Origin of the sequence: Sinorhizobium sp. KGO-5, from assembly GCF_036245905.1 — a bacterium.
GTDB lineage: Bacteria > Pseudomonadota > Alphaproteobacteria > Rhizobiales > Rhizobiaceae > Sinorhizobium > Sinorhizobium meliloti_A.
In genome coordinates this window covers 1-56,569 of record NZ_BDIZ01000016.1, presented here as the reverse complement: position 1 = coordinate 56,569, position 56,569 = coordinate 1, and the positions used below count along the sequence as shown (strand labels likewise).

Here is a 56,569-nt window from a genome sequence, read left to right as displayed (position 1 = left end):
TTCGCTTCGGCAATCGCGGCCAGAACGGCGGGAATGACGACGGCGCCCGAATGGTCGCACCCGCCGGAATCGTCGAGTTCGAAAGCGTGGGCCGCGATCCCGTTTATGAGCGCGGCCTCACGCGCTGCCGCGCGATCGCCGGTGCCCCAGATCAGCGCGCTACCGGGCACACCGGCGGCCCTGCGGGCTATGCCGGCTTCCGCCGAGCGCGCGCCAGCCAGTGCCGCGCCGATCGTGTCCGCGATGTGGACTTTGGTCGTTTCGACGACATCTGCTGGAAGCGCTTCGAACTTAAGGGCTGCAAGAAAGGATGCCAGCCTTTCGACCGGCGCGTCGGCGGCAACGCGGGGCATGGAACTGCTCATGGTTTTCGAGAATCGGTCGGCGACGGCGCATTTTGCGGCCCGGCCTGTTCGGCGGGGCCGCAGCGCGGCGGATTACTTCACCGCTTCGCCATTGACGTAAATGCCATCGAGCAAGGTGCCCTCGAGGCCGTATTTGGCGAAAATCGCCTTGTACTCGCCTGATTCCATCAGGGCCTTCAGCGCTGCGGCATAGGCGTCGCGCAGTTCCGTGTCCTTCTTGGCGAAACCGATGCCCTGATAGACCACGGTGAAGGGCTCGCCCACGACGGCGTAGGTGTCCTTCTCGAGATCCATCAGATAGGGCAGCGTTTCGGAACCCTGGACGGCGGCGTCGAGCCGGCCTTGCTTGAGCTGGGCGCGGGCATCGGCGGAGCCTTCCGTGCCGACGACCTTAATGGCCGGCAGCCCCTTGGCTTCGCAATTGGCAGCACTCCATTTCGCCGTCTCGTCCGGGAAGGAGGTGCGACGGCTCATGCCGACGGTCTTGCCGCAGAAATCGGTGAGCGTCTTGAACTCGTCCTTGCGGGCAAAGGACGTGTAGAACTGCGCGCCGGATTTCATGTAATCGATGAAATCGAGCGTATCCCGGCGCTTCGGAAGATCGCTCATGCCGCTATGGATAAGGTCGACGCGGCCGGTCTGAAGCGACGAGATCATCTGCTCGAAGCCGATATTCGACCACTCGACCGTGGTGCCGAGCTCTTTGGCAAGCGCAACGCCGAGGTCGATGTCGACACCCTTAAGCTCGTTGGTCGCCGGGTCGACATATTCCATCGGCGGATAGTTCGGCTGGTTGGCGACGACGACCTTGCCGGCCGACTTCACCCGCTCGGGCAGGCCCGCGGCATTGGCGGAAGTTGCGGCGAAGCATGCGACCGTGAGCGCTGCGATGTGCTTGTTCATGTGGTTCCCCATCTTGTCCTGGTTCGAGCCGGCGGCTTCGTCTGCCGCCGTTTTTCTGTTTCTCAGCTGTGAACGGCTTTGATGAACTCCGCCGTTCGGGCGCTTTTCGGGGTGCTGAGAACCTCCGATGCCAAGCCTGTTTCGACCACCTTGCCGGTTTCCATGAAGGTGACGGTATTCGCCACGTTGCGGGCGAAGCCGAGCTCATGGGTGACGACGATCATCGTCATGCCGGAAGCGGCAAGGTCCCGCATCACATCGAGCACTTCCGACACAAGTTCAGGGTCGAGCGCCGATGTGGGTTCGTCGAAGAGAATGAGGTCCGGCCGCATGCCCATGGCGCGGGCGATCGCGACGCGCTGCTGCTGGCCCCCGGAAAGCTCGGAAGGGTAATGGTTCGCCTTGTCCGCCAGGCCCACCCGCTCCAGCAATGCCGAGGCCCTGTCGCGCGCTTCCTTTACCGGCTCGCCGAGCACCTGCACCGGGCCCTCGGTGATGTTTTCCAGGGCAGTCTTGTGCGGGAACAGGTTGAAGCGCTGGAAGACCATGCCGATCCGCCGCCGCTGGCGCGAAATCTCCGCATCGCTGATCTCGTGGAGATTATTGCCGTCGCGGCGGTAGCCGATCAGTTCGTCCTCGACCCAGATCGCTCCGCCGTCCATCCGCTCCAAAAGATTGATGCAGCGCAGAAGCGTGCTCTTGCCCGAGCCCGAAGGACCGATGATGCAGCTCACCTCCCCGCGGGCGACGTCCAGGCTGACCTTGTCGAGGGCGCGGAACGTGCCGTAGTTCTTGGTGACGTCGATAGCCTTGACGAGAATATCCTGGTTCATGACCGACCTCACATGGACGAGCGGATCGATTTCGAACCGCGGCCGAAATAGCGCTCGATATAGTGCTGCCCTATCGAGAGCACGGAGACGACGAGCAGGTACCAGAAGCTCGCGACCAGCAGCAGTTCGAGGACGCGGGTATTGGCGAAATAGATGATCTGCGCGTTGTGCAGGATCTCGGAATATTGGATGACGCTGGCGAGCGACGTCAGCTTCACCATGCCGATCACCTCGTTGCCGACCGGCGGCACCATGACGCGCATCGCCTGCGGCAGGACGATACGGCGCAGCATCATCATCTGCGTCATGCCGATCGTGCGCGCAGCCTCGTACTGGCCGCTATCGACGGACAGAAGCCCGCTTCGCACGACCTCCGAAGTATAGGCGCCCTGGGATATGCCGAGCCCGAGTACGGCGGCGACGAAGGGCGTCATGACGTCGACCGTCCTGAACTCGAACAGTCCCGGAATGCCGAGCGTCGGGAAGATGAGCGCCAGGTTGAACCACAGCATCAGCTGCAGCAGCGCCGGGGCGCCGCGAAAGACCCAAATATAGCCGATGGCGATCGACGACAGCACCGGATTGCCTGATATCCGCATGATGGCGATGACGACGCCGAGGACGATGCCGAGCCCCATGGCGGCAACGGTCATCAGCAGGGTGTTGTAGAGGCCGGCGAGGATTGCGGGTGCGAACAGAAAATCGCGCACATAGCTCCATTCGATCTGCCCGACGCTGAAGGCCCGCACGAGACCTGCAAACAGCAGGAGCACGATGCCCGCCGCAATCATCCGCCCGATATGGCGCTTCGGCACCAGTTTCAGGTGGGCGATCTCGTATTTGGAATCCGCAGGCGGTGTTGCGAGGCTTGCCACATTCATCGGCGTCGCGCCTCCTCTGCGCCGTTCTTCGTGCCCCCTAAGGTCCCGCCGCCGATCGCGCCGCCGGCAAAGGCGCGGCAGCCGGCAAGCGCTGTTTCGAAGCGGGCGATCTGCTCGCGAACCCGCTCCGGCGCCGTTGCACCGTAGCCGTTTCTGCTGGCAAGCGCCTTTTCGAGCGCCAGAGCCGCAAGCATCTCCGGCTGAAGCCGCGGATCGATCCCCGGCAGATCCTCGGCCGTCAGGCCGGCAAGGTCGTGGCCGCGCTCTTCGCAATAGCGTACCACTGCGCCGGTGATCTCGTGCGCTTCGGCGAAAGGCACGTTCCGGCCCACCAGCCAGTCGGCCACTTCGGTCGCGAGCGTAAAGCCCTTCGGCGCCTCCTCGCGCAGCTTCTCCACGTCGAATTCCAGCGTTCCCACCATGCCGGCAAAGGCGGGCAGCACCAGTTCGAGAACGTCGATCGTCTCGAACAGGCTGCGCTTGTCCTCGGCGAGATCACGGTTATAGGCGAGCGGCATCGCCTTCATGGTCGCGAGGAAGCCGGCGATGTTGCCGATCAGCGTGCCCGACATGCCGCGCGTCAGCTCGGCGACGTCGGGGTTCTTCTTCTGCGGCATGATCGAGGAGCCGGTGGAATAGGAATCATGCAGCCGCACCCAGCTGAACTGCTTGGAGCTCCAGAGGCAGATTTCCTCCGCAAGCCGCGAGAGATCCACCGCCACCAGCGAGCAGATGAAGAGGAATTCGGCGACGTGATCGCGCGCGGCGACGGCATCGATGGAGTTCTCGCAAGCGGCCGAATAGCCGAGATCGATGGCAGAGAGATCCGGGCGGCGCGCAATGCCGGAGCCGGCCAGCGCGGCCGCACCCAGAGGCGAGCGATCGAAGCGGCGGTCCCAATCGGCAAAACGCTGCAGGTCGCGCAGCAGCGACTGCGCATGCGCCATGAGATGGTGGCCGAGCACGACCGGCTGGGCCGGCTGAAGATGGGTAAAGCCGGGCATCACGGTCTCCGTATGCCGGGATGCCTGCTCCATCAGTGCTTCTTCGATGGCGATCACGCCCCGGGAAAGCTCCCGCGCCATGCGCCGCAGATAGAGGCGCGTATTGTTGGCCGTCTGGTCGTTGCGCGACCGCCCGGCGCGAAGCTTGCCGCCAAGCGTGCCGAGGCGCGCCATCAACAGACGTTCGAGAAAGGTATGCAGATCCTCGTCGGCCGCAATAGGTTCTTCGCGGCCGGCACCGACATCGGCTTCGATGCCTTCCAGGGCCGCGCGTATCGCGGAGAATTCACTCTCGTCCAGGACGCCGGCCCGCTTCAACTCCGAAGCATGGGCGCGCGAACCTGCAATATCTTCCCTGTACAGGCGAAAGTAAGAGCGGGGCGCGCGGGACAGATTGGCAAGCGCTTCGGACGGTCCGGACTTGAATCGTCCACCCCAAAGCTGAGTGGGCTCAGTCATCTTCGTTCCCTTTATTTGTCATTCTTTCGAAGAAGCTCCCACGGGTGGCATAGCCCGGCAAGCGAAGTTATTTCACCAAGCTATGACAAAAACGACTAGCCTTGCTCCGGGCACTTATTTAGGGTCTGCGCAAAGAACGGGGCGGAGCGGACGCGCATCGGCTGCATCTGGCGGAGGAATTTTCATGGCTTCGGGACGGCGGCGCTTGCCTTCGACGACCGCGCTTCAGGTGCTGCTTGCGGTGGCCGAAAGGGGATCGACGAGCGCCGCCGCCGAAAGCACGTCGCTGTCGCAGAGCGCCGTCAGCAAGCAATTGCTGTCGCTCGAAGAGCTGATCGGCAGCCCCGTCTTCGTCCGGACACCGCGCGGAATGATCCCGACGGAGGTCGGCACGATCTATATCGAACAGGCGCGCACCGCATTGAAGGCGATGGAGGACGCCGCCCTTCGCGTCGCCCGCCTGAAACCGGGCCCGCGCGTGCTGAGATTGCAGGTGCCGCCCATTTTCGGGGACCGGTGGCTGCTGCCGCGCTTCCTTCGTTTTACCGAGCAGCACCCGGAGATCGAGGTGCAGTTCACGACGTTCGTTTCTCCGACACAGTCCCAGACGCCCGATGCGATATTCCGCTTCCTGAGCGAACCGCTGCCGGACGAGGAAACCAGCTATCTCTTCGGGCGCGAGGTTCTTGTCGTCAGCGCCCCTTCCTACTGGGAGAAGAACGGCACTCCGGAGACGATCGAAGATCTCGCCGACGGCATCATGCTGGAGCACCCGCAGACGCCGCTGCACTGGAATTATTTCGCCAAGGGTCATGGCAAGGACGACCTCGCGGTCCGGCACACCACGCGCTTCGGCTATTATACGATGGTGATCCGGGCGGCACTTGCCGGACAGGGAATGGCTTTGATCCCGCGCGGCCTTATCCTCGATGACCTTGCGGCGGGAAAGCTCGTCAATCCGAACGGCTTCGGATATCGAAGCGACCATGGCTACTGGTTCGCAAAACCGCGGGACATCGCTCCGAGTGCTTCCATGCGGACGTTCGAGGCATGGCTGATGGCGGAAGCCGAAGGCATGGGCGACTGAGGGCGGCCGGCCCGGGCCGCGGCGCCCGCTTCAGTCCGACAGCCGCGCGAGCGCCTCTCCGTCGAGCCGGAAGAAGACCTTGTCCGGTTTGCGCGCGCCGCCCAGTTCTTCATAGAAGGAGAGGAGCCGTGTGTTTTCCGCCTCCGCGGTCCAATCGATGCGCGTGAGCCCGCGCTCCTTCGCCAGGCTGGCCAGCTTCTGCATCAAGGCTCGGCCGAGGCCGCGGCCCCGCTGCGATCCGCTGACGTAGAGTTCCTTCAGAAAAATGCCCGGCTTCAGGCCCGGCCCGGGGTAAATCGCGGAGAAGGCGGCGAAACCGAGCACCGAACCATGCTCCTCGGCGACGAGGATCTCCGCGCCCGGCGGCATGGCTTCAAGCCCCGCGATTATCTCGGCGCGCGGCGGACAGGCCACGCGGTAATGCGCCTGCATTTCCTCCATGAGGGCCGCAAGTGCAGGGAAGGCCGCGTCATTGGGTTGCAGCAGGCGGATCGGCGTCACTTCTGTTCCCTCAGCTCGAGCGCGCCGCCACCCAGTTGTGCCAGTCTTCCTCGCTGCCGTTGAAGACGTTGAGGTCGATCCGCCCGTCGACGCCGTGGGACAGGCCCGAGCCCGAATATTGCCAGAATATCCATTTGCGCCCGGGATAAACCTTGGACGGGTGCGCCGCGACCGAGCGCAGCCAGAAGGGATGATTGGGGAACGCGCCCTGCAGATTGTCGCGGTAGAAGTCCGGCGCGGTATAGATGATCGGGCGCTGGCCGTAGTGGCGCTCCAGCTTGTCCATGAAGACCTGCATCTTTTCCCGCACCCGCTCCGGCGACGGACGCCGCTTGCAGCTCGACTCGCCGTTCCACTCGACATCGATGACGGGCGGAAGCGCGCTCGGATCCCGGGGCACGTTGCGGATGAACCAGTCCGCCTGCTCGCCGGCCGTGCGGCACCAATAGAAGAAGTGATAGGCGCCGCGTTTCAGCCCGGCCTCGTCGGCTCGGCGCCAGTTCTTCTTGAACATGGGGTCGAGATGATCGCCGCCGTCGGTCGCCTTGATGTAGGCGAAGTTGGCGCCTTGCGTGCGCAGCTTCGCCCAGTTGATGTCGCCCTGCCAGCGCGAAACGTCGACGCCGTGTACGGCGAGTTTGCGCGGCGACCGGGTACCGAAATTGATCGGATGGGCATCGCGGAAGCTGTGGCTGTAGACGCGTGAGCGGCCGCGCGGCTCGCGCGCGGGATTTTCGGGAGCGAGCATCGCCATGGGTCGCTCGGCCGGAACCGGCATGCCCACCGTCCTGTCCGCCGGCATGAAGGCCTGCGGCTCGGGAACGGTTCCCGCCCAGGCGAGCGCCTCCGGCTGAGGCGCCGCTTGCGCGGCAGCGGCACTGACCTCCGCCGTAGGAACCGGACTTGCCGGACGGACGACGGAGCTCGTCGTCTCGCGCGAGGGCCTGCTCCCCCCGAAGCCGCAGCTCGTTAGAGCCAGGCAGGTTATGACGATCGCTGAGACAGCCGAAAAAGGACGCATGAGGACCCGCACGCAATACAAAAGCCGACGGCAACCGCGCCGTCAGGACCCACTGACGAGACTTGCTAACGGGAAATTACCAAGAAAGATTGAATCCAATCTTTACGCGGGCAGAGTTGGTAGCGATTTCGCCCTCAGCGAAAACTCGCAAGAAACAGCCGGTTGAGCTCTTCGACCACGAGCCTCGGCCTTTCCCTGCTCCGCAGCCCCTCGTTCAGGCGGTCCGAGCCCGCCTGCTGGAAGGTCATGTAGCCGTCGTGGCGTGGCCGCAGCCAGGCGCCTTCGAGCGTCGCCCGCGTCGCGCGGTAAAAATCATGGGTCGCCGCATTGACCGTATCGTCCTGCCAGGCCTCCCCATGGCCGGGCTGGCCGCCGGATGCCGCATAGGGGCCGCGCTGCACGCCGCCGCCCGCAACCCAATAGGCGAAATCGATCGCCTGTTCCGGCGCCTTCGAAAAGGCCGAGACCGCTATGCCCGTCCCGCCGAGCGCCGAGCCGACCGGCCCGGCGGCACCGACGGTCGGGAAATCGCCGAAGCGGACGAGCGCCGGGCGAAAGCCGGCAATGGAATAGCTGACATAGCCGTAGATAAGCGGCGCGCAGGCGGCGGGCGAGGCCTCGGCCGCCATGGCCTCGAGCACCGCGATCGGGTCCATGCCGAAGCATGCGGGGTCGATGAGTGCCGAGATTTCCTGCAGCAGCTCGACCGCCATGGCGCCGGTGTCGGCGTCGACGAGATCGCCCTTACCGGCGCTGCGGCAAGGACGGCCGAGATTGCCGCAGAGGGTGTAGAAGCTCATCAGCGAATGCGGCGGCCTCAGCGGCAGGAGAACGCCGCCGCTGCGCGCGAGCGCGAGCATATCCCGCCAGGTCCGAAGGCGATCCGTCCGGTCCGGCCGCCAGGCCTGCACCTGGGTCGCCGCGTCGATCGGAAAGGCCCATTGCCGTTCGTTCCACGCATAGCTCCGATAGGACGGGCCGACGCTTGCCGCCGAGAGCGCCTGCCGCTCCGCCTCGCGGCCCGGCACGTCCAGGGGCAGCAGGCAATTCTCGCCGGTGATCTGCCCCACATGCGGATGGTCGATGACGATCAGGTCATAGTTCCTGGCCAGGGTCTCGACCGGAAAGGTCTCGAAATCCTGCAGCGACCGCTTCTCCCACCGGATCTCGACGCCCATCTTTTCCTGCCAGGATTGCGAGCAGGCCACCATCGGATCATAGCCGCGCGGGTGATTCCAGGTCATTCCCTTGAGGACGACGCTCATAGTCCGAACTCCTCCCTGATCGAGCGGCCATGCTCACCGATCCGCGGGGCGGCGCGCTCGACGCGCGGGCGGCGGCCGTTGATCCTGAGCGGCGAGCGCGTGGTGGTGATCGATACGTCATCTTCGCGCATCACCGTCTGCAGCATGTCGAGCACCTGGAAACCGTCGCTTTCCAGAAGCTCGTTCCAGTCGAGCACGCGCGCGCACCAGATATCGGCCGGCTCCAGCACCGCCAGCCATTCGTCGACGGTGCTGAGCGCGACGCGGGCAGCAATCAGCGCCTTGATGCGGTCGCGCTCGGTAAACCACGAGGACGGGTCATCGCGATAGGGGGCGAGTTCGTCGATCTGAAGCAGGTCCGCCAGCTTCGGGATCGGCGTCATGGCGATTGCGAGATAGCCGTCGCTCGCCGCATAGACGCCATAGGGTGCGGCGAGATAAGCATGGGCGCTCCGGAATGCCGACCGCTTCGGCAGACGGCCGCCGTCATTGAGATGCGTGGTCAATACCTCGAACTGGAAATCGACAAGCGCCTCCAGGAGGCTCGTTTCGACGAGGCTTCCCTTGCCGGAAATGCCGCGCCGCACCAGCGCCGCGAGAATCCCTTGAGCGGCGGCGGCGCCGGCCAGCATGTCGCCGATGGCGAGCCCGAAGGGAACCGGCCCCTGCCCTTCGTCGCCGTTCAGCCACATGACCCCCGAGCGCGCCTGCGCCAGCAGATCCTGGCCGGGACGCTTCACCCAGGGGCCCTCCTCGCCATAACCGCTGATCGAGGCATAGACGATGCGCGGATTGATGGCCCTGATCGCCTCATAGTCCAGCCCCAGTCTTTCGATGACGCCCGGCCGGAAGTTCTGGATCACGACATCGGCCTGCGCGAGAAGCCGCTTCAGTGCGGCAAGATCGGCCTCGTTCTTGAGGTCTATCGCGAGGCTTTCCTTGGCGCGGTTGATCGCATGGAAAATGGTCGAGTCGCCGCCGATCTCGGTGTCGCTCAGATAAAGCCGGCGGGAAAGATCGCCGCCATCCGGCCGCTCGATCTTGATCACCCGCGCGCCGAGATCCATCAGCCGCAGCGAACAATAGGGGCCGGAAAGAAACTGGCTCATGTCGACGACCACCAGGCCGGAAAGCGGCAATTCGGATTCTGTTGTCATGCGTGGTTACTCTTCCCTCGTGCAGCGGCAACGCTATGCGGATGACTGTCGGACAAAAATAGTGTCTTCTTATTTGAATACTTAATTCAAATATAGGTGTCCTGACAAGCTGCAAAAGGGACGACGTCCGCTGCATGGCGCAGCTGACTGCCGGAATGAAGCAACGACAGGACTGGCGATACCTGAACGGATTGGAGACGCGCTGGCGCCATCGAGAGGCGCTCGGAATTCCGCGCATGCGCATCACGCTACAGGCCTCACCGGCTCTGCGGCATTTCCTGCAACAAGTTTCTGTCTAAGATGGCGTCTGGCCAGAACAAGCCCAATGGGACGCAGACCCGTCCAGCATCGACTGAACTGGAGAGGTTGGATGTCGCAAGACCTGGAAAGTCCCTGCCGGCTGCGGCCGCAGGATTTCGTCTTCGCGGAAAAGTCCGTCGAGCCAGACCACGCGTTGATCGCGGGTGAGTACCCAGCTGGCGGGCGTGGTACGGCGCGAGATCGGCATTCGGCTCCATCGTGGCATATGTCTCCGGCCAGGCCGGGTCGCCGGCCGCCAAATCCCCGCGAAATAGAACCAGTCACCATTGGTGAGCGAGAAGCTGAAGTTCCTGTGCCGAAACTCGGACGCGGGCACCAGGCAGCGGCGGGCGGGGAACGTCCGGGTCTTCCGATCGGACGACGTTCACGGCGCCCGCCAACGTCGCGCGGACGCAGGCCCCACGGCCGCCCCACCATCTCCACTTCGCCATCATGGCGCCTCATGATGACGCGGCGGGCGTCGGACTGGCAACCTTCGCGCGCGTCACCTACCAGAAACACGATTCCGAGACAATCGGACCTGAGACGGAGGATGCATGTGCAATGATTATCGGCTAATGACGGATGTCGCCTCCATCGTCGAGGGCTTTGCCGAGCTCAAGATCAAGATCCGTTTCGGCGAAGGCACCCCGAATCTCGAAGCCCGTGAGGACATCAAGATCACCGATGTTGGGCCGATCGTCAGGGCCATCGACGGAGTGCCGGATGAGGCCGAGCTCGTACAGCGACGCTGGAGTTGGCCGGGGCCGAACAAGCGGCCGGTGTATAACTTCCGATCAGAGGGACGGGAGTTCAACTCCCGCTGCCTAATTCTTGCCGACGGCTTTTACGAGTTCACCGATCCGAAGGATCCGAGCAAGAAGCGCAAGGACAAGTGGCTGTTCACCAAGAAGGACGAGCCGATCTTCTGCATCGCCGGCATCTGGCGCAACACGCCTGAGGTCGGGCAAGCCTTCACCATGCTGACGATGGCGCCGGGGCCCGACATCGCTCCCTACCACGATCGACAGATCGTGATCCTTGAGCGCGATGTATGGACTGACTGGCTGAACCCGAGTGTTTCTGCGAAGTCGTTGATCAAACCCCTTCCGGTGGGCACGCTATCGGTAGAGCACGTTGGCTAGAGTCTGCTCGATTCGATTCGTGATGTATTCACGGGCTCCAAATCAGCTTGAGCTTTGTCGCCTGCGCATGCGTGCCGGCATTCAGCGACCTGCGAGCATTATTCATGTGGAAGTTCGCGTAGGTCATGTTCTCAATGGTGGTGATTGCTCTGCGTGTCCAACGTTCCTGCCGTTAGTCGTTTGTGGTGAACCTCAGCCGTGGCGAGTTTCTCCCGTTCATGCACTTCATCTTGGCTCGGATGTACACGTCCGACCGCTGCAAATGGTGATTCACCGGCCGGGTACCAAGCGAATTCCTCGGGCTCCAATGCCGTCAACTTCACAATGCTGCCCTCCAATGCCGTTCGTATTCCATAGTAAGAGATGACGTCTGTCGCGACGACCCGCATCAAAATCCCTCTACCGACAGCTCTCACGACGGCCTCGCCATCGATGAACTTGAAAGTCTTTTCCATTCCGTTGTCCACGATTGAGACGCAAAATTCGGCAAACCGTTGGGAGACAGTCTCGACGAGGTTCCTTGAACCGGGGACGGAGACACAGCACTCCGAGAGGTGCTCAGACATGTTCGCTCCTTGTAAGATTCAATGTTGGCGTGGTCTTGGTGCAGCACAGGCTCTTATCTGTTCGTCAGCACGTCTTGGATCGCGGTGCCCACCGCCCGGATATCGTCTTCGGAGTGTCCGGCCGTGGGGCAAAGCCGCAACCCTGCCCTTCCCCGTGCAACGGTGGGAAAGAAGATCGCCGACGTATAGAAACCGCGGTCGAGCAAAGCTCTTGCGGCTTCGATGGCCGTCATCTCGTCGCCTATCTCGACCGTTCGTATCGGCAAGGGTGAGCCTTGCTGGTCTGTGGGAATGAGGCTGTCGAACAAGGCGATTCTGCTTCGAAGTCCCTGTTGTAGCTCCGTGAGTTCTTGCGTTAGGTGCAGTTGCTGCGACGCGCGCGCCGCGCCGATTGCCGCGACGTTCAGCGACGCCGAAAACGCATGAGCGACCGCGAATCTTCGAAACAGTTCCTCTTGCCGCGCCGTTCCAAGCATGATCAAGCCTCCTGAGGCGCCGAAGCCCTTTCCAAGCGAAGCCGCAATTATCGTCCGCTCCCCCAGGTGCCCGCTCATTTGCGATCTGGCAAAGCCTTCCCCGTGCTTGCCGAAGATCGATATCCCATGTGCGTCATCTATATAGAGGAAGAGGCCATAGCGGTCCTGCAGGCGCCTTAGGTCCTCGATGCCGGCGCTTCCGCCCATCGAATAGACGCCGTCGCAAACGAAGGCGACGGATTCGTTCGCGCGGCAGAGCATCTCGAGCGCGTCGAGATCGTTGTGAGCAATGGTCTCGACGCGAGTTTCGGCGGCAATGGTTCCCTTGTGAAAGGCAAGCGTCGCGTGGGCAAAGCGATCGAACACCATCAGCGGCTTAACGCCACCCGTGAGATGCCCGGAAGCAATCAGCGGCAACGCACTCATGTTGGCTGCGAGCACTGTGGTATAAGTAATCACCCGCGCATCGAACAACTCCGACAGCGCCGCCTCCAAGTCACCGAGAATCGAGAAATTGAGACGCGTCCTTGCGCATGACCAATGAAGTGCGCCGTAATCTTTCAGTGCGTCGACGGCACCTGCAACGACCTGCGGATGGTTGTCCAAGCCAAGATAGGAGCAACGCACGAAGTCGACGACCCGACGTCCGCGGTCATGGGTTAGTGCCACGGCACGATTCTCCAAGGGTCGCCCGTAAATCGCCATCAAGCCCCGGAAATGCGCGGCATCGAAATGGCTTTGGGCGTACTGGATTAAGCTGGCGGTGTTCCTTTGGGCACCCTTGCCAGAAATACTTCCCTGCCATGGCGCTTTTTCTTCCATCCGAAAATCTCCCGAGACTTGAGCGGCGAATGCACGGGAGATTTATTTGTTTAGGCACTAAACTCAACGAAGTATTCGCGAAATATTTTCACCCTGCATTTTGCATTCCGGGTAAAATTACGGTTGAATTTTCCTTTCGCTGCATTGTTGAAAAAAAATATGAGAAGTGTGAAACGTATCCGAGCTCAATCGGAACCATCATCAATGTCGATCGCATAGCCGGTTGCCCGTATTGTGCGAATAAGAGGATGGCCGGTCAGGCGCTCGAGCTCCCGACGCAAGCGACCGACATGCACATCCACAGTGCGCGGCTGCACGTAGCGATTTGATGGCCATGCCGCTTCGATCAGTTCCAGACGGCTTCGCACCCGGCCTGGTGCCTCAAGCAGGCATCGCAGCAGGTTGAATTCGATGGCACCGAATTGAACGTCTTCATCGCCATATCTGACGAGACGGCGCCTAGGCTCGAGTCTTAACTCGCCAAAGGTCTCAGCGACCTCTTCGCTAGCGAGATGTGTCGGCTGCTTATCATTCGCACGATTGTCCGGCAGAGAACCAAGGTAAGCAAGCAGCCTTGCCGGGGAGACCGGGCGCACGAAGTTTTCGTCAACCCCCGCTTTCAACAGTGCCAGATAGTACCGCTCATTGCCCGACGAAACGAGGGCGATAGTCGGGATACGCGAGGTTACGTCGTTAGCCTTTATGGCGGCACATGTTCTCACCGTGAGCTCTGAATCCTCTGCTGAATCCAGGATGATTGCTGTGGCCGGCCTTAGCACAGCCTGATCCACTACCTCTTCTTCGCTCACCAACATCGTCTGAAAGCCCTCCGACGCGAGGATGTGTGCAAGCAGCACGTAGAAGTTCGCATTACCAGAGCAGATCAGGACCAAGTGTTTTGTGTGCTGAGCCTTCGTGCTTTCAAGCTGTCTCATCGCCGTTCTCTTCCCGATGTTTGATGTCACAAAAATCGGAAATAGTATGGTCGCGGCTCCTGCGTAATCCCTAGAATTTTAGAGATATTGCGCGAAATAGCCATAAATATGTAAATACCACGCGCGTTTCGTCTTATTTTGTTGCAACATTTTTGTTGAATTTCGATGTGAGATGGGCACTCTGTGGATTCAGCGAACCGGGTTCGCTATTCATGCACCATGACATCAGAGAACGCGCCAGAACCGATGAAGACCAGCCTCGACCATCTTCCGCTTCGAAAACAGTCCGGAAAGGGCACAGTCTTCGCTTGTGATAGACACATTTGCCAGGGACGGCACGATGAGAACCAAATGGTTCTGTGGCTCGCGAAAGCTGAGTTCCAACGTCCGGCAACCCATTTTGATCCCCTGCGCCGGACAGCAGGAGGTTCAGCGTGTCCAAGATTTTTTGCAATCCCGCCAGCGGGGAGCAAAGCCCCCGGAAAGACGGCTTCTGGCAGAAGCATGAACAGGAGGAAGTGGTGGAGGCGGCGATCGGCCTCTATGGCAACGAAGCCGCAATTGCGGCCGCCTATTGCGCGCTCGAGGCCTGGACCGAACACCGACACGGCGATTACGGCTTCTGGTTTGAGGTATTCCTACGGCTTAGAAACCGCTTAATTTAGCAGTTCATCTATTCAGAGGGTGCGCCTTGCGGCTGTCATTGGTCGAGCAAGGCGCTACCCGCCCTAAATTGGGAAACACTCAATTTCGCTATGGCGGAGCGAGCCCGTCGAGGGCGTAGCCAATGGACCGTACGGTGCGGATAACATCAGGCCCATAGTGGTTCAGTGCGCGCCTGATGTGACCGATATGGATATCGACAGTGCGGAGCTCGACTTCGGCTTCAGGCGGCCAGCCCGCGGCGATGAGATCGTCACGACTGTGCACCACAGTTGGCATCTTCATAAGATGCAGAAGCAGTCTGAACTGTAGCGCGGAAAGGCTTACAGTGTGGCCGTTTCGCGTAACACGAACCCTGGCGACATTCATCTCGATATCCGCGTGCCGGAATATCTCCTCGCGTGAGACGCCAGGGCGGGAGTCGTCGGGCAAGTTCGTTTGAATGCCCTTGAGGAACGCGAGCAGGTGTCGCGGATCGTAGGGACTGCATATGACCACGTCGATCCCGAGACTGCTGAGACCCTTCCTCGGTGCATTCGCAAAGACGCCGACTGGCGGGCGGTCGCTGATTGCCTTTATGCGGCGGCAAAGGCCAGGCGCCTCTGGGCGCAGATCGGAACAATCGACCAGGACAGCGAGCGGCCTTTCGGTCTCGATTGTACTAATCAGTTCGCTCGCATCGGAGCAAAGCTGGACAGGAAATCCCTCGGTCTCGAGAATGTACTCGAGCAGAAGAAAGAGCTCCGCATTGCCCGTATAAATCAGCACACCCGCATGCATTCCGCACCCGGTCTCCAACTTCAAAGTGGCGCGTATTCTCCGCCATTGATGTCTATTACCGCGCCATTGATGAAGGCTGCTCCGTCGGAGGTCAGGAAACCGATGGCCGCCGCGACTTCTTCAGGCTCCCCCAGGCGGCCGGCGGGAATACGGGCAACTGCTGTGCGATTGACCTCGCCGTCACGAGGACCGGCCATCTCCGTGGCAATCCTTCCTGGCGCAACGACATTCACCGTAATTGAGTGCGCCGCGTACCGTGAGACCAGCGAGCGGGCAAAGCCCGCAAGTGCGGCTTTCGAGGCGACATAGGCGGTGCCCGCGATTTTCGGGAGCGCACGACCGGCAATGGACCCGACAAGAACGACGCGGCCAAAACCCTGCGCGCACATGCCCGGCAGAACCGCCTGGCAGCAAAGCATTGTCCCGGTCAGGTTGACGGAAAGAACCGTGTTCCATTCTTGGAGTGTGATCTCTTGGAATGGGGTCGGCCCGTTGAGCCCCTTGGGTGATATGCCGGCATTGCAAACGAGAATGTCTGCTCTGCCCCAGCAATCGTCCAATTCCCGAAAGAATGACGTTATCTGCGCCGGCTCACCGAGATCGACAGCGCGCGCGAACACCCGCTCGGAGCCGAAATCCTGACAAAGAGCTTGGGTGGCGCTTTCAACATTGACGAGCTTTTGCCCGAAGAGGGCGACCCGGCATCCACGCTCCAACAAGAGACGGGATGTTGCCAACCCGATACCGGAAGTGCCGCCGGTGACGACGGCAATTCTTGCTTTAGAATTGCGACTCATGCCGCTTCGTCCATCTTTGCGAAGAGTGAGAGGGGGGGATGCGCCGCCGGGTCGGTCATCACTTCGATCAACAGCGGCCCCTGGTCCATGCCACGCTGCAAGTGATAGGCAAGCTCACTCGGGTCTTCCACACGAACCGCTGGGCAGCCGCAGGCTTCCGCCAATTTCGCGTGATCCACCTCGGCAAAGTGGCATGCCGATGTGAAGTTGCCGAACTTCACCGTTTCCGCATCGCGCTGGAAACCGAGGATGCCGTTGTTGAGGACGACGATCGCCAAAGGAAGCCTCATCCGCATCATGGTCTCAAGCTCGGCCCAGCTGTGAGCAAAGCCGCCGTCACCGACAATCGCAATGACCGGCTTATCCGGTCGCGCAACCTTGGCCCCGATCGCGAGCGGCACCCCCCAACCGAGCCCCGCCAGCCCGCGCGGCGTGATAAAGCGCATTCCGCTCGCTCGCGCTCGGAGTTGGCCCAGGACCCACATAGACGAGTAGCTCGCGTCGGCGACGACCGTTACGTCGCCGGTTAGCAGGTCCTGGAGTTCAGCCATAATCCGTTCTGGGCGTATCGGTCGGGAACGCGATGTCACCACGTCGTGGCGATCAAGCTCGAACCGCTTCCAATTTTGATGGATACATTCCTCCAGTCGCGCGCGATCCCCATGCCGCCGCGCGAGGTCGACGCGGGTGAGCGCCGCTCTCAGGGTGGCAAGCGTTTCCCGGGCATCGCCCACCAGCCGAATGGCTTCGTAGTTGCGTCCGATCTCCACCGGATCGACGTCAATGTGCACGACCGTCGCGCTGGAGGGAATTTGCCGCCAATTGTCGGTGCCGTTCTGGTTGGTACGCGTTCCGATGAGAATGACCAAGTCCGCACTTCCGACCAAAGCGGACGAGTATCGACCGAGCGATCGCGGCCCGACCAGCGAGCCTAACACTCCGGCCGAAAGCGGATGAAATTCGTCCACCGCCCCCTTCCCCATGTTCGTGGTGAGAATCGGCAGGCACGCTTCCTGCTGGAGCGCAGCGAGTTCTGCCGCGGCGCCGCCGCAATGAACGCCTCCGCCGGCGATAATGATCGGGGCTCGCGCCGCTGCGATCAGAGACGCGACCTCTGCTAGTGCTTTATCCGACGGGCGGACGCGATCCAAGGGCCAGTGGCCTAAGTTCTTTGAACGTACTACCGCCGGAGATCTCGCCTCGGCACGCAGGAGATCGGCTGGAAGCAGCAGAGCGGCTGGGCCGGCACGGCCTGACGACGCGGCCGTAAATGCCGCGTCCACATAGTCGTCGATCCGCTCCGGAACCGTGACACGCCGCACCCATTTAGTGCAGGACTGGAAAAGAGCAATCTGATCAAGATCCTGAAAGGCATTGCGGTCCATTTGGTCTCGCTCGACATCCTGCACAAGCGCAACGATCGGCACACTAGCCTTCAACGCCTCGGCCAGCGGCGGCACAAGCAAAGTTGCCGCGGGGCCGTTTTGGGCGGCAACCACAGCTACTTTGCCGGAAAGACGGGCGTAGCCGTCCGCCATCGCACCGCCCATGTTCTCCTGCCGGTACGCGATCTGGCGAATGCCGATCGCTTCCGCAGCAAGGATGACCGCGGATGGCAGGCTTTGGCCAAATATGAATTCCACATCGTGCCGGCGAAGAATCGTCGCGATACGCTGCGCAACGGTTTCGTTTGGGTTCTGTTGCGTCATTGCGCGCACTCCTTTCCGGATTGGATTTCGGCCTGAAGAAATTCGTCAAATGCACTGAGGATAAGGTCGATGTCGCTGTCGACCATTGGCGTCGAAAGGCAGGCGGCGGCTCCATAGGGGAGAAGAATGCCCGCTTCCAGCAAGTAGCGGCTCATTCTTCGCATGAGGGAGGCCTCTTCGGCGCTCAGATAGGCATCGCGATATTCGAGCGGCGCGATGCGCTTCGGATGGATGCGGAAGAGCGAGGCGGCGCCGGTCACCGAGAAGCGCGCGTCGCGCTTGGCAATGCTTGCCCTCAAGCCCGCGCGCAACCTCTCGCCCATCGCTTCGAGGTGATCGAACGCATCGGGGGTCATCGCCTCCATCGCTGCCCGGCCAGCGGCCATTGAGACCGGATTTGCGGAAAACGTGCCACCCTGCGGCAACAACGGTTTTCCATTTTCGGTGCCGAAAACGCGCATCACTTCCTCGCGGCCGCCAATAGCACCGATCGGGAAGCCGCCTCCGATGATTTTGCCGGCCGTGGTCAGATCGGGTTTCAGACCGTAGCGTGCTGAGGCCCCGGCATAGCTCTGCCGAAGATTAAGCACCTCGTCCGCGACGATCAGGATTCCGTACTTGCGCGCCGTTTCCGACAAAGCCTCGAAGAAGGCGGGCTCCGGATGCAGCAACCCCGCCCGGCTGGGCATGGGATCGATCAGTACACAGGCAACGCGGTCGCTCGCCGCACTCAAGCGCGCTTCAAGGCCCTCGACGTCGTTGAAGCGCAAAAGATGGACTCCGTCGGCGACGCTTGAGGGAGTGCCGCGATAGGCCGGAGTTGCGACGGACATTGGCGCCCAGCCGCCTTTGCCGGGCGAAACCTCCTGCCCAGCCTCTGCCCAGTCATAGGCGCCGTGATAGGCGCCCTCGATGCGTGCGATCGCGGGCCTGCCGGTGAAAGCGCGCGCGGCCTTGATCGCGAACATGACCGCTTCCGTTCCGCTGTTGACGAAGCGGACCCGTTCCATAGCGGGAATGCGGGTCGTCAGAAGTTCCGCGAGCGCGATTTCATGCTCCGTGGGGTTGGCGAAACAGGTTCCCGAGCGCAGCAGGTCGACGACAGCCTCCGAGGCCGGAGCGAAGCCGTGCCCGTGAATGAGCGTAGTAAAATTGTTGTTCAGATCGAGGAGCCGGTTCCCGTCGACATCGACGAGATAAGCCCCCTCGCCGCGCTGGACATAGATCGGAAACGGGTTCCTCTCCACCGTGGCGCGGGTGGTTCCATCCGGGAACACGGCCTTGGCGCGGTTGAATAAATGTTTTGACCGACTACGCGCAGACGTCTGCCGCAGCCTGTTTGTTGCTTGAACGAGCATAGTTCCGGCTTCCTGAGGTGAGAAATCCACCGCTCGCTTTGCACGAGCTTCACAATTTTGTTGCAACAAAAATGCAGCCCGTCAAGTCCATACAACAAAATCTTAAGCCAAGGAGCCCGCACCCCTCTCCAGAGAGGCCCGCTTCAGCCGTCGATATCCATCACGAATATCATTTTCCATCGCCGCCCTGAGGCTTGCCGCGTCACGCTCCGCGAGAGCCTCCATCGCAATCTCGTGGTTGCGAACACCGTATTTCTCCTCGGCAAACTCTGGGTAGAGATTGTGCAAGGACGGCCCAATCCTCAGCCACAGGCTTTCGATCATCGAAACGAGCTGGGGAAGACCCGAGAGACGGTAGATCGTAAAGTGGAATTCCTTGTTGTGCCACAGCGCTTCCGCATAGCGCTTTTCGTCGAGGGCGGAATTGATAAGCTCTTGTAAGGACACTAGTTCTACCACGTCTGCCGGCGTTCCGTGCTGGGCGGCTTGTTCGGAAGCCAGCCCCTCAAGCGCCAGGCGAGTGAGCGTTATCTCGCGAAGGTCGGCCGCGTCGAGAATTGGGACGACAACCGTCTTCGGCCCGGTGTAAACAAGCGCGCCTTCGCTCGTCAGACGATTGATCGCATCGCGCGCGGGCGTTGTGCTGACATCGAGGTCTTGGGCGACTGCGCGCACCGTCAACTTGTGGCCTGGCAGATAGACGCCACGGATGATGCGCTCCTTCATTTCCCGATAGGCGGCATTCCCCAGCCGTTTCGAGGCTCTCTCAAGATCTGGCGATTCGGTTGCATTGTCCGCCATTTTGCTCTCTCGATCGGTTGACACTGTGAATTTTTGATGCAACAAAAATGAAGTGTGAAGGTTTTGCAAAGCTTTTGTCGCGCCAGCGGCTATTAGCAGCTTTCACATGCTCCGTCACGCGGGCCGGCGACAAGCGGCCCGCGGGGCACCAGAACCTCGGCAATAAGCGCATCGCCCTGACTCGTCCCGGGTCGGAGGAAGGCTTTTCATTGCGGCCGGAAACGGCCGTATCCAGGGGAAGACGCCGAAGAGCGTCCAACAGCTGAAAGGAAAGGCGGATTTGATCGGTCAATCTCTGTCCCTTGCGGGACTTCAAAAGCGATACGGCGAAGCCCTTGCGCTTCGCGAGCTGTCGCTCGACGTCGCAGCCGGGGAATTTGTCTCGCTGTTAGGGCCGTCCGGCTCCGGCAAGACAACAGCCTTGACAATGATAGCCGGCTTTGAGGCTCCGAGCGCCGGCAGGATCGCCATCGGTGGCCAGGACGTGACTTTCCTTGCGCCAAATCACCGGAACATCGGAATGGTGTTCCAGAAATACGCGCTTTTTCCGCACCTGACGATCCACCAGAACATCGCATTTCCGCTCAGGATGCGTGGGCGGATGCAGAAGACCGCGATCCTGCAGCGCGTCGAGGAGATGCTGGAACTCGTTCAGCTCTCCGGCTACGCGGAGCGCTATCCCAACCAGCTTTCCGGTGGCCAACAGCAACGGGTCGCCGTGGCGCGGGCTTTGGCCTTTGAGCCGCCCGTCCTTCTGATGGATGAACCACTTGGCGCCCTCGACAAGAAATTGCGAGAGGCGATGCAATTCGAGATCAAACGTCTGCAGGAGCGACTTGGTGCCACGGTCGTCTACGTAACCCATGATCAGGACGAAGCGCTGACGATGTCGGATCGCGTCGCCATAATGTCCGACGGTCGCTTGATGCAGATGGGTACGCCGACGGAGCTCTACCGGCAGCCGAAGACGGAGTTCGTCGCGGACTTCATCGGCCGGATGAATTTTATTGATGGCGATTGCCTCGACTGCACGGCTGAGCAAACGGTTGTTCGTTTATCGGAGAGAACGGTGCTCAACCTCCGTTCTGCGGCAAGCGAGCGCACGCGCAAATATGATGCCGGAACGGCTCTGCGTGTGGCAATCCGTCCAGAACGAATGCGTCTTGCGAAGCGCGGCGATGGTGGCGCCGACGCGCTGCCGGGCGTCATCGATGCCGCTGTGTTCATCGGTTCGACATACATCTTTCTCGTCCGCCTAGCCGATCGGCCGGAAGCAAGCCTGCAGGTACAGGTCGCTGCTGACTGCGTCATGCCATTCCAAAGAGACGACGCCGTGGACATCGTCCTTGACGGCGCAGCCGCGCACGTCTTTTCCATAGCGGAGAGGTGCGCCGCATGACGCGTTCACTTGCATCACTCTCATCCTCATTGACATTCCGCCGGTCGAGCTCCGCGCGCTTTTATTCGCCCACCGCCTCCATGGCATTGGTCACGCCCCTCCTCGCGGTCCTGCTGACCGGGTTCCTGTATCCGGTCGCGCGGCTGATCGCGCTGAGCTTTTCCGGGGGAACACTCAGCCACTATCGGCGTATTTTTACCGAGTCGCTTCATCTCGACGTTCTCTTCAGCACGATCGAGGTCGCCCTTGTCGTGACGCTTGCGAGCCTGCTGTTGGGTTTTCCCGTCGCCTACATGATGGCGCGGCTGAGCAGGGGCTTGGCAATGGCGATCGCCGCCTGCGTCTTCATCCCCTTGTGGACTTCCGTACTCATCCGCTCCTATGCGTGGGTCGTCCTTCTCCAACGCAACGGCATCATCAACAAGCTGCTCGTCGATACGGGGGTTACGGAAGGGCCGTTAAAGCTGATCTATACCCAGGGCGCGGTCATCCTCGCGATGACGCATGTGCTGATGCCCTTCATGATCCTGCCGATTTATTCGGCACTGCGCGCATTGCCCCCAGACTACGTGCGTGCCGCCCGCAATCTCGGCGCCGGGCCCATCCGTACCTTCGTCGCCGTAACGCTTCCGCTCAGTCTGCCGGGTGTTTTTGCCGGCAGCGTCATGTGTTTCGTACTGGCGCTCGGCTTCTACATCACCCCGGCGCTGGTTGGTGGGCCCGGCTCGATGCTGATGGCGACGCTCATCGGCCAGCAGACAACAGTCCTGCTCGATTGGCCGTTCGCGGCAGCACTTTCGACCGTACTCCTCGCCGTTACGCTCCTTTTTGTTCTCCTGTTCCGCAGGACGCTATCGCTCAGCAAGGGATTGAACAGTGTCTATTGATCACGCACAGATGCCGGGCCGGATTCCTACGGTCATGGATATCTTCGCTTCTCCGACGATCCGCGGCTATTCGAGGGCGGCGGGGATCATTGCCATCGGTGCGGGGATCGGATGTATTCTCTTCTTCCTGCTGTTGCCGACGCTGATCGTGCTACCGATGTCGCTGAGCGAAACTGACCATATCGAGTTCCCGCCCCAGGGGCTGACACTCAAATGGTACAGCGCCTATTTCAATGATCCGGACTGGATGGCAGCGACGTGGTTCAGTCTTAAGATCGCCCTGGCGACAACCGCGACAGCGACTGTCGTGGGAATCATGGCGGCGCTCGCGATTGTGCGAGGATGCCTTCCGTTCAGATCCACATTGCAGGCGCTTGCGCTCGGGCCGATGATTGTTCCCCACATCATCCTGGGCGTGGCGCTCTACCTCGCCTTCTCGCCCCTGCAGCTCACCGGCAGCTTTTTCGGATTCCTCATCGCGCACACCGTGTTGGCAATCCCCTATGTGATCATTACCGTCACGGCGTCGCTGCAGCGCGTCGATCCGACGCTCGAGCTGGCGGCGTTGAACTGCGGGGCCAACAGGCTGCAGGCATTCTTCCTGGTCGTTCTGCCGAACATCGTCCCAGGTGTCTCAGCGGCGGCCGTGTTCGCCTTTCTCGCCTCATTCGATGAAGCGACCGTCGCGTTCTTCATATCCGACATCGGTGGTAAATCGATCGGGCGCAAGATGTTCGAGGATATCGATTTCAACCTGACGCCGGTCATTGCCGCGGTCTCGACCGTGCTCGTCGCCACTTCCCTCCTGCTCATGGGCACGGTTCACCTGCTGAACGCCCGTAAGCCTCGCTCGTGAAACCGAGGACTCCCACTTCTCAGCATCTGGATTAACAAAGGATTCTTTCATGACGTCTCTCCTCTCACGTTCCACAGCAGTGATGAAGCCGACTGTCGCTGGATTTCTATCCTTGATAGCCTTGTCGCTTCCGACATTTGCCGGCGAGCAAGTCATCATCGCGTCGACCGGCGGCGCTTATGACAAGGCTCTAAGGGAGGCCTGGTTCGATCCATTCACGAAGGCTACTGGCATCGAGGTGGTCACCGTCGCGGCGACGAACGCCGAAATGCGCGCCAAGGCTGCGGCCATGGTGAAAACGGGAAACGTCAACTGGGACCTCTATCTCGACGGCGAGATCCAGGCCGCCTCAAAGGCGCATCGCGAAGTGACAGAGGATCTGACGGAGTTCTGCCGCCAATTTGCCGATCGCGAGGACCTCAGCGCTAATGCATGCTCCGCTGGCGGGGCCCTGCTGCAATCCACGGCTACGCTGTTGGCTTACAGAACCGGAAAACCCGGAGAACCAGTTCCCGCAACATGGGCCGATATGTGGGACACAGGGAAATTTCCGGGCGAACGCGCATTTCCGAACTTCGATGATCCCTGGCGCGTCATGGCGGCCGCACTGCTCGCCGATGGTGTTAAGCGCGACGAATTATTTCCGCTCGACATCGATCGCGCGTTGGCTAAGCTCGACAAGATCAGGCCTTCCGTCACGCTGTGGTGGAAGACGGGCGATCAGAGCGTGCAAGGGTTTCGCAATGGCGAGTACTCGCTCGGGCAGATCTGGTTGACGCGCGCAAAGGCGATGCAGAATGAGGGGCTGCCGATCGACTGGTCCTACAAGGCCGCCTTCCTCGTCGGCGACCGGATAGCGCTGCTGAAGGGCGCGCCGCATCGTGACAACGCGCTGAAGCTAATGGCCTTCTGGCTGGACTCTCCCGCGGCGCAGGCCAAAGCGTGCGAAGCTCTCTCCTGCACGCCCCCGAGCAGCGATGCGATCTCGATGATGTCGGATGAGGCGCGCAAGACGATGCCGCAAGGTGACGACGTTCGGGATCACGTCATCCTTCCCGACGCGGAGTGGATCAACGCCAATGCTGCGATGATGTTGCAGCGCTGGAACGAGTGGATTCGCTGACTGCGCCAGCGCCCCGCGTGCATGGAGGCGAGGCTCACCCGTCTCGGAGCGCCTCCGCCTTGGGAATCGTCTGAAGGTGAAGCGATGCTCACCCCGAGCCAAGCGTCCTCTTTGGGGGGAGCCGAGGTTCACGCAAGCACCGTGTACGTCCTCGTTTGTCCAGAAGCAGTCGCACGACAGTTTCTGATCAGCGACCGGGAGCGACCCGTTGCAGCATCCGAATTTGCTCGCGCTACGGCGCAAATCGGCCCGAAGCCGACATCTATGGAACTGTGGACAGGATGGTATCGTTCTTTCAACCAACTGCCGATTGGGGGGACGATGTTCGAAAATTTTCAGTTAGAAATGATCAGAGTACCAGAGACGACTCTAAGGGTGCGTCACGGGGGCTCCGGTCCACCGCTTCTTCTTCTGCATGGGCATCCCCGGACGCACACGACTTGGTATAAAGTTGCGCCAGCACTCGCTAGGCAGTTCACAGTTGTGTGCCCGGATCTAAGAGGGTTTGGTAAGTCCGGTAAACCTTCGGACCCGCACGACTACGAGGCCTCGTCTAAACGCGCGAAGGCACGCGATTGCGTCGCTCTCATGGAACATCTGGGGTTCGATGAGTTCTTCTTAGCGGGCCATGACCGAGGCAGCTACACCGCATTTCGTACAGCGATGGATCATCCGGCGAGGGTGAAAAAGTTGGCCATACTGGACGGGGTCCCCATTTTGGAGGCCTTGGAGCGATGCGATGCCCGTTTTGCCTCCCATTGGTGGCACTGGTTCTTTTTTGCTCAGCGGGACAAACCTGAACAGGCTATACTTGCCAATCCGTCTGAATGGTACGGCGGCGCAGAGGCTTCGATGGGGAGCGAGAATTTCGTTGATTTCTTTTCTGCGATTCAGGACGCTGCGACAGTGAGGGGTATGCTCGGCGACTACAGAGCAGGCATCCACGTTGATCATCTTCATGATCGTGATGACCGAAATGCTGGTAGAAAGCTAATTTGCCCCCTGCATGTAATCTGGTCTGCTAAAGACGATCTCGAGGACCTCTACGGCGACGTCTTGGCTGTATGGCAGCCATGGGCGGAATTGGCGGTTACCGGAGCCGGGATCGACTGTGGCCACCACATGGCGGAAGAGGCACCGGTTGAACTGACACGTGAACTCGTGCGTTTTTTCTCAGGATAGAATGCCAAGATGACCGATTCTGGCGCAACTTGCTCGTTCAAATGAGCAAGGCAAAAGGCCGCGTTCCCCATCACGGCCCTTAGCATTTGGTCGCCGAATGGCGGAAAGTCTGGGCAACCACCTCATTCGCCCCCATCTCGTTTGACGATATGAGCAGTCGTATACTTGCTGATGACCAGATTGGGGGCGATCCAGCGATAGCTCCGGCCTTCCAGGAATGATAGGAGCGAAGATCGTCGGCGACGATGCGGGTGGTCGCTCAGTATCCGGTTGGCCGCCGATCAAGATGAAGCGCGGTTGTTCCACCTGCCATGCTCGATCAAATTTCAATAGGGTGGTTCGCCGCGCGCGCGATCGACGATGCGCTGCTGACGCTCCGATATGATTTGCTGGCTCGCCTGCATGCGGACGGTCTCCTGCATGATCTTCAGCCTGTCCTGCATTGCCTCGAAGGCACGGCGGTGCGGCGGCGGCACGCGATTGATGGCGTCCGTCTCGCCGCGCAGGATGGCGTTGCGGCCAAAGCGTTCATCGAGCGCCCGGCTGACCGCGGCGAACTCTCGGGCGACGGCTGGAGCAAGCGCGCCGGCGGCCACGTCGAGCTTGCCGTCCTTCTTCTTCATCTCCGCTGCCAACCGCCGCAGCGCGTCTTCGGCTGCCTGTGACAATCCTGGAATGGCGACCGCCATGCGGCGTCGTTCTTCCGTGATGGCCTGGCGCTCCGAGTCGATGGCACTGACGTGAGCCGCGCCGAGCGAGCGCAAAAAGACGGACGCCTCGGATACGGCCCGCAAAGCCTCTTTGCGTTCCCGGCCGGATGCGAGCATGCGGTCGATCAGGCGTTCCGAACCGCGCAGCGCACCATAGGCGGCTGGGTCGTTAGCCACGGCCGCGACGATCCGCTCAGCCGCAAAACCCTTGACGATCAGCGCCTCTATTCTGTCGACGGCGCGGGCCGGATCGCGCCAGATGCGCTTGGCGATCTCGGCGAGCGCAGCGCGATTGTGACGATAGTGCGGCGCGGAAAGCGCGCGTGGGCCCGCCTCCTCGTCCACCGGCGTCCTGAATTCCGTCACGGCGGCGAGCATCGGCAGCACGGCTTTATCCTCCTTCCCGAACTCGACACTTGCACCGGCAATGATCTTCGAACGGTCCTTCCTCTCGGCAAGATGCTGTTCTTCAGCGAAGCGACGGACAACCTCAAAGAGCCGCGTCAGCTTCCCCCGCCGTTCATCGGTGAGATCGTCCGGCATGCGTTCGGCGATGTTGCGTTCGACAATCGCGTCGGCCTTCGGCGTGAAGGCGCTCCAGCCGAAGCGGGCGGTCAGCGCGTCGCTCACTGCCTTCACCTCCTGCACGAGCGAGCGATCCTCGGCGGCGAAGGCAAAGGCGCTCTTCCAGGCGTCGTAACCCCCTTGCTTGCGCACCGCCTCGATTTCGGCGAGGCGCGCCGTGGCCTGCTTCGACAGCGCCGGGACCGCCAGGGACATATGGGCGCGCCGCGTCTGCTCGCGCTCACGGAACCGTGCGGCATTCCTGCGGAACTCGGTCGCATGGGCGCGGGCCAAGGGCAGCAATTCGTGGAGGGACACCATGGCGACGCCGCGCTCGTCGCGAGCCGCCCGGCCGTCAACCATGTGGTCCGACCCGCGAAGTCGGCCAAGCCGGTCCGGTGCTTTGCCGAGATCGTCGGCAAGCTTGCGGGGTTCGATGGCGGCGTCCGACGCCAGTGCATTAAGCGTCGATAGCGCGCCATCAGGGTCGCGATAGATTTTCGCCAGCACCGGGCGCAGGATGGCCTCGCGCTCCTTCCAGCGTTCGGAGGAGGGCTGAGCAAGTCGTGCGTCCTCCTCGACACTGCGGAAGAATTTCGTGGTGGGCGGGATCAGATATTTCCCAACCAACGGGATTGGGGCCGAGAGAGATTCCGTCCGTTCCTCGCTGTAGGAAACGCGCCGTTGGCGCTCGATCGCAAATCCGAGCGCAACGCTCGCCCTCTCCCAGAGCTTGGCCACCTGCGCCCTCTTTTCGATAAGCCACGCCAGCCGCCGCGAAACGCCCTCCTCTATTTCCGCCGCGACCTCGGCGACCGTGTCGATGCCGCGCCGCCGCGCGAAGTCTTTTGCATGCGGCCAGTACCCGGCCTCGCTCTCGAAATCGAGCGTCGTCGTCTTGGCGCCGGATCGTCCGAGACGCTCGACAAGCTCACTGAACAGCTCCGGCCGGCGGCTCTCGCGCTCGATCCGCTCCCGGCGGGCGTCTGCGGTTTCGATCTGCCTGACGGTCCAGACATTGCGATCGACTTCCCGTTCCTCGAAACGCTTTTGGCCCGTCTCCTTATCGACGACGGGCACCCTGACCTTGACCTTGTCGACGCCGTCCTTTCGCAGCGTCACCGTATCGCCTTCAGCGACGCCCGCCGCCTCGAGCGCCTTCGGCAGGCTGACGCCCCAGAGCCGATGGACGGTTCCGTCGTCCGTCCGGATGTCGGCATAGGGACTTTCGTCCGCATCCTCGTCTGTGGGTCGCAACTTCGCCATCCCTTCTTCGACCAGTTCGCCGGTGACGCCGGCGGCATGATCGACGCGCGGCTTACGACTCCATTCCGGCCTCGCCTCGAAGTCCTCTGTCGCCGCATAGAGATCGGCGCGGTCGCGATGTCTGGTCATCGCCACATAGGTCAGATGCTGGTCCATCATGCCGGTGGCGAGCACAAAGGTTCGGTCGACGGTGGCGCCCTGCGATTTATGAATGGTCGTGGCATATCCATGATCGACGTTGCGATAGCTGTCCTTGCTGATGACAATGTCACGGCCATTGTCGAGTCGGACCGACAGCAACGCATCGCCGCGTCTGTCGCCGGTGGAAACGACCGTGCCGAGCATGCCGTTCTTGACGTATTGCGGACCAAGACGCCGCGCGCGTGGCTCCACGAAACGGGCGTTCTCGAGGAAGATGATGCGGTCGCCGGCGGCAAATTCGCGCAAGCCTCGCGCCGTCTGGACCGCGCGCGCCCCTGTCAGCGCGCCCTTCTCCACCATCACGCTCCGCAGGGCCTCGTTCAGCTTCCGGACGTCGTCGTTGGTGTGGGCGAGTACCAGAAGCTCGTCGCCGCGAAGCCGAACTTCATTTCCGCCGGAGACAGAGTTCTCGAGCGCCTGTTCGCGCGCATCGGCCCAGTCGGCAACGATGCGGTCGACGATTTCGTCACGCGTTTCCGCCGCGACAATACGGCCATGCCGCGCATAGGTATCGAGGCCCTCTTCGATCTTACCGCGGGCGAACAGTCGAGAGGCATCGCGCGCCCACGCATCGCGCTGCCGCCGCACGCCGGCCAGTTCGGCAAAGCCGACGCGCTCTGAAATCGCCCGGAACGCGGCACCCGCCTGGATCGGCTGCAGCTGCATGGCGTCGCCGACCAGCACCGCTTTCGCGCCGGAGTCTTCCACCGCTTTCAGGACGCGCGCCATCTGCTGCGACGACACCATGCCGGCCTCGTCGATGACCAGCACGTCATCACGCTGGAGCAGATCGCGCCCGCTCGCCCAGGCCAGTTCCCAGGATGCCAGCGTGCGCGACCTGATGCCGGAACTGTCCTCAATCCCTTCGGCCGCCTTGCCGGCCAGCGCCGCACCGAAGACCCGCCGGTTCCCGCTCTCCCAGGCGTGGCGTGCGGCGGCAAGCAGCGTCGACTTGCCGGCGCCGGCGAGCCCAACGACGGCGGCGATCGCATTGTCGCCGGTGACGTGGCGAACGGCATCGACCTGTTCCGCATCGAGCTTGAAAGGCTTTTCGGTATCAGCCGTTTCGATGCTTCGGACGGCTGCGGCGACCTGCGCGTTGGAGACGGCGAAGCCCCTGCGCTTTGACAACACTCGGGCGGACTCTGCCATGGCATATTCGAGACGCAGGATCTCCCGTGTCGTGAACACCGCCGGCTCCGACGCCTTGCCGGTTTCAGCGTCAAGCTGCTGCGGACTCAGCATGACCAACTCGTCCGACGCCATCAGCCGGGCCCGGATATTGGTGAAGTCGACGGGATCGTCGACATAGCGGTGCAGCGCCTTGGCAATATCCTTCTCGTCGAAGGTGGAGCGTTCGTTGCCAAGCTGCTTTAACAGAAGCGCCGGCTCGATCAGCAACCGGTCGGCCATCTCTTGCCGGCGGGCGAGATCGGCCGGCGCAAAATACATCGCGACGCCCTTGCGGGCGAGCGCCGCCTTTTCCGGTCCGAGATGCTTTTGCGCAATCCCATCGAGACCCTGCTCGGCATAAGAGCGACCGTCGAGGCGGATCTCGTGGCCGGCAAGCACCAGATGCCGATTGGCGGTCTCCGCCCAGGCGATCTTCCAGGCCTTCATCGTTTCCTTGTCGCCGGCCCAGAGCTTGTAGACGATCTTGCCGTTCGGCCGCTCCGGCGTGGCGACGCGCAGCGGCTCGCCGTCTTCGCCAAGCACCGGCACCTTCTTCGGCCCGAACCCTTCTTCGGTCAGGGGACGCAGCGGGGTCATAAGATGGATGTGGGGATTGCCGTCCTTTTCATGATAAACCCAATCAGCCACCATTCCCTTCGACGTCAGATTGTCGCGGACAAATTCACGGACAAGTGAGATGTTCTCCGCCCGCGTCAGCTCCTCCGGCAGGGCGATAATCAGCTCACGCGCAAGCTGGGCGTCGACCCTCGTCTCGAAGGCATCCACCACATTCCAGAGCGCCTCAATTGCCTTGCCGACCGATTGCCCTTTGATCGCAGTCTTCAGCCAGGTCGGGATATCGTCCGGCAACGCCAGTTCCTCATGCACCAGTTCCCGCGATTCGCCGCGATAGCTAAAGGACGTCCCAGCCTGCTCGTCCATCATCCGGGTGCGATGGCGATAGGCGGCGGCCGAGACGATGCTGCGTCCCGCTCCCCTGCCGATCACCTGCGCTCTGACGAACATGATCGCCACGGCTGTCTCCGATCGTCCAAGCACGTCGCGCCAGCGACGTATATTGCGCCCTCAAACCGATCGGCCCGCCAGGGCCGATGCCGCCTTCTCGGTTGCAGGCTAGCCTATTTAACTATCGTGTTCTAGATAGTATAATCCGCCCCTTGAGATTGTTCGAACCCGGAAAGGACATCGGAATGGCCGCAAAATCATCGATCGCTGACATCGACGCCCAGATCGAGAAGCTACGCGAGCGCAGACGCGTGATGATCGCAAAGTCCTCCGAACGCTTTGCGCGCGCGGCAACGAAATCGGGGCTGGCGGAAATGGAGATCGCTGACGAGGAGGTCGATCGGATTTTCGGAGAGATCGCCGCGCGATTTCGAAAGGAGGAAAAGAGGGGCACTGCCGGCGTATCTACTTCGCCGCGTAGACCAGCAGCTGGCGGGACTGGAACGTCGGCGGAGGTTTCTCATGACAGCTGATCGCAAACGCGAGGCGCGCGAGAAGTTTTTACTCGGCGGCATCGTCGTCAGGGCGGGTCTTACGAAGGCCGACCGGGCGTTTCTGCTCGGCGGTCTACTCGAACTGGCGAGGCTTGATCCAAGCTCATCGGAGCATCGGCGGTTGCGCGATATCGGCGAGGAAGCGTTCAAGGCACCGGCGCTTGACGGTGATTCGACACGCATCCCGGAGGCGACCGAATGACCGTGCGAGCAAAACCGCATCCGAGCCTGTTGCTCGTCCTGGTGCCTATCGCAGTAACGGCTGTCGCCGTCTATGTGGTCGGCTGGCGCTGGCCAACACTCGCCGGCGGCCTATCCGGGAAAGCGGAATATTGGTTCCTACGCGCTTCTCCTGTGCCGGCGCTTCTGTTCGGACCACTGGCAGGACTGTTGAGCGTCTGGGCGCTGCCATTGCACCGGCGAAGGCCGGTCGCGATGGCGAGCCTGGTCTGCTTTCTGGCGGTCGCCGGTTTTTACGCGCTGCGGGAGTTCGGCCGGCTCGCCCCGTCCGTGGAGAGCAGAGTGGTGACATGGGACCGTGCCCTTTCCTATCTCGATATGGTCGCCGTTTTCAGTGCAGTCGCTGGTTTCGTGGCGGCGGCGGTGGCCGCGCGCATTTCCACCGTCGTGCCCGAGCCGGTGAAGCGCGCCAAGCGCGGCACGTTCGGCGACGCGGACTGGCTGCCAATGTCGGCCGCCGGAAAGTTGTTTTCGCCGGAGGGCGAGATCGTTGTCGGTGAGCGCTACCGCGTCGACAAGGATATCGTTCATGGACTGCCCTTCGATCCAAATGATCGCAGTACTTGGGGACAGGGGGGCAAAGCCCCTTTGCTCACTTACAAGCAGGACTTCGACTCCACCCATATGCTCTTCTTCGCCGGGTCAGGTGGCTACAAAACGACGAGCAACGTTGTTCCGACGGCGCTGCGCTATACCGGACCACTGATCTGCCTCGACCCTTCGACCGAGGTCGCGCCGATGGTAGTCGAGCACCGAAGCCGCGTCCTTGGGCGCGAGGTGATGGTGCTCGATCCAACGAACCCGATTATGGGATTTAATGTGCTCGACGGGATCGAGGCGTCGAAGAGACAAGAAGAGGATATTGTCGGCCTTGCGCATATGCTGCTGTCGGAAAGCGCTCGCTTCGAAAGCTCGAGCGGCGCCTACTTCCAGAACCAGGCACACAATCTACTGACAGGCTTGCTTGCCCACGTCATGCTCTCGCCGGACTTTGAGGGGCGGCGCAACTTACGCAGTCTCCGGCAAATCGTCTCGGAACCTGAGCCCTCGGTGCTCGCCATGCTGCGCGACGTTCAGGAGCACTCGCACTCTGCCTTCATCCGCGAAACGCTCGGTGTCTTCACCAACATGACCGAGCAGACGTTCAGCGGCGTCTATTCGACCGCCTCGAAAGACACGCAGTGGCTGTCGCTCGACAGTTACGCCGCGCTCGTCTGCGGCAGCGCCTTCAAGTCGAGCGACATCGTTACAGCCAAGAAGGACGTGTTTCTGAATATCCCGGCAACGATCCTGCGCTCCTATCCAGGAATCGGCCGCGTCATCATCGGCTCGCTGATCAATGCCATGGTCCAGGCCGATGGTGCCTTCCAGCGCCGGGCACTCTTCATGCTCGATGAGGTCGATCTCCTCGGCTACATGCGCGTCCTTGAGGAGGCACGCGACCGCGGCCGCAAGTACGGCATCAGCATTATGCTGATGTACCAATCCCTCGGGCAGTTGGAGCGGCATTTCGGGAGGGATGGCGCAACGTCATGGATTGATGGCTGCGCCTTGGCCTCCTATGCCGCGATCAAGGCGTTCGACACGGCGCGCAATGTCTCGGCGCAATGCGGTGAGATGACGGTGGAGGTGAAGGGAAGCTCCCGCAATATTGGCTGGGATACGAAGAACGGCGCCTCGCGCAAATCAGAGAGCGTCAATTACCAGCGGCGACCGCTGATCATGCCGCACGAAATCACCCACTCGATGCGAAAGGACGAACAGATCATCATCGTCCAGGGGCACAGCCCGATCCGCTGCGGGCGCGCGATCTACTTCCGGCGGAAGGACATGAAGGAGGCGGCGAAGGCAAACCGCTTCGTCAAGCCGATCCCGTGATGGGCCGCCAACATGACGCGGGGAAAAAATCTCGCTCGGTGCGGCAATACAGGGCGAACGGGTCCTCCGCGCCTGGCGGCGTGATCCAGTCTAGAAGGAGTGTATGGCCGAAGGAGTGAGCCCGAGGACCGTTAGACCAAACGGCCAAAAGGGCATGCCGTTGGCCGCGTCGGGATGGGCGTGGACGACAATCGACATCGGCACACGACGATCGCCGTAAGCATCATGAAACCTGTGCCGGGGGGAACATGCAAAGGGTATAGAAGGCGAAATACCACGCGCTGTAGACCGCCGCCCTGAGGACGCCGAAGACAATCGCGTACGGAGGGCTGACGATGAATCGAAGTGCGCGAAAAGCTCCGCTTCGGCTCGTCGCGCCGGTTTCGAGTTGAGCGTTTTGAGGCTCTGTCGACATGACGGGCTCCTCGGTATTCGCTAGCCCAGATCGAAGCAACAAAATGGTCATACTGTTCGCACACCCAAGGGCAAGCGAGGAAATCCTCTTGCGACAATGCGGCCGATCCGGGTCGCAACATCGAGCGAGAGGCGGGCGTGACCGCAGGCGGAGACCGCTTGCGGGACCGGTGAGCGAAGCGAACAGCAACCCGTCGGCCGCCGGCTGGCTCGCCCGAACAACGATCTCCAGTCTCGACGATCGACCACGAAAATGAATCGGTGTGGGCCGATCGATTCCTAAGTGTCGTTGGACTCAAAAGCCGGAACGGGCGTTTCTTCCGTCATGCTCACGCAGCCCTATCAGCTCTACATCGAACGCACGGATGCGACGAAAACCGTGGCGCGCTTCTACGCGCTCCCAATCGAACCGACGCTGTTCGGCACGCTTGCCTGACACGGCGTTGGGGCGCATCGGGCCATGGTGCATCACGTCGACAAGGAAGAGGATGCTGTGCACATGATCCTCGATCTGCTGCGGACCAGACAGGCGCGCCGCTAAAGACCGAAAACACGCGTTCGACGTGAACACATCGCCTGGGGTTTCCCGCAGCGAGCGCGCCCTGATCCTCGCCGGTGCTCATTGGTACGAAGCGGAGCTTCGGCCGACGCGTCGGCCGTTTCGCGTGTCGGCCCAGGCGGGAAGGCAAACGCCGCCCTCAGAAGGGCGGCGCGGCGTCGAAGGTGCCCTCCTGTTCGGCGGTCGCTGCCGCCAGTTCGGCCTGAGCCAATTCCAGCTCGGCTTCGATCTGGCGGCGCTCGGCGGCGTCCGCGTTCCTGAGCTCGGCGCGCAGTTCTTCAACCTGAATTTCTGTTGCAATCGTCATCGTCGTCTTCTCCTTGGATAATGTGAAGATGACGCCACGGGGTCGAGAGGATCGGGCCGGGTCAAGGATCGCGTCAGCGACCGCCGGAGGCGGCGAGCGGAGGAACCGATTTTCTGACGGTGCCCTTAAGGGCACCGTCAGAAAATTGGAGGGGCCGCGAAGGCCTTGAGGCGGCGCGAGCCCTCATGGCAGACTTGGCTATTTGATCAGACAAGCTTTCGCTCGTGTGGCAGGGGAGAGGAGCAAAAGCGGGTTCGATGCCCGTTTTTGTTCCCGGTGCTGCGTTTAACGATCAAACCGAGTAACGGCGAAGTCGGCCCCGATTTCTCGGGGCCGCTCGCTTGGCTCGTCAGTCCGGATTGTTCCAGAGGATCACCTTCTTGCTCGGATCGCCGCCGGGTGCCTGTGCGAGGTTGCCGAAGATCACGCCGATCTCGGGAGCCTCCAGCTTCACTGAGAGGTATTCCTCGCCGGTCTGGCGGGCGACGCGGTTCCAGCCCGCGCCGATTTCGAAGCCGGTCTTGCGGTTGATGACGCGGTAATCGGGGGCTTCTTCGCTCGACTTGCTTGCGTTCGGGACGATGGCGATCGGGGCGTTGACACGGATGGTGGCGAAGACGCCTTCGAGGATGCCATCGGTCTTCTGCGTCAGGGTTGCGATCGTGGTGGCCATGATTCTGTCTCCTTCAGTTGCTCGGGACCATTCCCGATGGCGCACGAAGAGACGGCCGACCTGCTGCGGTCAGCTCGGTCGAAAATTTTGCCAAATTCTATTTTCCGCCAGGAGAAAGAACCGAAATCGAATTTTGCAAAAATTTCGGGCGAGTCTTACCCCTTTAGGGGTTGGCCGCAAAAGCAGGCGGTCGTCTATACGAGCGACACAAAACGGGAATGGTTCGGGGCAACTGAAGGACGCGACAAACCATTATGGCTGTCCGGTCCACGCCGCGGGAGATCGGCCACGCATCCCTTGATACGTTGGTCCGCGTGCCGGTCAACGCCATGCCCTCGCCCTCTCTCAGCTACAGCAGGCGGGTGAGCACGTGGCTAACGATATCACGCCTTATGTTGATCCGAGAGGTAGACGCGGCGAATGTATTCGCCGCCTGCAGCCGGCGCGGCAACACCTGATGAAGCCGTTCGCGTGAGCGATAGGTGATCTTCCCCCACTCCCCCCGGGCGCCCGGCTATCTGCGCTGTTGGTGTTCTCCAGGCACATCGCGGCACGCGTCCCATCCGAGAGATCGGAGCCGGCTTAGTAGCGGAACCAGGCCCGGCGGTGATCACGAGACAACAGGATCCCAGCAAGTCGCGAACGGAATGCCGTAGGGTGCGACATTCTGATCCTGGGAAACGAAATGCGCTCCCTCCGCCAAGGCCTGCCCCCGACGATGCGGTTCGTGTCGGTCAAGGCCGTCAATGAGCAAGCCGCCGCCGTGTTGGTCAGCGTCCGGGAGCGTTTGATCCGCAACCGCACCCAACTCGCCAGTGCAATCCGCGGTTACACCGCTGAATTCGGCATTTCCGTCGTCAAGGAACTGGCGCACATTCCCCTGCTGCTTGAACGGATACAGTCCGATGAGACCGTGCCTGAGCTGACGCGGGAAGTGTTCGCGAGCCAGGTGGCGGATTACGCCCAGATGGAAGAAAAGATTGGAGACGTGGATGCCAGGCTCATGGCATGGCAGCGAGCCGACGAACACAGCAAACGTCTCAATACTATTCCCGGCATCGGCCCGATCGGCGCGGCGCTCCTGATCATGGAGACACCGGCGCCAGAGCTATTCCGATCCGGGCCCCAATTCGCGGCGTGGATTGGGTTGACGCCAAAGGATCACTCGACCGGCGGCAAGCTGCGGCTCGTATGCATCACGCGGGCAGGCGATGAGGCATTGGGAGCGGTGCTGGTGACCGGGCAACGGCTGTTATTCAACATGCTCGGCGACACGGCAAGGCCTCTCCATGGCTGGCCGGACTGCTCAAGCGCAAGCCGCCGAAACTGGCAGCCGTCGCACTCGCCAACAAGATGGCTAGAAGATCATGGTGTCCGGGGAGAGATACAGGGCAAAATATGCGTCAGCCTGATGGTTGCGGGGGCCGCCCACATAAGGGATAGTCGATCACCTGACCTCCTTCGCGCCGGTGTGACGTGCGACGAGACATGATCGCGGCCACCCGCCAGCCGAGATAGCTGTTCAATGAAGCGCTCCTCAGTCGTTGCCATCGAATGGTGTTCGTGCGCGATGACCCGTTCTCCGTTTTGTCGCTCGGCCGTCAGTCGGAAATCGAGGCTTGCGACGCCGGACCAAATAATTTGTCAGGCTCGAAAGTAGATTTCTGTCGCACGAAACCGACCATCCATTCGCTTGCATTGAACGATGACGTCGATCGAATCCGTCAACAATTGATCAATGTCTTCCCGATCCAAATTGCGGCCCCCTTCGGACTCCTTCACAAGCAGCGTCAGCTGTCGGAAAGCGAGCTTGGCGGAGTCGGCATGCACGGTGGTGATCGATCCGGGGTGGCCGGAGTTGACGTTGCGGACGTAGTAGAAGGCCGTGCCATCGCGCAGCTCCTGCAGCAGTATGCGGTCCGGCCGCATCCGGAGGCATGATTCCAGCAGTTCTTTAGGGCCGGCGACTGAAAGTCCCTGGGCGCCTTTCGAATAGAACAGACGCACGTGGTTCGGCTGTGGAATAGACAGTTCGGGAGTGTCCTCGATCGAAATGATCCGCTCGTGCTCGGGAATGTGTTTGATCAGCGCTTTCGAAAGCGTTGTCTTGGCCGATCCGGTTGCGCCTGAGATAACGATGTTCTTCCGTGAAATGACGGCTTCCCGCAGAAAATCCTTGAAGCGACCGGCACGGTACAGCGCCGCCAAATCCTGGTCCTGTGTCAAGGCGCCGTCGTTGACCGCACGCGTCTCGGAGAAGAACTCTCTTTCTTCCAGATCATCGAGCGTGAATGTGACCGAGGACGGCTTACGGATAGTGATGCTGACCGTATTCCTGATGGTAGCCGGTGGAATGACTATCTGGATCCGTTCGTCCCCCGGCAGCGTTGCCGACAGGATCGGCCGGGTTTCATCAATGAATTGATGGGAGAAACTGGCCACGGCCCGGGCAAGGCGCATCAGCTTCTCGAAGGAAAGCTCCGGCAGATCATAGGTCCGCCAACCACCAGCGCCTTCCGTCAACACCTCCCCGGGCCGGTTTACGATCACTTCGTAGAGCGTGCTGTTACCGAGGAACGGCGCGAGCGGAGAGAGCAGCTCACGAACGACCGTTGCGTCGGCGCCTTCGGTCATCGCCTTTGCTCTACTTCGTCACGAGCGTTGACTGCGACCTGAAGTCCAGCACCGCCCGGCCGAGGACCTTGTTTTTCGGCTCCGTCACCCGTAATCCGTAGACACCGGAAAAGTCGAGATCGCGCGCCACGAAGATCGAGACGAGCTCACCCTGATGTTTGTTGAGCGTCGGCGGAATGTTGATCGATTGCTCGACAGCGATCGCCGCCGCCTGCTGGCCTGCGCTTGTCGTGTTCTGCGTGTCGACGTCGCTTTCCTGCAGGCGGCTGCTGGCATAACTCGTGGCGTCGCCAAAGATGGAAAGGAGAAGCGCACCTCCGAACCGCTCCCACCAGTGGGTGTCCACATAGCCGTCGACGCCGGCCCGGCCGAGCGCATCCGTCGCCGGTGAGGCCAGTGTGACGATGACGCCGTTCGGGGTCTTCGCCCGGTTCCAGAGCACGAAGAGGCGCTTCTTTCCGCGCTGAAGACCGCCGCGATACTCGCCGAGAACTTGAGTGCCTTTCTCCATCAGCACGACGCGGCCGTTATCCGAGAGGACATCACGGTTGATCACGCAGCTTGTAAAGCCGGGCTGATCGGATGCCATGGCAGTTTCCAGGACGCAGGGTATCGAGGTCCCCATCGCGACGATGAAGTTACGATTGCCGAGTGTGCCGGCGCGCGAGCCCTCAAGCTTGGTCGGTCGTAGCAAACCGTTGAATCGCTGTTCATCGGCATTGGCTGTATTCTGGCCCATCATGTTTCCATCGAGCGGCAGGAAATTGCTGTCCGCCGAAATGGCAGGATCCGCGGTATCGTGGCGCGATGCCTCGGCTTTCTGTCCGCCGCTATAGGCCATCACAGGCGCCCGCCGCGCCGAATCGAGTAGCGGATCTTCCTCCTTCCCCTCCTCGGTCATGACGGGGATCGGTAGCTTCACCTCTGGTACTGGCTGTACCGGTTCCACTTTCTCCTTGGCCGGTTCGAAGTTCGTCGTCTGTCGGATGACCACCCGCTCCGGCTGGACGCTTTCTCGCTGGGTACTTTCGCCGCTCATCGACCACAGGGCGAAGGCGACAAAGGCAACAACGGCCAGTGCCACCGCGCCGCGCTTCAGGACGGGATTATTGTCAATCTGTATGCCGGGAACCGTTTCGGCCCGCTCGCCCGGTATCCGGCTTTCGTCTTGCTGAACCATGACATTCCCTACTGTGCCGTCACTTCGGTTTTCAAGACGCGCTCGACAGAGGGCGAGGTCGTGTTGGTATCCGGATTGATGCCGACGCGGTCAAAGGCCTCGTTGAAGATGCAAAGGACGTCCCCACCGCTGCGCAGGATGAACTTGCGGCTGATCGCGTGGACGAGGACAAGGTTGCCGTCGACGGACTTGGGAACCAGGCTCTCGCTGCCATCGGAGTTCTCGGTATAGATGGCGGGCATTTCCTGATTGCCAACGAAAGCAAAGGTCGTGACCTTACCATTGTCGTAGACCGATTGCGGTTCCAGTGCTTGCGCGCCTTGCGCCGAATAACGCCAGTTCCGCCGGCCATAGGTCTCATGAGTAGCCAGCACATGGTCGGCCACCTCCGCCTGCGCGGAGATCGCTCGCGCCGCCGCGGCTTGGCGCCGCCGTTCGGCTTCGTCGGCGGGATAGCGATACTTGACGTAGAAGAAGGTGTTCCGGCCTACCTCGACCGATCCATCTCGCACCGTCAACTCCATTTGGTAGCTTCGGGTCGATCCGTCGCGCCGGGTGGTTACGACGGAAATATTGGTGAGCGGCTGATTTTCCCGCGGTTTGAGAAACAGGATGTTGCCCGCCGGCGCGACCTCCCAGGCCACACTATTGCCGAGCGCCACGTGCGCGATCTCTTCGTCGGGAGCGAATTCCACCTGCACCGAGGAGCGCAGCGAGCCGATGATGCGGGTGATGTTGTAGGGCTGGTAGTCCACAAAGCGCACACGGCTGTCCTGCGAGGCGCCGCGCGGAATTTCGAGGGCAAGCGCCGTGGAGGCGGGGGCCGTAAGGACGAGGATTGTGATGAGAATAGTCCGCATCAGTTGATGGCCTCCGGATCGGCCCGGTATTCGCTGACCGCGAAGCCGAGCGGGTTCACCAGCCGATCCGAAGACGACATCGGCGTGTTTGCATAGGAGAAGGTGAGCGTCGCGACCCAGTGGGTTGTCCGAACCTCCTCGCCCCCGGTGATCATGCGCATATAACGGACGGACACGACATTCGGATTGATCAGCGAGATCGAGGCGATGCTGACGCGCGCGGTGGCGCCGCGCCCATAGATGTTTTGCGGTGACTCCGGATTGCTGCCGCGATAGATGGCGGAAAACCGAGCCTGCTCCGGCTGTGTCGACAGCAAAGCGACCGTGCGGAAGTTCTCCTCCGCCTCGCTCCAGACATAGCCTTCCCGCGCACGCACGTATTTCGCGGCGAAGTATTTGGTCACGGCTTCATCGTAAGTGCCGGCGGTCGACGTCAGCGCGGAGACCACATCGACAATGCCCGTTGAATTGTCGACCCGCACGACAAACGGTTCGACCGTTTTCAGCGGCGAGAGACCGGCGACGGCGAAGATGGATGCGCCGGCAAGAACGCCTGCAACGGTGGCGATCGACCAGGCAACGCGGGCCGAGCGTTCGACATGGATCATCCGGTCCTGATCGAAGCGCCGCGCTTTTTCGAAGTATGTCTTGAGTTCGTCGCTCGAAACCATCGCGCTACCCCTGGCAAGGACGATAGGATGCGCCGACGCCGAGATGGGCGAAGGCCGGAGGCCCCTTACTTGCCTCGACATAGGAAGCCAGGCGCGGCGAGGTTGCCGGACGCACGTCGGAATGCTTCTGTTTGAGGTCGCTATTGTCCTCCCACTGCCACATCGAGCGATTGAGGGGGCGGCGCAAATAGCCATCGCATTTCGAGTGCGGATAGGCCATCGATGCGCAGCCGCTTAAGACGACCGCCATGCAAAGCAGCGGAAGTGTTTTGATCATTCCTGCAAATCCTTTTTCTTGTTCCTGCGAAAAGCGTCACGATCCGGAGCCTTTCGAGGTGAAGGTTCGACCGACGGCGCGGACACCACGTCCGGCCGCACGGACAGTATGGGACGTCGCCCAAGCGAGCGTGCTTTCGTGGGCGTCGCGTGCCGCACCGTAGCCGTAGGTCAACGATGCCCCGCCGGCAGCAAGCGCCGAAGCGATGTTGGGAAGCTGGTAGAAGACGTAGAGGGCGGCGAGGCAGATGGCGCAAAGCGCGATCGGCCGCATCAACACATCGCTATAGGCATCGATCGCTGAAAAGGTCGTGTCGACCGAGGTGATCAGCAGCGAGCCGACTGAGACGACGAGGACCTGCAGGATCACGAAGTTTGCAAGCTGCCCGATCCAGGCCTCGGTAAAGCGTCGCGTCGACTGGAACATGGCGAGTGCCACGAAGATCGGTCCGATCGCCAGGACGATGGCAAGCGCAAGCCTGGCATAGAGCGAGACGACGTAGCCTACAGCGGCGACAATGAAGCTTGCGCCGATCACGAGCATGCCGCTGGTGCCGCTGACGATGTCGATAGGCCAGGAGGCGCGCGTCCAGATCTCTTTGGCGCACTGTTGTCCCTTGTCGAGCAACCCGTCAAAGGTCGAAGCACTCGGCTCCGTCCCGGTATTCAGCGCCTGGGAGATTTCGCGCGGAAGGACGTCAAAGAAGATGTTGGTGACGTAGGTCTGGTATTCGCTGGCGTTCTTCACCAGCATGACGATGATGGCGAGCTTGATTGCGCGGAAAGCGAAATCGAGGACCGGCTCCTGGACGGATCCGCGCAGCACGAGATAGCCATAGAGGACCACGTAAAGAGTGACCGCCGTCGTCAGGGGGCCAGTGACCCACTCGGCAATGTTCGACGTGCCCGAGAGAATGAAGTTCCCGAGCGGTGCCTTGAACTGCCCGTCGACAAAGGCGAAGACTTGATACACGGTTTTACCTCCGAGCGCACCTTACATTCGTTCAAGGCGCGCCCTGAAATCTGCGGCCGCAGCGTTTTGGCAATTCGGAGTGTTGCCCGACTCACCCAGATTGCGGCGGCATTTGCCGATCAGGTCGGCGAGCAGCGCTTTGTCGGCAATCAGTTCATCGACGGTGTAGACGCGCTCGGCTTCCTTCGAGCAAGCGACCAGAACGAGGAGAAAGACAGAAAGAAAGTGCTGCCTCATTGCAGTGCGGCTCCCATGGCGTCCATGCGCTGGCGCCAGTCCTCGGCCTTGCGCTGTTCATCGACCTGCGCCTGCGCCTGCTGCACCATGCGCAAGCCTTCCATCCGCAACACATCGGTCTGAAGAAACGCCTGCTCGGCCTGCAAGCGAGCCTGCAGGTCAGCGATATCCTTGGCGTCACTTGCGGTCGATATTTTCTCGCGCAACTCATCGATACCATTGATGCGCTTGGTCGCCGCGTCGTAGATCTGCTGCCCGAGGCTCATCTGCCCGGCATTCTTGTTCTGGATGCGCGAAAGCTCCTGCGCGTAGAAGTCGTCGGCGTTAGCCCGATAAGTCGTATTGCGCTCGAAGAATTTTGAGGCCGAGTCACCGAATACGCCCGTACTGTTGCCCTTGAACAGGCCCTCGATGGTGCTGAAGTCCGCCGGCAGCGCTTTGCGAATGGCCGGATCGTTCAAGACGCTGGCAACATCTGCCATGCCGGTTAGCTTGTTGAGCGAACCGTAGAGCTGCTGTGCCTGCTCGATCTGCTGATTTAGCGCATCGAGTTGCGACTTGAGCTCAGCGATCGTCTCGATGTGCTTGGCGACCGCCGTCTGGTCGATCACCGGAATCCCCTGCCCTGCAGCACCGCTGGCGGAAAGGACGACTGCAGAGGCAATCACCGCACCGTTAAGTCGAAAGGGAGCCATCAGCTCGCACTCCTTCTCTGCTGGAAAACCGGAACCCAATCCTTGGCATTGTTGCCGACCTCCGCACGGATCGCATCGGCAAGTTCGACATTGGCAGTTCGCCCGGAAAGGATAGCGAGTTCGTCGTCGAAGCCCTTGAGGTCTAGCTCGGCGACGACGCTGTTGTGGCCCTGCTTCAGGACGAGGCGTCGGCTCTCGATGGAAAGCTCGCGCGCGACCAGCTCGAACTCGCGCTCCGTCAGCTTGAACCCATCGACATAGTCGGCATGATTGCCGCGGGAGTTCGGCAGGAAGATCTGGGTCGGGCATTGCTCGATGATGGTGTGAGCAATCGGTGAAACGATCGCATCCCGTGGACTCTGAGTGGCAAAAAGCATGAGTCCGTTCTGCTTGCGGATCGTTTTCAGCTTGTTCTGAGCAAGGTCCCGGAAGCCTTCGTCCTGGAGCGCCTTCCAGAATTCATCGATAACGATGATGATCCTGCGGCCGTCGATCAGTTGCTCGACCCGATGGAAGAGGTAGCCCATCAGCGGGGTCCGGATTTCCTCGTTGTCGAGAAAGTCGGTCATGTCGTAGCCGACGAACTTGCCGCCGATGCCGAATTCGCCGAGACCGATATCCTCGATCGCGTTGTCGAACACCCAGCCGAGCGGCCCTCCCCTCTCCCACCGCCGCAGCCTAGCGGCGGTCCCTTCCGGATCGGTGTTGTTGAGGAAGGTCCTGAGCGCGCCAATCGTCCGCCGCTCGACCGGCATGTCGGCGAGCCCGTCGATGGCGGACGCAATGTCGCGGAGTTCAGTCACGGTCAGTTCCCGCGTTGCCGAACCGACAAGCTTGCCGACCCAGCGCGTCAGGAACACCTTGTTCTCTGGCGTCAGTTCGAGTGCCTTCAGAGGGGCGCAGCCGGTCGGGATGCCATTCTTGAGGGGCAAATAGGTGCCGCCGGCGGCGCGCACGTAGAGATCTCCTCCCCTGTCTTTGTCGAAGAACACCACATGCGGATCATGCTTCTCGAGTTGCGATAGCATGAAGTTGAGGAGCACGGTCTTGCCGGCGCCGGATGGTCCGCAGACGAGGGTGTTGCCGAGATCGCCGTAATGGAAATTGAAGTAGTACGGTGACCCGGACGCCGTCTTGAGCAGGGCGACAGCAGGCCCCCACTCGTTGCCGTCCTTCTGGCCGAGCGGGTAGGAGTGGAAGGGCGACAGAGCGGCGAAGTTCCGCGACGTGATCGCGCCGGACCGGGCCCGATAGCGGAAATTCCCCGGTAGTTGCGCCCACCAGGCCGCCTCGAGACCAAGGTCCTCGCGCGCGACGACCGCGCCGCCGCTCGTCATGCTGGCACGCGCCTTAGCGAGATTATCGGTTAGTTCCTTCACCGAGGGAGCAAAGACGGAAAGCGTCAGGTGGTGCTCGCCGAACACGAACCGGTTGGACTCCAGATCGTCCATCGCCCCATCGAGCTCCTCTATCTGCGAAGCCGCCTTGTCGCCGCTACTGACCATCTGGTTCTGCTTGCGGCCCATGATCACGCGGGCGTCCGGCTTCGAGACGAAGGAGAAGGATTGCGCGAGTATGAGTTCGAACGGGCTGGAAAGCACGCTATCGAGCATGCCCGTCCTGGTGCGGGCCGGATATTCCTTGAAACTCAGCATGCCGGCATAGCGGCTTTCAGCCTCATGCCGGATTTCGATCGTTTCGCGGCCGACAATCACACGATCCGAGTAGATCGCCGACGCAATGCGCCCCTCTGTCAGCGGGATCGGCTCGCGCCGGCCGCCGACGAGTTGATGAAGCACTTCGCTCGGCTCCGAAAACAGCAGGCCATCGCGCTCGTAGACGGAGAGCATCCGGGGTTCGAAGCGCTTCAACGCGGCGGTGGCATCGACGACCTTGTCGCGCAGCTGCTTGAGAGCGTCTTCGTCCAGCTCGACACCCGCGCAACGGGCCCGACGCAGGCGCGCCAAGAGCTTCGTCGCCTTGTCGGCGGGATCGCGAGCCGGAGACCAGAGGATGGTCAGATATAGGTCGTTGCGGAACAGATCCTCGCGCACCATGCGCGCGCGATATTTGTCGTTGAGCGCGGCCGAAAAAGCAGTCGTGAACGTTCCCTCGGGATAGTCGCTGTCCCGGCGCCGAATGAGATGGGTCCACAACGCAAGCCGCTCGTCGGCGATGTTCCGGTAGAGCGTGTTGAGGTCGCGATGAAGCGCGTTCAAATCGAGAACGTCCGCCGTCTCGAACGAGACGCCTTCGAGCGCGATCATGACCATCAGCGTCCGGGAATCGAGTGCGATCGTCGACCCGTCAACATGGCGGACATAGGGGATAAAGGTCTCAGGAGCGAGTTCGCGAGTCCTGAGCGTTGCATTGCTAGGCAAATCCGAGGTCCCTTTCGTCGTATTTGCGGGCGAGCTTCAGCGGGCTAAGCGTCGCGCCGGCCCAATAGGCGCTGTTGCGGGACCGGCCGCGTGTCTCCACCCAGGCCAATAAGATGCGAAACATGTTGTGGTCGTGTTTGACGAGTGCGCGGAACACCAGGTGGAAGACGACGCCGACAGCCAAGTAGGCGATCGAGCCGGCGACGATGTAAAGAACAGTCGTCAGCATGATGTTCATGCCCATGGCTTCCATCGTCACGCCGGCAATCATCGCCGGCCGGGTGCAGGCAATGAACAGCGTGTCCTCCTCGAGCGTCGGGTACGGGGTCGCCATGGCTTCAGCTTCCTACGATGGTGTTCACGAGTTCCGTAGCGCCGAAGATCCCGCCGATGCCAATGATCCAGAACCCTGCCCGTCTCAAATCCATGTAGCCGAACATCCAGGCAATGCAGATCACGATCACCGCGATCGCAGCCAGCAGCTTGGCAATGTTGCCAGTCAGCATGTCGACGATGTTCTGGAGTACGGTCTCGATGCCGGCGGCTTGCGCGAAGGCCGGTTCAACCAGGGTGGCCACTGTGGCTACGGCCATCAGGGTCGAGGCGGCGATGGGGCGGATACGGGCACTGAGGGTCATTCACTCTGCTCCATTTGACTGTTCTGAAACACAAGGACGGAAGACCTCCGTCGAGAACTGAAAACATCCCAGGACGGCGCTGACGCCGTCTCATCGACGGGCCGGTCGTCGTCCGCCTCCGCGACCGCCACATCGCCGGCGCTAGCTTCGGTGACCTCCCTCCGCTGTCCGTCATCTCCGATCACGAGAGTCGCAACCGTTTTGCCGAGCCGCTTCACTTCTTCGCGGACCTGCTCGTCGTACTGGACCATGGCGCCAACGGACGGATCGTCTCGGCCGTAGTAGGATTGCAGCATCACCTGTTCGGCCTGGTACGGATCCGCGCCGGCCTTCACTGCGAGCCGGTAATATCCGTCGAGCAGCGTCGCGGTGGCCTGAAGGTTGAGGCACGGGTCGGAGGCGTCGGAGATCGAGAGCTTCAGCTTCTCAAGTTCCTCCCTGCCGATGCCGCCGAGACCGAGATGAATGTGCTGACGCTCGGCCGCCAGCGACGTGGCGATGTTGATCGCTTCCGTCTTGTTCATTGGCCGCTGCGAGAGCGGGGCGCCGCTTTCGATCCGGATGGCGAATAGCTCGAAGCGGCTTTCAAGGCTGACGACACCGGCAAGTGTCTCGGCCGCAATTACAGGCGCGCAAGTTTGCGCCAGATCGAGGAACTCAACAGGCATGGCTCAGTACCACACCCTTTGTTTGCCGACGCCGTTGATGGTCAGGTCGATATAATGAGGCTGCGGGCGGACGTGCGGCCGCGTCGTCACATAGCGTCGGCACTCGGTGGGGCCCTCCCTCCGCCGCCACGTTGCCGACGTGATCCGATCATTATTGGAATAGCATTCATCAGTTGGGACAGTCTGTGGCCTGTTCGAGACGCAGCTCGCCTCGAGCCCGCCATCACCATACCGCGTCGTCAGGCGGTAGCCATCGTTGCAGTAATACGGCTCGTATCTGGGGCGCGAGACCTGGAACCCAACGCCGCTGCAGGTCGGAAAGGAGTGTCCCTTTGCAAGCTCGTGCCAGAGCTTCTCGATCGGAGGCCGGCACTCTGCATACTGCGTCGGTCCGCCGGGATTGGAAAGGCACAGGATAACCTGGCATCCCCACTCATCCGCTCGCGCTTTACCGTCGAAAACAAGATAGAATGAGGCTAAGCTGGCTGCAGCAATGACTGCCTGCATGAGAGACTTGTCCATGACCACTACCCTTCACCGACGCAAGCATGTGCGGAACCTAGCAGGCTCTGCGGCTTCCCGACTCGTTTTACAATCATATATCTGATAGTATAAAAGATGGCAAGAGCACTCAACGCACATTGGCAGAGTCAGTTATTTGCGGCCTACGCCCTGCAAGAAGTCCTCGACAAACCGATCGACGGGGAAACGCCCCAATCGCGCCTGAAGCAGCTTGGAATGATGACGGTCCTCTACATGATGCACCAGAGCCACGAAAAGCTAACCCTTTCAAATATCGTCCAAATCACCGGGTTGACGCGCAATGCCGTGGCGGAATCGATTGATCCACTCGTTGAGCGCGGCATACTTACAGAGACGATCGTGAAGAACTCAATGGGGCGCGGAACTGCGAGGCAGTTCGAGTTCTGTCCCGAGGTATTTGAGAGACTGAAGCTGGGTATCGATCAGAGAAAGCCGCAGACGTAATGGCTATTATCTGACACTAACATGCATGTACAGTGAGCCTTTCAGATGTGGAGCACAGCCGGGCAAAGTGGGACTGCCGTGCCGATAGGCTGAGCTCCTCGTCCTGATTTGCTGGGCGTCCTCCGCCGACTTTCGACCTTCCGACCAGCGCACGCAAGATTTTGACTGTCGCGAAACAACCCCTCACGGACGCTTTCGCCGTGGGGATGGTTTGGCTGGTGCTGATCGCAACCTTTGCCGCCTATTCGGTCTATTATACGAGCCTGCGCCTCTTCCCGGTGGCGCAGGTCAGCGCTGCGATCTACCTTAGTCCGCCTGTCACCACGTTGTGAGCTTGGGCGCTGTTTTCCTAGCCGTTAACTGCGGCTATGTTCATAGGGCTGGCGGTGACTCTGGTGGGCGTCTGGACGACTTCGCGCGGCTGAGAGCGCTGGACTTCACCGGGGCAGGGCCGGGCAGTAATGGCTTGAAGCGGGTCGCCGCAGCTTTGAACCGACTTCGCCATAAGGACATTTATTTACCTTCGTGCCAGCGACGATTTAGGTCACGACATCTCGCCCAGGCGAAGCGGACTATTGCTGGATCAATGGCGACCGCCCGACCCAAACAGCGACGCAACAGCGCGCATTTCTGCGTTGAACCGCTTGGCGAACCAGCCGAGGTTTTCGAAAACACCGTCGAGTGGACGATGGGGATGTCGTGCTCGATAGTCCGACAATTTCGCGTGGCTCGCGCGGCGAAAAGATTTGAAACTCCCTCAGGGCCACCTGCTGTGCGCTCACCGGATTAACCCTTCCCGACGCTGCCTGGCGCGCCGCCTGGATTGGGCGTCGCGTCGCGCATTTCGCAGTTCCTCCAGCGTTGGCATCCACCAGCCCCGGTCGAGTTCGTCTTCTGCCGGCGGCGTTCGTGCCGGCCAGGTTGTTACCAATTCCTCAAGCATTCCCGGTCGCCATGACGCCCAGACATATTCCCTTCCCTCGTTCATGGGAAAATAGAACGCGCTCATCGTTGCCGGGTCCACCAGTTCGCCATCCGTACCAATGAAGAAGACAACCCCGACATGCGTGCCGATCGCACGCGTGAGCGGAGGGCGATCGTCGGCGGGAACCGGATATCGCTTGCAGCGGCGTTCTCTCGTCCTTGCCTTCAGCGCCTCGTCTTCCTCGGTTCCCCTTATTGCCTCACGCCGCGCCTTTCTCGCCTCCGGTTCACTGCGCTCAGCGGCCGCCTCGATGGCTGGCCACCGACGGCGGAGCTCGTCGAACGAGCGGTAAGGCACGGTCCAGATCCGGCGATCGGCGTCCCAGCGTGCATACGGGATTTCCCGGATTTCGCTGACGACGGTGCGTGAATAGGGTGTACGGATTTCGAACGACGCAGGTGTTGCCTTGAGATAGCGGCTCTCGATCGGATCGAATGCGAAGGCGTCACTGCCCTTCTCGTCGGCAAACGCGTCGGCCTCCGCTTCCCTTTCGGCCAGCCAGCGGCTAATACGTTTTTGAGCGGTGCGGCCGGGTACGAACCAGGCATTCAGACGGTCGCTCCAGCGAGCGCGGGGGAACGCTTGCCGAAACCGGGCCACTATCACCCTGTCGTGCGGCAACTCGGTCGTTGCGCCAACACGTTGCGCGGCGGGAGCGTTTTTATTCGACTCGTCCATGGTTCAGAACGCGGGAAGGCCACCTCCCGTTCGCTTCACCCCCTTCCAGCGTCCTGCGCCCGTGGAGAAAGCGGTGGCTTGGCCTACGACCTCTTCTCCTTCGTTGATCCACCGGAAGCGAAGCCGACATCTCCTACCGGCTCGTGGCTGCTTAGCAGCTCGAGACCCGGATCGCGCCGGCATCCCCGAGACTGCGTTGAACGGCGGCAATCTGACTGGGCGAAATATCCGCCGAAACCTCGATCTCGCCTTCGAGCGGTGCATCGCTACGAGCGCCCTGTTCATGAGAAACGTCGCCACCCGAAGGCTCGGAGCCGGCCGTGTTGCGGTCGGTCGCCGACTGAATGAAAATGTCGGGCCTCGATATGCCGTGCTGTTGAACCAAGTGTTCGACGGCGAGATCGGCTGCTTCTCGAGTCTTGAATGTGGCTCGTATCGTAGTGCTGCTGTCGTCGGCCATGTGAATGTCTCCTGATCGTTGACCTGCACAGGACGAGAACGCCTCTGCCGTCAGGTGGTTTCGCTAGCGTGTCATTTCGCTTCGCGTGCTTGCCGAGGCTGGGTTCGTGAAGATGCCTTGTACGCAGGTGTGTCAGACAATGAGTCCCGGTCAAAGGGGTAATGCGCGACCAAAAGGTGCCTCGTTAAAATCGTTGTCTAATCGGAGATTGACCTGGGACACGACATAGGCGGGTCTATCCAGACGGCATCATGGCAGCAAAGGCAGCGCCCGATTGCGGACCGGCGCTGCTGCACTGAGTCGTCCGGGCGAGCTAGCCCGGATAGACTAAGCGTCAACCCCTCCCAACTCACGTAAAATCGGCGTGCTGGAATTTGAGGGGGATCATTATGCCGAAGAGAACTCTGTGCGCCTTAACGGCGCTGGCCTACTTGTCATGCTTCGTCACCTATTCAGGAGAACGTTCGATCAAGATCGCTGGTCACAAGTTCCGGACCGCGGAGGACTGCATGAGGAAAGCACCGGTAGGCCGCTTCGACCGCAAGTGCGATATTCCGCTCCTCGGCTGGCGTGGCGCCGAGGACATGTGGTGGTTTCCGAATGTTGTCCAGGGCGCCGGCATCTAGTTAGACAGCGCTCCCTTGAACGCTAAGTGCTTCGAGTACGGCGAGACGGAGTGGGCCCGTCGGCGAGCCCGGTTGCGCTAATGTCTTGCCGAGGTAGGCCATCGCCTTTTCTCGGTGCGGCCCAGATTTCTCGGATCGCCTCGAGCGCATTCTGCCGCGTCACTTTGGGCGTTTTCATGCGGTATGCGACCTCATGCGCCTGTTCTGAGACGAGCTCGCGTCACGGCCTTTCTCCTTCGGATTATCTGCCATGCGTTGCTCCATGTCTTTTTCATGGAGGATAGCGGCCGTTCAGATGTCGGCAAGGGGGGAACTTCGCTCCTGATGGCGTGTTGACCGGCCGAGGAGACGACAGAATCGGCGAAAAGAAGAATGAAATGCACTCACTCAATCTCGCTGGCATTCTAATTCTTCTCGCTGTCATTGCACTATTCGGCCTTGCATGGATCGCACTTTGAGACGCGGCGCCCCCTCGAAAGCGCCAGGCGACCTAGTTTTCTTTGGAACCATTCACTACGCTCGCGATCGGAGGGCACCGCTAACTAAGGGGGCTGCTGATGGAAGATCAGCGTGACGTTCTCCAGAACTTTTCAGGCAGCGCCCTTTCTCACTTCAGGGTGCTGCCGCTCTTTCTTCCACTTACAGTACCTTGAGTTTTCGGGACCAATCTGAACACGGCGAGATAATCGCCCTGGGCAATGATTTGAGCGCCAATTCCGCCGCGACCTGTCTATCCTGTCTACCGCATGTACAGGATCGACATTTTGGCAACGCCCCAAGACCCTCCCGGGGCGCTGCCGTCCGTATCCCCATTTTTTTGGAAAAGATCGAAACCGCGTTTGCCGCTTGGGGGTTAATCTGCGGCCGTCGCCGCCTCGACCCCTATCGCCGTCCCGTTGAAGTGCGCGACTCCAGCAACTCGCGGGGGAATTGCCGGGCCCTTCGTGGCTTCGCGATATCGACGTCGAGATGCTGCAATCTCCGGCGATCACGCCATTCCTTACCCAGACGCTCCACGCCATCCAACTCGAACTGCGGCCGGCCTGCGACCGCGATCGGCGAAGGCGCGGAAAATCTCGGCCGCCCTGCTGGCGCGATATCATTTCGAGCCGCTGAAGCAAGTTGGCACCTCATGCCAACCGGATCGGGAAAAGTCGTTTGAGCAGCAGTTTGGTGTAGGGCGATGGCGCGAAAATCTTGATGCCCAGACTAGGTGACATAGCTCGAGGGGCCGATCCGGATGAGTGACCAGGGCACGAACCCTTGCTACGAAACCGGACCGTATCTCCACTGCTGCGAGCACCCCGGGCTGCACCAGATGGAGCAGCTTCGACTTGGCGCGGCACTGAACTGGAATTGACACGTGCACGCAAGCATCGTGACGTAGCCATCACCGCTTTGAGTTGTTCAGGGGAAACTTCTAGTGTTGGGTGGCTATTGACTCAAGCTCATGGCGTTTTAATTCCTCGATTGCTTCGAGTGCTTCTTCGGCTGACCAGCCTGCAGACACCGCCGCCTCCAGCAACTTGGCCTCCGCCTCCTGCTCGAGTTTCATGTACAAAGGCTCTAATGCCTCCTGGACCGTAAGAATGTGCTCATCCGGAGCTACGACATGGACAAATGAAGTTGAGGGCGACATGGCACAAACCTTCCTCCTTCCCACGGACGTGTTCCGACAAAACTCCAAACGTTGGCGTCTGTTCCACCGGATACAATCTTTTACGGTTAGATGAACTCGCATCGGTCGATTGGCGCCACTTGGCTCTTCTACTTATCGCGCATTCCACGTTTGCGGCCGATCCGATCACCGGACGCGCGACCGTGAGGGACGGTGACACGATCGAGATCCAAGGCGAGCGAATCCGCATGCACGGTGTCGATGCGCCGGAGAGCTGGCAGAAATGCGAAAATGCCGACGGCAGCAGCTATCGGTGCGGAAGAGAGGCGGCCCAAGAACTCGCTCGGTTTATTGCCGAGTCCCGCCCTACCCGCTGCGAGTTCGTTGAGCGCGATCAATATAAGCGGTTCGTGGGAGTCTGCTTCCGCGCCGATGGCCGAGACGTCAATCGCTGGCTGGTTGAGAGCGGCAATGCTGTGGATTGGACGCGGTATAGCAATGGCGCCTACGCCAATGCTCAAGAGCGCGCAAGGTCTCACAGGGCCGGAATCTGGCGCGGCAATTTCGAGCTGCCTTGCAATGCTCGCCCCGCGCGTGCAAAGCGCGGGGCATCCTGCTAACGCGGGGTTTTCATGCCGACAGACGAAGCTGCCAACGACATGCGGTCGATCGACCGAGAAATCGGAGCGAGGCTCCGATCCACGCGCCAAGTGTTAGGCATAAGTCAGCAAATCTTGGCGAAAAACGTGGGGTTAGTTTCCAACAAATCCAGAAATTCGAAAAGGGGATAAACCGCCTGTGGTGGGCATGCTCGTAAAGATCTGCCAATCGCTAGAGGTAAGCCCCATGGAGATCCTCGGCACCTACTTCCAGCACGAGCGGCCGAGTGGCCGCCGCATGGACTGGCTCCAAGAAAAATTGCTTACGGCCGAGCGAAAGCTCTCTGGGGTAAGACGCGCTTTAAGAGACGAATAATGCGATAATGCCGCTCACCCGTAAATGGCCCATGAGACATATGAAGCGGCTTGCGCTCTCTATTCTTTCGCTCTTTGCAGTCTCTGCACAGGCTGATCCACTCCGTACAAAACGTAAATGCTCTCGAGATTGAAACGCAGATGGCACAGGTTGAGGATGTTGTCCGCCGACGGCGGCGACGGCGAGCGCGCACAGCTGTCGAGGCTCGTCATGTCGAAAACTTGTCCCTCGGATGTTGACCTTCACAATCTGCATTTCCGGCTTACCATCCTCTTGGCCGGCATAGAGCTGCATGCGGGCGCGCGGTGCGAACGCGCGCGCACTAAAAGGTAGCCTCGGAAGTCCGCCGCGTGCTCCGACCGGTGCAGTCTCGGAAATCATGGGGTTTCCTCGAAGCTGCGAGACGAAATTGTGAACGTTCTCAAACGCCCCACGAACAACGGACCATAGTCCGATACCCAAGCATTCAGTGCTGCTGTAGCTTCTGCGTTCCGCGTTCTGGTTCACGTAATGATTGTGGAGTTTCGCCGTGATTAAGATCTTCGTTTTGGCGATGACGCTGGTAATGGTTGGCTTCTGGGGTTCTGTCGGCGTTCTGATCTATCGGCTGCTTACGTGATTTCGAAGTGGAACGCTTAAAATGTGCAGGCTACCCTTACGGGGTGGCGGAATCTTCATCCGTCACCTATAGTTTCCTTGCGGCAATGGAGGTTGCCCAAGGAGGATCATATGAGCGACACCGCTTTTGGGTTTCTGCTGGCGGCTGAACTGTCGGCCTTGCTGTGGGCCGCACTGCTCATGGGGGCCTTCTCGGTTTTCTGACGATCCTTTCAGTTTCACCACTCCTCAATGACTTTTGCGCCCGCCGAGGCCGCAAATACCTCCTCGGCCGTCTCCTGCTCCGAGCGCTTCCCTATTTCTCGATTGCGGCTTCGACGCCAGGCATAGCATCGGATACCACATCCCGAGGAATGATCTCCGGACCGGGTGATAATGTCCGCGCGGCTAAGGGTTATGACCGGTCCTGAATCCCAGTCGAGCTCCGCCAGAGCAGCGCGAAACTCCTCCAGCGGTTTATCAGGCTTCTTCACTCGATGGCTCCACCTGCCACCGTTCCGGGAGGCGTTCGTCGGCGGCGGTCATGTGCTGGTCACCGAACAACGCGAGTTGCGCATCAACTTTACCTACTCATGCTTGTCCCCTCTTCGTGATGCGCTGGCCTGCTAATGCTCTGGATTGATGGTGTTGACAGTATTTCCCGGCCGCCTGGGCTGCACAGAACAGGAACGGGCTGCCGTCGTTGATGGGCCACATGCACTCGCCGGGTCTCAAGTCTACGAGGCGTTTGGCATGTGGCAGTCGCTCTAGGTCGTACTTGTGGGGAGGGATGATTACGGAATTGGGCCTGTGCTCGCGCATTGCAGTCTTGTCCTTCCGCGGAGCTCTCTTGCTCTCGGGCGGTCGGCATTGCGAGCTCGCGGCTCAACGGGAACAACGCGCAAATTCGAAATGCGATCCCAACCATGCTGTGACGGCTGTGGCCGGAGCGCTTGGCGATCTGCGCGACGGAGACATCATCCTCCAAAGCCTGCGGGAACTTCGACGTCGACGGCGCGCATTGCGTCGCCACGATTGGTTCGAGTTCAACGCCAAGTTCAGTTGCAATGTCTTTCTGCCATTGGACTTGAGAGCCATCGCCTTGTGACGAACGGTGCCCGGCCCCGCGGTGGATTATGCACTGGCAACCCCGGGCGCGGTACTCGAGCCGATATTTATCCCATCCTCGAGCGATCCTCGCGGAGGCGTGCCGGCAGAACCTTGAAAGCCGTCACGAGGCGAAGCCCTTGACGTGCTATCCTGGTTGCGCCATGGCTACCGGCGCGATCGCATGCGTAGCCGGCGGAGAGCTCACGCTCGCCGCCCCCGATTTCCGCTATAGGGGGGCCCGTCCATGACAATGAGCGCGAGTTTACCTCCCTGCGATAGCCGGCGATCCCCGCGACGTCTACGCTCTGTAGTGGCCTTACCATGAGCTGCGACGCAGCAGCCGGGCCTACGTCGAATTCCGCCTGACTGATAACCGCAACGGCCGGCGATAAGAACAAGCGTCGACAATGCATTTTTTTGACCTCGTCTGATTATTTCGGATTGGCCATGGTTCTATGAAGGCTCCATCAAGGCAGGCACGTTCCCGCCACATCGCTGTGTTAAAGTCACCACGTCCGATGGGAGGCGATAGTGGACGATCGCGAGATAGAACGGTGAGCAAAGATCCTCTGGACCCAAGAGAACCCCAGTCGACCATGGCTTGCGGTCGCACAGCGGTTGCAAATGGGTGAAGACCTCTCAACAGGAGCAACAGAAGAGGATCGGGAGCGCTATTGGCAACGAGTGCACGCCGGCGATTGGTCTTCACGCCACCTTAAGTGACAGGTGCCGCAAGCATGGGCGATGTGCGCATTGGCGATCTGAGGCGGCCGGTTGGCGGCATAGGCAGATTGGCGAATGCCGTCCGCATCTGTGCCATAGCGATGAAAGCTGCATTGCATAGACTTCCGCATCGGCGTCCGATCGGGATGGAGTTGGCGATGCGGTAGGCCATCATACGCTCTCCCCACTGCGCGGAACCTTACCGAATGCGGTTGGTTCAGACCGGGTCACGAAAGGAATCCGACGTTGAGTGATCCCAAGACGGCAAACTCACCCAACAGCAGACGCCATCCCGGCGGAAGGCAGTGCCACCGGAGATGGATTTCGAACCCGTTCCGTTGCCAGATCAAACCGCCGAACCCAGCACCAAAGACGCCGATGCTCCTCCGGTGCGAAGCGGCCAGTCCAAAATGCGGGAGTAGCCGACGGAAAATGCCGGCAAGGACATCCCCGGCGCATCACACCGGCCGGGTCCAGCCGAAAGTTTGAGGCTGCGGCCATCGCCAGTTTCCCTCTCTCACCCGCGGATGGGAGTTCCGTGAGAACGGCTATCGTCCAGAGGTGCCACTGCGTCAATTCTCGTCGCGAGTTGGTCTCCAGGCGGCATCTAGGTCCAGGAGAACGAAAACTTAGCCGTTAAATCGAGGAGACCTGCTTAATCCGCCCCTCTGCCTTGATCTTTCCATTATTAGCTTTCGTTAATGTTCTCTGCTGACCGGATCGCAGGGGAGCGACCAATGGAAGACATTTTTCAGCCAGTTCTCGTCAAAAACATTCGCCATTCGGATCTGGAGAGGCTTTGCAAGTCCGTGAAGACGTATGCGGGGTGCTACGTTCTAAAGGACCCAAGCGGCGAGGCAAAAGCAGCTGGCCTCGATGCTTACTGCTGGTTCCCGTCACGCGACGACAGCATCCTATTCCAACTCCAATGGGCAGCGCCTGACGGCGACTAAGCGGCAATCCGTCCCTGGATGATGAAATCATGACGAAGCGGAACATCAACAACCGGCGCACCAGGTGAAGGCTCTCCGCTACGATCCGTGCCTTCTGATCGTTGGCCCATAACGGTTTCCACGACTAGACTCGACAACTTCGCATTGCCCAACAAGTCCTTAGCCATCCGCCTTGCCAAAACTCCAGCTCCTGGGTCTAGGCGGCGCATACGGCCAATTGCGTTGGGCGCTCGCTTGTTCACACCGTGGGTTGGATCGTACCATCAGGTCTAAGCCATCTGGTCTGCCTTCCCCCCCATCAGGCCGAATTAAGATGTTAACGCAGCTGAGCTATAAGGTAGCTGCGTTTCAGATCTCGGGGCATCGAGCACGGGGTACTGAACTGACTTGCAAACCCGCGAGCCTGGAAAAACAATGCCTGCCACGGCGACCTAAGCAACGACTGGTAACGCCTATATCGACGGTCTCCTTGGCGACTGGAAATGGGCGATCAAGGACTTCACGTTCAGTTTCCCGACCAACTAGGACCGACTTTCATCATGTAGAAGCAATGGCTTGCTTGCAAATTCGCAATTCGCTCGCAAGGCATGTCACCGTTGCCTCATTCGACCTTCGCAACCCACGGCAGAATAGCAGGGAGTAAACGAATGAACATCAATGGAAGCAATGTCGCCAACAGGCTCATGGGGACGAATCTTGCGGACACGCTTCGTGGCTATGATGGGAACGATTACCTCTGGGGTAATGCCGGTGACGACTATCTCGACGGCGGGCTTGGCAACGACTTGCTCTATGGCGGGCTTGGCAACGACTTTTTCAAGGCCGGAGCGGGCGATGACTACGCGGAAGGCGGCGACGGCAATG

The 56,569-nt window shown here is 60.8% G+C and carries 51 protein-coding genes and 9 pseudogenes (1 of these 60 cut by a window edge); 19 read left to right on the top strand and 41 right to left on the bottom strand.

Going from position 1 to position 56,569, the window contains the following annotated elements:
* The 5 genes from BHD07_RS31100 to argH form a co-directional block, all read right to left on the bottom strand.
* Positions 1-353 carry the start of an MmgE/PrpD family protein gene (locus tag BHD07_RS31100; RefSeq protein WP_338284244.1) on the bottom strand. It extends 1,039 nt beyond the left edge of the window, so the window shows 353 of its 1,392 coding nt (coding positions 1-353); the start codon lies at positions 351-353; its stop codon lies off the left edge, out of view.
* Between the two features lie 84 nt (positions 354-437).
* Positions 438-1,268 (bottom strand): ABC transporter substrate-binding protein, encoded by an 831-nt coding sequence (locus BHD07_RS31095; RefSeq protein WP_445190510.1) that lies wholly within the window; start codon positions 1,266-1,268, stop codon positions 438-440.
* 62 nt (positions 1,269-1,330) lie between these two features.
* Positions 1,331-2,101 carry an amino acid ABC transporter ATP-binding protein gene (locus tag BHD07_RS31090; RefSeq protein WP_018097183.1) on the bottom strand — a complete coding sequence of 257 codons (771 nt, stop codon included), beginning with the start codon at positions 2,099-2,101 and terminating at the stop codon, positions 1,331-1,333.
* Between the two features lie 8 nt (positions 2,102-2,109).
* Positions 2,110-2,982 (bottom strand): amino acid ABC transporter permease, encoded by an 873-nt coding sequence (locus BHD07_RS31085; RefSeq protein WP_100670655.1) that lies wholly within the window; start codon positions 2,980-2,982, stop codon positions 2,110-2,112.
* On the bottom strand, positions 2,979-4,445 hold the full coding sequence (gene argH, locus BHD07_RS31080) for an argininosuccinate lyase (RefSeq protein WP_338284242.1): 1,467 nt from the start codon (positions 4,443-4,445) through the stop codon (positions 2,979-2,981). The genes BHD07_RS31085 and argH overlap by 4 nt, the downstream gene beginning before the upstream one ends.
* Positions 4,446-4,629: 184 nt before the next feature.
* Between argH and BHD07_RS31075 the strand changes: the two genes are divergently transcribed.
* Positions 4,630-5,532: a LysR substrate-binding domain-containing protein gene (locus BHD07_RS31075; RefSeq protein ID WP_127709659.1), complete on the top strand. Its 903-nt coding sequence runs from the start codon at positions 4,630-4,632 to the stop codon at positions 5,530-5,532.
* Positions 5,533-5,562: 30 nt separating this feature from the next.
* On the opposite strand, the gene BHD07_RS31070 is transcribed toward BHD07_RS31075, so the two are convergent.
* From BHD07_RS31070 to BHD07_RS31050, 5 genes and pseudogenes are all read right to left on the bottom strand, one after another.
* Positions 5,563-6,033 carry a GNAT family N-acetyltransferase gene (locus BHD07_RS31070; RefSeq protein ID WP_338284241.1) on the bottom strand — a complete coding sequence of 157 codons (471 nt, stop codon included), beginning with the start codon at positions 6,031-6,033 and terminating at the stop codon, positions 5,563-5,565.
* A gap of 10 nt (positions 6,034-6,043) precedes the next feature.
* The gene (locus BHD07_RS31065) at positions 6,044-7,054 is read right to left on the bottom strand and encodes a glycoside hydrolase family 25 protein (RefSeq protein WP_338284240.1); all 1,011 of its coding nucleotides are present in this window, start codon (positions 7,052-7,054) and stop codon (positions 6,044-6,046) included.
* A 134-nt stretch (positions 7,055-7,188) separates the two neighbouring features.
* On the bottom strand, positions 7,189-8,319 hold the full coding sequence (locus BHD07_RS31060; protein WP_338284239.1) for an extracellular solute-binding protein: 1,131 nt from the start codon (positions 8,317-8,319) through the stop codon (positions 7,189-7,191).
* Positions 8,316-9,476, bottom strand: coding sequence for a CaiB/BaiF CoA transferase family protein (locus BHD07_RS31055; protein ID WP_338284238.1), 1,161 nt, complete (start codon positions 9,474-9,476; stop codon positions 8,316-8,318). The genes BHD07_RS31060 and BHD07_RS31055 overlap by 4 nt, the downstream gene beginning before the upstream one ends.
* Before the next feature lie 295 nt (positions 9,477-9,771).
* Positions 9,772-10,241: pseudogene (locus BHD07_RS31050) on the bottom strand (SOS response-associated peptidase family protein).
* Between the two features lie 92 nt (positions 10,242-10,333).
* Between BHD07_RS31050 and BHD07_RS31045 the strand changes: the two are divergent.
* A complete protein-coding gene (locus tag BHD07_RS31045; RefSeq protein ID WP_275598942.1) occupies positions 10,334-10,921 on the top strand; it encodes an SOS response-associated peptidase in 588 nt (195 codons plus the stop codon).
* A gap of 28 nt (positions 10,922-10,949) precedes the next feature.
* Here BHD07_RS31045 and BHD07_RS32025 read toward each other — a convergent pair.
* The 4 genes and pseudogenes from BHD07_RS32025 to BHD07_RS31030 all read right to left on the bottom strand — a co-directional run.
* Positions 10,950-11,066: pseudogene (locus BHD07_RS32025) on the bottom strand (autoinducer-binding protein); the annotation flags it as partial.
* Positions 11,053-11,487: an SMa0974 family conjugal transfer regulator gene (rctB, locus tag BHD07_RS31040; protein WP_338284237.1), complete on the bottom strand. Its 435-nt coding sequence runs from the start codon at positions 11,485-11,487 to the stop codon at positions 11,053-11,055. The pseudogene BHD07_RS32025 and the gene rctB, both read right to left, overlap by 14 nt.
* A gap of 53 nt (positions 11,488-11,540) precedes the next feature.
* Complete coding sequence (locus BHD07_RS31035) at positions 11,541-12,785, bottom strand: 8-amino-7-oxononanoate synthase family protein (RefSeq protein ID WP_338284236.1); 1,245 nt, start codon at positions 12,783-12,785, stop codon at positions 11,541-11,543.
* A 185-nt stretch (positions 12,786-12,970) separates the two neighbouring features.
* Entirely contained in the window at positions 12,971-13,720 is a 750-nt protein-coding gene (locus tag BHD07_RS31030; protein ID WP_338284235.1) for a winged helix-turn-helix transcriptional regulator, read from the bottom strand.
* A gap of 434 nt (positions 13,721-14,154) precedes the next feature.
* Between BHD07_RS31030 and BHD07_RS31025 the strand changes: the two genes are divergently transcribed.
* Complete coding sequence (locus BHD07_RS31025) at positions 14,155-14,385, top strand: hypothetical protein (RefSeq protein ID WP_338284234.1); 231 nt, start codon at positions 14,155-14,157, stop codon at positions 14,383-14,385.
* An 88-nt stretch (positions 14,386-14,473) separates the two neighbouring features.
* Here the strand turns inward: BHD07_RS31025 and BHD07_RS31020 are convergent, their stop codons facing one another.
* From BHD07_RS31020 to BHD07_RS31000, 5 genes are all read right to left on the bottom strand, one after another.
* Complete coding sequence (locus BHD07_RS31020) at positions 14,474-15,163, bottom strand: winged helix-turn-helix transcriptional regulator (RefSeq protein WP_338284233.1); 690 nt, start codon at positions 15,161-15,163, stop codon at positions 14,474-14,476.
* Between the two features lie 20 nt (positions 15,164-15,183).
* Positions 15,184-15,960: an SDR family oxidoreductase gene (locus BHD07_RS31015; RefSeq protein WP_338284232.1), complete on the bottom strand. Its 777-nt coding sequence runs from the start codon at positions 15,958-15,960 to the stop codon at positions 15,184-15,186.
* Positions 15,957-17,669, bottom strand: a complete 1,713-nt coding sequence (locus BHD07_RS31010) for an acetolactate synthase catalytic subunit (protein WP_338284231.1) — start codon at positions 17,667-17,669, stop codon at positions 15,957-15,959. The genes BHD07_RS31015 and BHD07_RS31010 overlap by 4 nt, the downstream gene beginning before the upstream one ends.
* Positions 17,666-19,027 carry an aspartate aminotransferase family protein gene (locus BHD07_RS31005; protein ID WP_338284230.1) on the bottom strand — a complete coding sequence of 454 codons (1,362 nt, stop codon included), beginning with the start codon at positions 19,025-19,027 and terminating at the stop codon, positions 17,666-17,668. The genes BHD07_RS31010 and BHD07_RS31005 overlap by 4 nt, the downstream gene beginning before the upstream one ends.
* Positions 19,028-19,129: 102 nt before the next feature.
* Positions 19,130-19,828 carry a GntR family transcriptional regulator gene (locus BHD07_RS31000; RefSeq protein ID WP_338284229.1) on the bottom strand — a complete coding sequence of 233 codons (699 nt, stop codon included), beginning with the start codon at positions 19,826-19,828 and terminating at the stop codon, positions 19,130-19,132.
* A 280-nt stretch (positions 19,829-20,108) separates the two neighbouring features.
* Here BHD07_RS31000 and BHD07_RS30995 point away from each other — a divergent pair, with 280 nt between their 5' ends.
* From BHD07_RS30995 to BHD07_RS30975, 5 genes are all read left to right on the top strand, one after another.
* Positions 20,109-21,227: an ABC transporter ATP-binding protein gene (locus BHD07_RS30995; protein WP_338284228.1), complete on the top strand. Its 1,119-nt coding sequence runs from the start codon at positions 20,109-20,111 to the stop codon at positions 21,225-21,227.
* Positions 21,224-22,114: an ABC transporter permease gene (locus BHD07_RS30990; protein ID WP_338284227.1), complete on the top strand. Its 891-nt coding sequence runs from the start codon at positions 21,224-21,226 to the stop codon at positions 22,112-22,114. Before BHD07_RS30995 ends, BHD07_RS30990 begins: the two co-directional genes overlap by 4 nt.
* Positions 22,115-22,148: 34 nt before the next feature.
* Complete coding sequence (locus tag BHD07_RS30985) at positions 22,149-22,970, top strand: ABC transporter permease (protein ID WP_338284226.1); 822 nt, start codon at positions 22,149-22,151, stop codon at positions 22,968-22,970.
* A gap of 49 nt (positions 22,971-23,019) precedes the next feature.
* Positions 23,020-24,093, top strand: coding sequence for an ABC transporter substrate-binding protein (locus BHD07_RS30980; RefSeq protein ID WP_102762290.1), 1,074 nt, complete (start codon positions 23,020-23,022; stop codon positions 24,091-24,093).
* Positions 24,094-24,414: 321 nt separating this feature from the next.
* A complete protein-coding gene (locus BHD07_RS30975; RefSeq protein WP_338284260.1) occupies positions 24,415-25,275 on the top strand; it encodes an alpha/beta fold hydrolase in 861 nt (286 codons plus the stop codon).
* Positions 25,276-25,601: 326 nt separating this feature from the next.
* Here the strand turns inward: BHD07_RS30975 and traA are convergent, their stop codons facing one another.
* The gene (gene traA / locus BHD07_RS30970) at positions 25,602-30,224 is read right to left on the bottom strand and encodes a Ti-type conjugative transfer relaxase TraA (protein WP_338284225.1); all 4,623 of its coding nucleotides are present in this window, start codon (positions 30,222-30,224) and stop codon (positions 25,602-25,604) included.
* A gap of 176 nt (positions 30,225-30,400) precedes the next feature.
* Here traA and BHD07_RS30965 point away from each other — a divergent pair, with 176 nt between their 5' ends.
* From BHD07_RS30965 to BHD07_RS32020, 4 genes and pseudogenes are all read left to right on the top strand, one after another.
* Entirely contained in the window at positions 30,401-30,688 is a 288-nt protein-coding gene (locus BHD07_RS30965) for a TraC family protein (RefSeq protein WP_338284224.1), read from the top strand.
* Positions 30,678-30,911: a conjugal transfer protein TraD gene (locus BHD07_RS30960; protein WP_338284223.1), complete on the top strand. Its 234-nt coding sequence runs from the start codon at positions 30,678-30,680 to the stop codon at positions 30,909-30,911. The genes BHD07_RS30965 and BHD07_RS30960 overlap by 11 nt, the downstream gene beginning before the upstream one ends.
* The gene (gene traG, locus BHD07_RS30955) at positions 30,908-32,827 is read left to right on the top strand and encodes a Ti-type conjugative transfer system protein TraG (RefSeq protein WP_338284222.1); all 1,920 of its coding nucleotides are present in this window, start codon (positions 30,908-30,910) and stop codon (positions 32,825-32,827) included. Before BHD07_RS30960 ends, traG begins: the two co-directional genes overlap by 4 nt.
* Positions 32,828-33,566: 739 nt before the next feature.
* Positions 33,567-33,782: pseudogene (locus BHD07_RS32020) on the top strand (WGR domain-containing protein).
* A 157-nt stretch (positions 33,783-33,939) separates the two neighbouring features.
* On the opposite strand, the gene BHD07_RS30945 reads toward BHD07_RS32020, so the two are convergent.
* Together BHD07_RS30945 and BHD07_RS30940 are read right to left on the bottom strand one after the other, a co-directional pair.
* A complete protein-coding gene (locus tag BHD07_RS30945) occupies positions 33,940-34,107 on the bottom strand; it encodes a hypothetical protein (protein WP_338284220.1) in 168 nt (55 codons plus the stop codon).
* A gap of 349 nt (positions 34,108-34,456) precedes the next feature.
* A complete protein-coding gene (locus tag BHD07_RS30940; protein ID WP_018097213.1) occupies positions 34,457-34,780 on the bottom strand; it encodes a DUF736 domain-containing protein in 324 nt (107 codons plus the stop codon).
* 712 nt (positions 34,781-35,492) lie between these two features.
* Between BHD07_RS30940 and BHD07_RS30935 the strand changes: the two are divergent.
* A pseudogene (locus tag BHD07_RS30935) lies at positions 35,493-36,151 on the top strand (IS110 family transposase); the annotation flags it as partial.
* Between the two features lie 273 nt (positions 36,152-36,424).
* Here the strand turns inward: BHD07_RS30935 and virB11 are convergent.
* The 13 genes from virB11 to BHD07_RS30870 are packed head-to-tail and all read right to left on the bottom strand — an operon-like array spanning position 36,425 to position 46,515.
* Positions 36,425-37,414, bottom strand: a complete 990-nt coding sequence (gene virB11 / locus BHD07_RS30930; protein ID WP_338284219.1) for a P-type DNA transfer ATPase VirB11 — start codon at positions 37,412-37,414, stop codon at positions 36,425-36,427.
* A 10-nt stretch (positions 37,415-37,424) separates the two neighbouring features.
* A complete protein-coding gene (gene virB10 / locus BHD07_RS30925) occupies positions 37,425-38,594 on the bottom strand; it encodes a type IV secretion system protein VirB10 (RefSeq protein WP_338284218.1) in 1,170 nt (389 codons plus the stop codon).
* 8 nt (positions 38,595-38,602) lie between these two features.
* The gene (virB9, locus tag BHD07_RS30920) at positions 38,603-39,454 is read right to left on the bottom strand and encodes a P-type conjugative transfer protein VirB9 (RefSeq protein ID WP_338284217.1); all 852 of its coding nucleotides are present in this window, start codon (positions 39,452-39,454) and stop codon (positions 38,603-38,605) included.
* Positions 39,454-40,125: a virB8 family protein gene (locus tag BHD07_RS30915; protein WP_338284216.1), complete on the bottom strand. Its 672-nt coding sequence runs from the start codon at positions 40,123-40,125 to the stop codon at positions 39,454-39,456. Before BHD07_RS30915 ends, virB9 begins: the two co-directional genes overlap by 1 nt.
* 4 nt (positions 40,126-40,129) lie before the next feature.
* Positions 40,130-40,402, bottom strand: coding sequence for a hypothetical protein (locus BHD07_RS30910; protein ID WP_338284215.1), 273 nt, complete (start codon positions 40,400-40,402; stop codon positions 40,130-40,132).
* Between the two features lie 36 nt (positions 40,403-40,438).
* A complete protein-coding gene (locus BHD07_RS30905) occupies positions 40,439-41,374 on the bottom strand; it encodes a type IV secretion system protein (RefSeq protein ID WP_338284214.1) in 936 nt (311 codons plus the stop codon).
* A 21-nt stretch (positions 41,375-41,395) separates the two neighbouring features.
* Positions 41,396-41,611, bottom strand: coding sequence for an EexN family lipoprotein (locus BHD07_RS30900; protein ID WP_338284213.1), 216 nt, complete (start codon positions 41,609-41,611; stop codon positions 41,396-41,398).
* Positions 41,608-42,306, bottom strand: a complete 699-nt coding sequence (gene virB5 / locus BHD07_RS30895; RefSeq protein ID WP_338284212.1) for a P-type DNA transfer protein VirB5 — start codon at positions 42,304-42,306, stop codon at positions 41,608-41,610. The genes BHD07_RS30900 and virB5 overlap by 4 nt, the downstream gene beginning before the upstream one ends.
* The gene (locus BHD07_RS30890; RefSeq protein ID WP_338284211.1) at positions 42,306-44,687 is read right to left on the bottom strand and encodes a VirB4 family type IV secretion/conjugal transfer ATPase; all 2,382 of its coding nucleotides are present in this window, start codon (positions 44,685-44,687) and stop codon (positions 42,306-42,308) included. Before BHD07_RS30890 ends, virB5 begins: the two co-directional genes overlap by 1 nt.
* On the bottom strand, positions 44,680-45,021 hold the full coding sequence (locus tag BHD07_RS30885; RefSeq protein ID WP_338284210.1) for a type IV secretion system protein VirB3: 342 nt from the start codon (positions 45,019-45,021) through the stop codon (positions 44,680-44,682). Before BHD07_RS30885 ends, BHD07_RS30890 begins: the two co-directional genes overlap by 8 nt.
* A 4-nt stretch (positions 45,022-45,025) precedes the next feature.
* A complete protein-coding gene (locus BHD07_RS30880) occupies positions 45,026-45,325 on the bottom strand; it encodes a TrbC/VirB2 family protein (protein WP_338284209.1) in 300 nt (99 codons plus the stop codon).
* Entirely contained in the window at positions 45,322-45,993 is a 672-nt protein-coding gene (locus tag BHD07_RS30875; protein WP_338284208.1) for a type IV secretion system protein VirB1, read from the bottom strand. Before BHD07_RS30875 ends, BHD07_RS30880 begins: the two co-directional genes overlap by 4 nt.
* A gap of 3 nt (positions 45,994-45,996) precedes the next feature.
* Positions 45,997-46,515: a hypothetical protein gene (locus BHD07_RS30870; RefSeq protein ID WP_338284207.1), complete on the bottom strand. Its 519-nt coding sequence runs from the start codon at positions 46,513-46,515 to the stop codon at positions 45,997-45,999.
* Between the two features lie 96 nt (positions 46,516-46,611).
* Between BHD07_RS30870 and BHD07_RS30865 the strand changes: the two genes are divergently transcribed.
* Complete coding sequence (locus BHD07_RS30865) at positions 46,612-46,980, top strand: MarR family transcriptional regulator (RefSeq protein WP_338284206.1); 369 nt, start codon at positions 46,612-46,614, stop codon at positions 46,978-46,980.
* 179 nt (positions 46,981-47,159) lie between these two features.
* A pseudogene (locus tag BHD07_RS30860) lies at positions 47,160-47,405 on the top strand (EamA family transporter); the annotation flags it as partial.
* Positions 47,406-47,569: 164 nt separating this feature from the next.
* On the opposite strand, the pseudogene BHD07_RS32015 reads toward BHD07_RS30860, so the two are convergent.
* The 4 genes and pseudogenes from BHD07_RS32015 to BHD07_RS30845 all read right to left on the bottom strand — a co-directional run.
* Positions 47,570-47,774 (bottom strand): annotated as a pseudogene (locus BHD07_RS32015) (hypothetical protein); the annotation flags it as partial.
* Positions 47,759-48,643 (bottom strand): hypothetical protein, encoded by an 885-nt coding sequence (locus BHD07_RS30855; protein WP_338284205.1) that lies wholly within the window; start codon positions 48,641-48,643, stop codon positions 47,759-47,761. The pseudogene BHD07_RS32015 and the gene BHD07_RS30855, both read right to left, overlap by 16 nt.
* 151 nt (positions 48,644-48,794) lie before the next feature.
* Positions 48,795-49,103: a hypothetical protein gene (locus BHD07_RS30850; RefSeq protein ID WP_338284204.1), complete on the bottom strand. Its 309-nt coding sequence runs from the start codon at positions 49,101-49,103 to the stop codon at positions 48,795-48,797.
* A 716-nt stretch (positions 49,104-49,819) separates the two neighbouring features.
* Positions 49,820-49,981, bottom strand: a pseudogene (locus BHD07_RS30845) (DUF3606 domain-containing protein); the annotation flags it as partial.
* 622 nt (positions 49,982-50,603) lie between these two features.
* Between BHD07_RS30845 and BHD07_RS30840 the strand changes: the two are divergent.
* Positions 50,604-50,946 (top strand): annotated as a pseudogene (locus BHD07_RS30840) (hypothetical protein); the annotation flags it as partial.
* Positions 50,947-51,149: 203 nt separating this feature from the next.
* On the opposite strand, the gene BHD07_RS30835 reads toward BHD07_RS30840, so the two are convergent.
* Positions 51,150-51,368, bottom strand: coding sequence for a hypothetical protein (locus BHD07_RS30835; protein ID WP_338284203.1), 219 nt, complete (start codon positions 51,366-51,368; stop codon positions 51,150-51,152).
* A gap of 90 nt (positions 51,369-51,458) precedes the next feature.
* Between BHD07_RS30835 and BHD07_RS30830 the strand changes: the two are divergent.
* Positions 51,459-51,967: pseudogene (locus BHD07_RS30830) on the top strand (thermonuclease family protein).
* A gap of 1,191 nt (positions 51,968-53,158) precedes the next feature.
* Here the strand turns inward: BHD07_RS30830 and BHD07_RS30825 are convergent.
* The gene (locus BHD07_RS30825; RefSeq protein WP_338284201.1) at positions 53,159-53,413 is read right to left on the bottom strand and encodes a hypothetical protein; all 255 of its coding nucleotides are present in this window, start codon (positions 53,411-53,413) and stop codon (positions 53,159-53,161) included.
* 2,076 nt (positions 53,414-55,489) lie between these two features.
* On the opposite strand from BHD07_RS30825, the gene BHD07_RS30820 reads away from it, so the two are divergent.
* Positions 55,490-55,705: a hypothetical protein gene (locus tag BHD07_RS30820; protein WP_338284200.1), complete on the top strand. Its 216-nt coding sequence runs from the start codon at positions 55,490-55,492 to the stop codon at positions 55,703-55,705.
* Between the two features lie 647 nt (positions 55,706-56,352).
* A partial coding sequence (locus tag BHD07_RS30815; RefSeq protein WP_445190509.1) for a calcium-binding protein occupies positions 56,353-56,569 on the top strand: 217 nt, incomplete at its 3' end.

Bases quoted from the DNA above. Each gene is read 5' to 3' on its own strand.
- BHD07_RS30875 (WP_338284208.1), bottom strand. From the start codon at position 45,993: ATGCCTGTTGAGTTCCTCGATCTGGCGCAAACTTGCGCGCCTGTAATT.
- BHD07_RS31085 (WP_100670655.1), bottom strand. From the start codon at position 2,982: ATGAATGTGGCAAGCCTCGCAACACCGCCTGCGGATTCCAAATACGAG.
- BHD07_RS30885 (WP_338284210.1), bottom strand. From the start codon at position 45,021: ATGGCGACCCCGTACCCGACGCTCGAGGAGGACACGCTGTTCATTGCC.
- BHD07_RS30880 (WP_338284209.1), bottom strand. From the start codon at position 45,325: ATGACCCTCAGTGCCCGTATCCGCCCCATCGCCGCCTCGACCCTGATG.
- BHD07_RS31045 (WP_275598942.1), top strand. From the start codon at position 10,334: ATGTGCAATGATTATCGGCTAATGACGGATGTCGCCTCCATCGTCGAG.
- BHD07_RS31010 (WP_338284231.1), bottom strand. From the start codon at position 17,669: ATGACGCAACAGAACCCAAACGAAACCGTTGCGCAGCGTATCGCGACG.
- rctB (WP_338284237.1), bottom strand. From the start codon at position 11,487: ATGTCTGAGCACCTCTCGGAGTGCTGTGTCTCCGTCCCCGGTTCAAGG.
- BHD07_RS31005 (WP_338284230.1), bottom strand. From the start codon at position 19,027: ATGCTCGTTCAAGCAACAAACAGGCTGCGGCAGACGTCTGCGCGTAGT.
- BHD07_RS31020 (WP_338284233.1), bottom strand. From the start codon at position 15,163: ATGCATGCGGGTGTGCTGATTTATACGGGCAATGCGGAGCTCTTTCTT.
- BHD07_RS30915 (WP_338284216.1), bottom strand. From the start codon at position 40,125: ATGGTTTCGAGCGACGAACTCAAGACATACTTCGAAAAAGCGCGGCGC.
- BHD07_RS30835 (WP_338284203.1), bottom strand. From the start codon at position 51,368: ATGTCGCCCTCAACTTCATTTGTCCATGTCGTAGCTCCGGATGAGCAC.
- BHD07_RS31035 (WP_338284236.1), bottom strand. From the start codon at position 12,785: ATGGAAGAAAAAGCGCCATGGCAGGGAAGTATTTCTGGCAAGGGTGCC.
- BHD07_RS30980 (WP_102762290.1), top strand. From the start codon at position 23,020: ATGACGTCTCTCCTCTCACGTTCCACAGCAGTGATGAAGCCGACTGTC.
- BHD07_RS31090 (WP_018097183.1), bottom strand. From the start codon at position 2,101: ATGAACCAGGATATTCTCGTCAAGGCTATCGACGTCACCAAGAACTAC.
- BHD07_RS31015 (WP_338284232.1), bottom strand. From the start codon at position 15,960: ATGAGTCGCAATTCTAAAGCAAGAATTGCCGTCGTCACCGGCGGCACT.
- virB5 (WP_338284212.1), bottom strand. From the start codon at position 42,306: ATGGCTCCCTTTCGACTTAACGGTGCGGTGATTGCCTCTGCAGTCGTC.
- BHD07_RS30820 (WP_338284200.1), top strand. From the start codon at position 55,490: ATGGAAGACATTTTTCAGCCAGTTCTCGTCAAAAACATTCGCCATTCG.
- BHD07_RS31000 (WP_338284229.1), bottom strand. From the start codon at position 19,828: ATGGCGGACAATGCAACCGAATCGCCAGATCTTGAGAGAGCCTCGAAA.
- BHD07_RS30865 (WP_338284206.1), top strand. From the start codon at position 46,612: ATGGCAAGAGCACTCAACGCACATTGGCAGAGTCAGTTATTTGCGGCC.
- BHD07_RS31055 (WP_338284238.1), bottom strand. From the start codon at position 9,476: ATGACAACAGAATCCGAATTGCCGCTTTCCGGCCTGGTGGTCGTCGAC.
- argH (WP_338284242.1), bottom strand. From the start codon at position 4,445: ATGACTGAGCCCACTCAGCTTTGGGGTGGACGATTCAAGTCCGGACCG.
- BHD07_RS30975 (WP_338284260.1), top strand. From the start codon at position 24,415: ATGTTCGAAAATTTTCAGTTAGAAATGATCAGAGTACCAGAGACGACT.
- BHD07_RS30910 (WP_338284215.1), bottom strand. From the start codon at position 40,402: ATGATCAAAACACTTCCGCTGCTTTGCATGGCGGTCGTCTTAAGCGGC.
- BHD07_RS30900 (WP_338284213.1), bottom strand. From the start codon at position 41,611: ATGAGGCAGCACTTTCTTTCTGTCTTTCTCCTCGTTCTGGTCGCTTGC.
- BHD07_RS30850 (WP_338284204.1), bottom strand. From the start codon at position 49,103: ATGGCCGACGACAGCAGCACTACGATACGAGCCACATTCAAGACTCGA.
- BHD07_RS31095 (WP_445190510.1), bottom strand. From the start codon at position 1,268: ATGAACAAGCACATCGCAGCGCTCACGGTCGCATGCTTCGCCGCAACT.
- BHD07_RS30945 (WP_338284220.1), bottom strand. From the start codon at position 34,107: ATGACGATTGCAACAGAAATTCAGGTTGAAGAACTGCGCGCCGAGCTC.
- BHD07_RS30990 (WP_338284227.1), top strand. From the start codon at position 21,224: ATGACGCGTTCACTTGCATCACTCTCATCCTCATTGACATTCCGCCGG.
- BHD07_RS30985 (WP_338284226.1), top strand. From the start codon at position 22,149: ATGGATATCTTCGCTTCTCCGACGATCCGCGGCTATTCGAGGGCGGCG.
- BHD07_RS31030 (WP_338284235.1), bottom strand. From the start codon at position 13,720: ATGAGACAGCTTGAAAGCACGAAGGCTCAGCACACAAAACACTTGGTC.
- BHD07_RS30855 (WP_338284205.1), bottom strand. From the start codon at position 48,643: ATGGACGAGTCGAATAAAAACGCTCCCGCCGCGCAACGTGTTGGCGCA.
- virB9 (WP_338284217.1), bottom strand. From the start codon at position 39,454: ATGCGGACTATTCTCATCACAATCCTCGTCCTTACGGCCCCCGCCTCC.
- BHD07_RS31075 (WP_127709659.1), top strand. From the start codon at position 4,630: ATGGCTTCGGGACGGCGGCGCTTGCCTTCGACGACCGCGCTTCAGGTG.
- traG (WP_338284222.1), top strand. From the start codon at position 30,908: ATGACCGTGCGAGCAAAACCGCATCCGAGCCTGTTGCTCGTCCTGGTG.
- virB10 (WP_338284218.1), bottom strand. From the start codon at position 38,594: ATGGTTCAGCAAGACGAAAGCCGGATACCGGGCGAGCGGGCCGAAACG.
- BHD07_RS30870 (WP_338284207.1), bottom strand. From the start codon at position 46,515: ATGGACAAGTCTCTCATGCAGGCAGTCATTGCTGCAGCCAGCTTAGCC.
- BHD07_RS31060 (WP_338284239.1), bottom strand. From the start codon at position 8,319: ATGAGCGTCGTCCTCAAGGGAATGACCTGGAATCACCCGCGCGGCTAT.
- virB11 (WP_338284219.1), bottom strand. From the start codon at position 37,414: ATGACCGAAGGCGCCGACGCAACGGTCGTTCGTGAGCTGCTCTCTCCG.
- BHD07_RS30940 (WP_018097213.1), bottom strand. From the start codon at position 34,780: ATGGCCACCACGATCGCAACCCTGACGCAGAAGACCGATGGCATCCTC.
- BHD07_RS30965 (WP_338284224.1), top strand. From the start codon at position 30,401: ATGGCCGCAAAATCATCGATCGCTGACATCGACGCCCAGATCGAGAAG.
- BHD07_RS31065 (WP_338284240.1), bottom strand. From the start codon at position 7,054: ATGCGTCCTTTTTCGGCTGTCTCAGCGATCGTCATAACCTGCCTGGCT.
- BHD07_RS30960 (WP_338284223.1), top strand. From the start codon at position 30,678: ATGACAGCTGATCGCAAACGCGAGGCGCGCGAGAAGTTTTTACTCGGC.